The 50,118-nt window shown below is 68.5% G+C and carries 48 protein-coding genes, 1 tRNA gene, 2 pseudogenes and 1 riboswitch; of the genes and pseudogenes, 33 read left to right on the forward strand and 18 right to left on the reverse strand.

The annotated features are described in order from the left end of the window. A partial coding sequence (locus KD1_RS03555) for a phosphotransferase (RefSeq protein ID WP_157073144.1) occupies positions 1-821 on the reverse strand: 821 nt, incomplete at its 3' end. A 32-nt stretch (positions 822-853) separates the two neighbouring features. Here KD1_RS03555 and nudC point away from each other — a divergent pair. The 3 genes from nudC to KD1_RS03570 all read left to right on the forward strand — a co-directional run bounded on the left by nudC (position 854) and on the right by KD1_RS03570 (position 4,672). After that, positions 854-1,819, forward strand: a complete 966-nt coding sequence (gene nudC, locus KD1_RS03560) for an NAD(+) diphosphatase (protein ID WP_245627259.1) — start codon at positions 854-856, stop codon at positions 1,817-1,819. After that, the gene (locus tag KD1_RS03565) at positions 1,816-3,939 is read left to right on the forward strand and encodes an ATP-dependent DNA helicase UvrD2 (RefSeq protein ID WP_068397631.1); all 2,124 of its coding nucleotides are present in this window, start codon (positions 1,816-1,818) and stop codon (positions 3,937-3,939) included. Before nudC ends, KD1_RS03565 begins: the two co-directional genes overlap by 4 nt. Positions 3,940-4,399: 460 nt before the next feature. Beyond that, complete coding sequence (locus KD1_RS03570; RefSeq protein ID WP_245627260.1) at positions 4,400-4,672, forward strand: WhiB family transcriptional regulator; 273 nt, start codon at positions 4,400-4,402, stop codon at positions 4,670-4,672. Positions 4,673-4,685: 13 nt separating this feature from the next. Here the strand turns inward: KD1_RS03570 and KD1_RS03575 are convergent, their stop codons facing one another. Continuing rightward, positions 4,686-6,002, reverse strand: coding sequence for an ABC1 kinase family protein (locus KD1_RS03575; RefSeq protein ID WP_068397637.1), 1,317 nt, complete (start codon positions 6,000-6,002; stop codon positions 4,686-4,688). Beyond that, entirely contained in the window at positions 5,999-6,901 is a 903-nt protein-coding gene (locus KD1_RS17140) for a hypothetical protein (protein WP_068397640.1), read from the reverse strand. Before KD1_RS17140 ends, KD1_RS03575 begins: the two co-directional genes overlap by 4 nt. 96 nt (positions 6,902-6,997) lie before the next feature. Between KD1_RS17140 and KD1_RS03585 the strand changes: the two genes are divergently transcribed. Further along, complete coding sequence (locus tag KD1_RS03585; RefSeq protein WP_068397644.1) at positions 6,998-7,549, forward strand: M48 metallopeptidase family protein; 552 nt, start codon at positions 6,998-7,000, stop codon at positions 7,547-7,549. 7 nt (positions 7,550-7,556) lie between these two features. Here the strand turns inward: KD1_RS03585 and KD1_RS03590 are convergent, their stop codons facing one another. Beyond that, positions 7,557-8,117, reverse strand: a complete 561-nt coding sequence (locus tag KD1_RS03590) for an NUDIX domain-containing protein (protein ID WP_068397648.1) — start codon at positions 8,115-8,117, stop codon at positions 7,557-7,559. After that, on the reverse strand, positions 8,114-9,577 hold the full coding sequence (locus KD1_RS03595; RefSeq protein WP_068397651.1) for a zinc-dependent metalloprotease: 1,464 nt from the start codon (positions 9,575-9,577) through the stop codon (positions 8,114-8,116). The genes KD1_RS03590 and KD1_RS03595 overlap by 4 nt, the downstream gene beginning before the upstream one ends. A gap of 159 nt (positions 9,578-9,736) precedes the next feature. Between KD1_RS03595 and KD1_RS03600 the strand changes: the two genes are divergently transcribed. Beyond that, the gene (locus KD1_RS03600; protein WP_068397654.1) at positions 9,737-10,822 is read left to right on the forward strand and encodes a YlbL family protein; all 1,086 of its coding nucleotides are present in this window, start codon (positions 9,737-9,739) and stop codon (positions 10,820-10,822) included. A gap of 5 nt (positions 10,823-10,827) precedes the next feature. On the opposite strand, the gene KD1_RS03605 is transcribed toward KD1_RS03600, so the two are convergent. Beyond that, the gene (locus tag KD1_RS03605) at positions 10,828-11,385 is read right to left on the reverse strand and encodes a PPA1309 family protein (protein WP_068397657.1); all 558 of its coding nucleotides are present in this window, start codon (positions 11,383-11,385) and stop codon (positions 10,828-10,830) included. Between the two features lie 75 nt (positions 11,386-11,460). Between KD1_RS03605 and KD1_RS03610 the strand changes: the two genes are divergently transcribed. Beyond that, positions 11,461-14,442: a UPF0182 family membrane protein gene (locus KD1_RS03610; protein WP_245627261.1), complete on the forward strand. Its 2,982-nt coding sequence runs from the start codon at positions 11,461-11,463 to the stop codon at positions 14,440-14,442. Positions 14,443-14,533: 91 nt separating this feature from the next. Next, a tRNA-Met gene (locus KD1_RS03615) sits at positions 14,534-14,610 on the forward strand. Positions 14,611-14,765: 155 nt separating this feature from the next. Here KD1_RS03615 and KD1_RS03620 read toward each other — a convergent pair. Further along, positions 14,766-14,984 carry a hypothetical protein gene (locus tag KD1_RS03620; protein WP_068397662.1) on the reverse strand — a complete coding sequence of 73 codons (219 nt, stop codon included), beginning with the start codon at positions 14,982-14,984 and terminating at the stop codon, positions 14,766-14,768. 269 nt (positions 14,985-15,253) lie between these two features. Here KD1_RS03620 and istA (KD1_RS03625) point away from each other — a divergent pair, with 269 nt between their 5' ends. After that, positions 15,254-16,825 carry an IS21 family transposase gene (gene istA, locus KD1_RS03625; protein WP_068397664.1) on the forward strand — a complete coding sequence of 524 codons (1,572 nt, stop codon included), beginning with the start codon at positions 15,254-15,256 and terminating at the stop codon, positions 16,823-16,825. A 190-nt stretch (positions 16,826-17,015) separates the two neighbouring features. Beyond that, positions 17,016-17,642 carry an ATP-binding protein gene (locus KD1_RS03630; protein ID WP_281177575.1) on the forward strand — a complete coding sequence of 209 codons (627 nt, stop codon included), beginning with the start codon at positions 17,016-17,018 and terminating at the stop codon, positions 17,640-17,642. 110 nt (positions 17,643-17,752) lie between these two features. Here KD1_RS03630 and KD1_RS03635 read toward each other — a convergent pair whose 3' ends face one another. Then, a complete protein-coding gene (locus KD1_RS03635) occupies positions 17,753-18,655 on the reverse strand; it encodes an IS1249 family transposase (RefSeq protein ID WP_157073146.1) in 903 nt (300 codons plus the stop codon). A gap of 270 nt (positions 18,656-18,925) precedes the next feature. Between KD1_RS03635 and KD1_RS03640 the strand changes: the two genes are divergently transcribed. The 4 genes from KD1_RS03640 to KD1_RS03655 all read left to right on the forward strand — a co-directional run bounded on the left by KD1_RS03640 (position 18,926) and on the right by KD1_RS03655 (position 21,322). Next, on the forward strand, positions 18,926-19,705 hold the full coding sequence (locus tag KD1_RS03640; RefSeq protein ID WP_157073147.1) for a hypothetical protein: 780 nt from the start codon (positions 18,926-18,928) through the stop codon (positions 19,703-19,705). Between the two features lie 153 nt (positions 19,706-19,858). Further along, positions 19,859-20,191 (forward strand): helix-turn-helix domain-containing protein, encoded by a 333-nt coding sequence (locus KD1_RS03645; RefSeq protein WP_169795329.1) that lies wholly within the window; start codon positions 19,859-19,861, stop codon positions 20,189-20,191. Further along, the gene (locus KD1_RS03650; protein WP_068397678.1) at positions 20,181-20,867 is read left to right on the forward strand and encodes a hypothetical protein; all 687 of its coding nucleotides are present in this window, start codon (positions 20,181-20,183) and stop codon (positions 20,865-20,867) included. The genes KD1_RS03645 and KD1_RS03650 overlap by 11 nt, the downstream gene beginning before the upstream one ends. A gap of 176 nt (positions 20,868-21,043) precedes the next feature. After that, entirely contained in the window at positions 21,044-21,322 is a 279-nt protein-coding gene (locus tag KD1_RS03655) for a hypothetical protein (protein ID WP_068397691.1), read from the forward strand. Here KD1_RS03655 and istA (KD1_RS03660) read toward each other — a convergent pair. Together istA (KD1_RS03660) and KD1_RS03665 are read right to left on the reverse strand one after the other, a co-directional pair. Beyond that, positions 21,295-22,203: pseudogene (istA, locus tag KD1_RS03660) on the reverse strand (IS21 family transposase); the annotation flags it as partial. The gene KD1_RS03655 and the pseudogene istA (KD1_RS03660) sit on opposite strands and share 28 nt — an antisense overlap. 110 nt (positions 22,204-22,313) lie before the next feature. After that, complete coding sequence (locus KD1_RS03665; RefSeq protein WP_068397694.1) at positions 22,314-22,607, reverse strand: helix-turn-helix domain-containing protein; 294 nt, start codon at positions 22,605-22,607, stop codon at positions 22,314-22,316. A gap of 356 nt (positions 22,608-22,963) precedes the next feature. Between KD1_RS03665 and KD1_RS03670 the strand changes: the two genes are divergently transcribed. From KD1_RS03670 to KD1_RS03690, 5 genes are all read left to right on the forward strand, one after another. Further along, on the forward strand, positions 22,964-23,485 hold the full coding sequence (locus KD1_RS03670) for a helix-turn-helix transcriptional regulator (RefSeq protein WP_068397697.1): 522 nt from the start codon (positions 22,964-22,966) through the stop codon (positions 23,483-23,485). Continuing rightward, complete coding sequence (locus KD1_RS03675; protein WP_068397700.1) at positions 23,485-23,667, forward strand: hypothetical protein; 183 nt, start codon at positions 23,485-23,487, stop codon at positions 23,665-23,667. Before KD1_RS03670 ends, KD1_RS03675 begins: the two co-directional genes overlap by 1 nt. A gap of 151 nt (positions 23,668-23,818) precedes the next feature. Continuing rightward, a complete protein-coding gene (locus KD1_RS03680) occupies positions 23,819-24,466 on the forward strand; it encodes a DNA methyltransferase family protein (RefSeq protein ID WP_068397703.1) in 648 nt (215 codons plus the stop codon). Next, positions 24,459-27,746, forward strand: a complete 3,288-nt coding sequence (locus KD1_RS03685) for a DEAD/DEAH box helicase (protein ID WP_068397706.1) — start codon at positions 24,459-24,461, stop codon at positions 27,744-27,746. Before KD1_RS03680 ends, KD1_RS03685 begins: the two co-directional genes overlap by 8 nt. A 1-nt stretch (position 27,747) precedes the next feature. Beyond that, positions 27,748-28,779, forward strand: a complete 1,032-nt coding sequence (locus KD1_RS03690) for an Eco57I restriction-modification methylase domain-containing protein (protein ID WP_068397708.1) — start codon at positions 27,748-27,750, stop codon at positions 28,777-28,779. 374 nt (positions 28,780-29,153) lie between these two features. Here the strand turns inward: KD1_RS03690 and KD1_RS03700 are convergent, their stop codons facing one another. Continuing rightward, positions 29,154-30,155 (reverse strand): IS3 family transposase, encoded by a 1,002-nt coding sequence (locus tag KD1_RS03700; RefSeq protein WP_068397720.1) that lies wholly within the window; start codon positions 30,153-30,155, stop codon positions 29,154-29,156. After that, positions 30,152-30,559: a transposase gene (locus tag KD1_RS17555; RefSeq protein WP_157073148.1), complete on the reverse strand. Its 408-nt coding sequence runs from the start codon at positions 30,557-30,559 to the stop codon at positions 30,152-30,154. The genes KD1_RS03700 and KD1_RS17555 overlap by 4 nt, the downstream gene beginning before the upstream one ends. Positions 30,560-30,725: 166 nt before the next feature. Between KD1_RS17555 and KD1_RS03710 the strand changes: the two genes are divergently transcribed. After that, on the forward strand, positions 30,726-31,439 hold the full coding sequence (locus KD1_RS03710; RefSeq protein WP_157073149.1) for a restriction endonuclease: 714 nt from the start codon (positions 30,726-30,728) through the stop codon (positions 31,437-31,439). A 50-nt stretch (positions 31,440-31,489) separates the two neighbouring features. On the opposite strand, the pseudogene KD1_RS16755 reads toward KD1_RS03710, so the two are convergent. Further along, positions 31,490-31,735, reverse strand: a pseudogene (locus KD1_RS16755) (integrase core domain-containing protein); the annotation flags it as partial. A 100-nt stretch (positions 31,736-31,835) separates the two neighbouring features. Between KD1_RS16755 and KD1_RS03720 the strand changes: the two are divergent. Beyond that, the gene (locus KD1_RS03720; protein ID WP_068397726.1) at positions 31,836-32,516 is read left to right on the forward strand and encodes an SDR family NAD(P)-dependent oxidoreductase; all 681 of its coding nucleotides are present in this window, start codon (positions 31,836-31,838) and stop codon (positions 32,514-32,516) included. A 66-nt stretch (positions 32,517-32,582) separates the two neighbouring features. Further along, positions 32,583-32,912, forward strand: coding sequence for a DUF433 domain-containing protein (locus KD1_RS03725; RefSeq protein WP_068397729.1), 330 nt, complete (start codon positions 32,583-32,585; stop codon positions 32,910-32,912). 111 nt (positions 32,913-33,023) lie between these two features. On the opposite strand, the gene KD1_RS03730 is transcribed toward KD1_RS03725, so the two are convergent. After that, positions 33,024-33,668, reverse strand: a complete 645-nt coding sequence (locus KD1_RS03730) for a TetR/AcrR family transcriptional regulator (RefSeq protein ID WP_068397732.1) — start codon at positions 33,666-33,668, stop codon at positions 33,024-33,026. Positions 33,669-33,777: 109 nt separating this feature from the next. Here KD1_RS03730 and KD1_RS03735 point away from each other — a divergent pair, with 109 nt between their 5' ends. Beyond that, complete coding sequence (locus KD1_RS03735; RefSeq protein WP_245627262.1) at positions 33,778-35,328, forward strand: MDR family MFS transporter; 1,551 nt, start codon at positions 33,778-33,780, stop codon at positions 35,326-35,328. Between the two features lie 137 nt (positions 35,329-35,465). Here the strand turns inward: KD1_RS03735 and KD1_RS03740 are convergent, their stop codons facing one another. Beyond that, positions 35,466-36,377 (reverse strand): helix-turn-helix domain-containing protein, encoded by a 912-nt coding sequence (locus tag KD1_RS03740; protein ID WP_068397735.1) that lies wholly within the window; start codon positions 36,375-36,377, stop codon positions 35,466-35,468. Positions 36,378-36,468: 91 nt separating this feature from the next. Here KD1_RS03740 and KD1_RS03745 point away from each other — a divergent pair, with 91 nt between their 5' ends. From KD1_RS03745 to KD1_RS03770, 6 genes are all read left to right on the forward strand, one after another. Further along, positions 36,469-37,107 carry a DsbA family protein gene (locus tag KD1_RS03745; protein WP_068397738.1) on the forward strand — a complete coding sequence of 213 codons (639 nt, stop codon included), beginning with the start codon at positions 36,469-36,471 and terminating at the stop codon, positions 37,105-37,107. A gap of 163 nt (positions 37,108-37,270) precedes the next feature. Next, positions 37,271-38,032 (forward strand): PaaX family transcriptional regulator C-terminal domain-containing protein, encoded by a 762-nt coding sequence (locus tag KD1_RS03750; RefSeq protein WP_068397741.1) that lies wholly within the window; start codon positions 37,271-37,273, stop codon positions 38,030-38,032. Next, entirely contained in the window at positions 38,029-39,657 is a 1,629-nt protein-coding gene (locus tag KD1_RS03755; RefSeq protein WP_068397744.1) for an acyl-CoA dehydrogenase family protein, read from the forward strand. The genes KD1_RS03750 and KD1_RS03755 overlap by 4 nt, the downstream gene beginning before the upstream one ends. 5 nt (positions 39,658-39,662) lie before the next feature. Continuing rightward, positions 39,663-41,234 (forward strand): class I adenylate-forming enzyme family protein, encoded by a 1,572-nt coding sequence (locus KD1_RS03760; protein ID WP_083542032.1) that lies wholly within the window; start codon positions 39,663-39,665, stop codon positions 41,232-41,234. Between the two features lie 43 nt (positions 41,235-41,277). Next, positions 41,278-41,841: a carboxymuconolactone decarboxylase family protein gene (locus tag KD1_RS03765; protein WP_068397747.1), complete on the forward strand. Its 564-nt coding sequence runs from the start codon at positions 41,278-41,280 to the stop codon at positions 41,839-41,841. A gap of 268 nt (positions 41,842-42,109) precedes the next feature. Then, positions 42,110-42,583 (forward strand): nucleotidyltransferase domain-containing protein, encoded by a 474-nt coding sequence (locus tag KD1_RS03770; protein WP_068397750.1) that lies wholly within the window; start codon positions 42,110-42,112, stop codon positions 42,581-42,583. Between the two features lie 335 nt (positions 42,584-42,918). Here the strand turns inward: KD1_RS03770 and KD1_RS03780 are convergent, their stop codons facing one another. Both KD1_RS03780 and KD1_RS03785 read right to left on the reverse strand, forming a co-directional pair. Continuing rightward, complete coding sequence (locus tag KD1_RS03780) at positions 42,919-43,356, reverse strand: VOC family protein (protein ID WP_068397756.1); 438 nt, start codon at positions 43,354-43,356, stop codon at positions 42,919-42,921. Beyond that, positions 43,353-43,757: a nitroreductase/quinone reductase family protein gene (locus KD1_RS03785; RefSeq protein ID WP_068397759.1), complete on the reverse strand. Its 405-nt coding sequence runs from the start codon at positions 43,755-43,757 to the stop codon at positions 43,353-43,355. The genes KD1_RS03780 and KD1_RS03785 overlap by 4 nt, the downstream gene beginning before the upstream one ends. Before the next feature lie 416 nt (positions 43,758-44,173). Here KD1_RS03785 and KD1_RS03790 point away from each other — a divergent pair, with 416 nt between their 5' ends. The 4 genes from KD1_RS03790 to cobM are packed head-to-tail and all read left to right on the forward strand — an operon-like array spanning position 44,174 to position 47,998. Further along, positions 44,174-45,022, forward strand: coding sequence for a ferredoxin-like domain-containing protein (locus KD1_RS03790; RefSeq protein ID WP_217995789.1), 849 nt, complete (start codon positions 44,174-44,176; stop codon positions 45,020-45,022). Beyond that, positions 45,019-45,681: a precorrin-8X methylmutase gene (locus KD1_RS17285; RefSeq protein WP_068397767.1), complete on the forward strand. Its 663-nt coding sequence runs from the start codon at positions 45,019-45,021 to the stop codon at positions 45,679-45,681. Before KD1_RS03790 ends, KD1_RS17285 begins: the two co-directional genes overlap by 4 nt. Next, positions 45,678-47,201 (forward strand): precorrin-3B C(17)-methyltransferase, encoded by a 1,524-nt coding sequence (cobJ, locus tag KD1_RS03800; protein ID WP_068397770.1) that lies wholly within the window; start codon positions 45,678-45,680, stop codon positions 47,199-47,201. Before KD1_RS17285 ends, cobJ begins: the two co-directional genes overlap by 4 nt. Then, positions 47,198-47,998 carry a precorrin-4 C(11)-methyltransferase gene (gene cobM, locus KD1_RS03805; protein WP_245627263.1) on the forward strand — a complete coding sequence of 267 codons (801 nt, stop codon included), beginning with the start codon at positions 47,198-47,200 and terminating at the stop codon, positions 47,996-47,998. Before cobJ ends, cobM begins: the two co-directional genes overlap by 4 nt. Here cobM and cbiE read toward each other — a convergent pair. Then, positions 47,995-49,224 (reverse strand): precorrin-6y C5,15-methyltransferase (decarboxylating) subunit CbiE, encoded by a 1,230-nt coding sequence (gene cbiE / locus KD1_RS03810; RefSeq protein WP_245627264.1) that lies wholly within the window; start codon positions 49,222-49,224, stop codon positions 47,995-47,997. The genes cobM and cbiE overlap by 4 nt on opposite strands. A gap of 47 nt (positions 49,225-49,271) precedes the next feature. Beyond that, positions 49,272-49,424: riboswitch (cobalamin riboswitch) on the forward strand. 22 nt (positions 49,425-49,446) lie between these two features. On the opposite strand from cbiE, the gene KD1_RS03815 reads away from it, so the two are divergent. Then, positions 49,447-50,118: magnesium chelatase ATPase subunit I (locus tag KD1_RS03815; protein WP_157073151.1), on the forward strand; the 672-nt coding region annotated here is incomplete at its 3' end.

Genomic DNA, 50,118 nt, shown 5'->3' on the forward strand with positions numbered 1-50,118 from the left:
GACATCTCGGCCGCCAGCGTCGCCCGCACCAGCAGGTTGCGGTCCGGGCGCTCGACCCGCGTGTGGGCGTACGCCTCCAGCGCGGCGTGCACCGCCTCGGTCGACGCATCCGCGACGAGCGCGGCGAAGTCGTCGGCGGGGTCACCGACACGGGCGTCCTCCCACCCGGTCAGTGCCTTGACCGTGCCGGTCGCGGCATCGTCCGGGTCGGTGAACGTGACGAGCACGTTCTCACTGCGCAGGCTCCCGTGAACCGGCACCGGGTGGTAGTGCCACAGGGCGGTGTCCTCGAGGGCGGCCTCCCACCGGGTCAGCAACGCCGCCGGGACGTGTCCGGTGGCGGCGGCCCGATCCAGGGCAGCCAGCCGACGTCGGCGGTAGTCGTCGGCGGGGTACGTCGACAGGCCGGCCTCCTCGGCCAGGGCAGGGTCGACGTTGTGCAGCGTGCCGATCGTGCGCCCGAGCTCGGCCGTGACGCCCGGCCCCGGCGGCAGAGCGGCGAAATCCAGCCGCTCGCCCGGCAGCAGGTGCGACACCGCAGCGCGGCCACCTTCCTTGAGGTCCACCCAGCCGCGGACCAGCGGGACGGCGAAGGGCACCCGTCGCGCCAACAGGGCGAGGTAGGTCGACGCCAGGTCCATCTGCCCGGCGAGGGCTTCGCTCCTCGGCGCGCGGATGACCCAGGTGCGGTCATCGGTGTCGGCGACGATGGCGGTGTCGAAACGATCGTCACCACCGAGGACGGTCTGCACCCCGACCGGGTCGAGGCCGGGGACAGCGGCGCTGGCCAGGGCAGCGAGGGCGAAGGGCGTGCGAGTCACAGTGACACGGTATGACGTCTAGGGTGATCACCGTGCGATCCACACCCGAGGCCTTCGACAACCTTCCCCTGCGCGGTAGCGTCCTGGACCGCAACGCCGCCCTGCGGGAGAACCCGGCGGCGCTGCGTGCGCTGTTCACCGCCGACACCACGCGCGTCGCGGCGATCCGTGACGGGCAGATGCGCGTGACCCAGTCCGATGGGCGTCCCGCCCTGCTCCACCGCGCTCCGGCCCCCGGTGACGTCGACCGACTGTGGTTCTATCTCGGGCGCGACCACGAGGAGCAGGACTGGATCGTGGTCTCCGACGCCGAGCCCACCCCGGCCGAGCCGGACCTGACCGGCACCGACACCGGTCTGCACGGCACGGACGCCGACGCCCCGTGGCACGACCTGCGCCTGATCGGCGCCAAGCTCGACACCCGTGACGCCGAGGTGTTCGTCACCGCCCTGGGCCTGCACAACTGGCACCAGGGCCACACCCACTGCAGTCGGTGCGGCGCGGCCACCGAACCCGACCGCGGGGGCTGGAGCCGCAACTGCCCGATCGATGCCAGCGCCCACTTCCCGCGCACCGATCCGGCCGTGATCATGTCGGTCGTCGACGCCGACGACCGGTTGCTCATCGCCCGTGGTGCCACCTGGCCCGAGGGACGATTCTCCGTATTGGCGGGCTTCGTCGAGCCCGGTGAGACGATGGCCCAGGCCGTGGCCCGCGAGGTGGCCGAGGAGGTCGGTATCGAGGTCACCGACGTCGAGTTCGTCGCCGACCAGCCGTGGCCGTTCCCCTCCAGCCTCATGCTCGGTTTCACCGCTCGGGCGACGAGCACGGACATCCACCTCATCGACGGCGAACTGGCCGAGGCCCGGTGGATCAGCCGCGACGAGGTCCCGGCGTTCGTCGCCGAGGGCCGGTGGGCCCCGCTGGGGCGGATGTCGATCGCCAGCCGTCTCATCGAGCATTGGTACGGGGGCCGTCTGCCCCGTGCGCCACGGTGATCCCCACTCCTGACGCCATCCTCGACGCGCTCGACCCGGAGCAGCGTGAGGTCGCCGCCCACCCGTCGGGCCCGATGGTCGTGCTCGCCGGTGCCGGGACGGGCAAGACCCGCGCGATCACCCACCGCATCGCCTACGGCGTGCTGTCGGGGGCGTACCACCCACAGCGGGTCCTGGCCGTGACGTTCACCGCTCGCGCGGCCGGGGAGATGCGCACCCGCCTGCGCGACCTGGGCGTCGGCGGGGTTCAGGCGCGCACGTTCCACGCCGCGGCGCTGCGCCAGCTGCACTATTTCTGGCCCAAGGCCATCGGCGGCGCCGCGCCCGAGGTGCTGGCGCACAAGGCTCCCGTGGTCGCCGAGACCGCCGGGCGTCTGCGGCTGCGACTGGACCGGTCCGAACTCCGCGACGTCGCCGCCGAGGTCGAGTGGGCCAAGGTCAACCTGCTCACCCCGGAGAGCTACCCCGCGGCCGTGCGGGCCGCGAACCGCGACATCCCGGTCATGGACGCCACCGCCATGGGGCGGCTCCTGTCCGTGTACGAGGACGTCAAACAGGAGCGCGGTGTCATCGACTTCGAGGACGTCCTCCTGCTCACCGTCGGGATCCTCGCTGAACGCGACGACATCGCCCGCGAGGTGCGTGACCAGTACCGCCACTTCGTCGTCGACGAGTACCAGGACGTCAACGCCCTCCAGCAGCGCCTGCTCGACCTGTGGCTCGGCGAGCGGCACGAGGTGTGCGTCGTCGGGGATCCCGCTCAGACGATCTACTCCTTCACCGGCGCGACGCCGCGGCACCTGCTGGAGTTCGGCTCGCACCAACCCGGCGCCCGCACCGTGCAGCTCGTGCGCAACTATCGCTCGTCCCTGCAGATCGTGGCGCTGGCCAACCGGGTCGTCTCCGGCCCGTCGGGCATGCCCCGCTCCGGCGCGGTCACCTTGCAGGCCCAACGCGGCCCGGGCCCGGCGCCGCGCCTGATCGCCCACGATGACGACGAGGCCGAGGCCGCCGGCATTGCCGACCTCGTCACCGGGTGGATCGACGCCGGCCGCCCGGCGTCGCAGATCGCCATCCTGTTCCGCACGAACGGGCAGTCCGAGGCCTTCGAGTCGGCGCTCGCGGCCCGCGGGGTGCCCTACCTCGTGCGTGGCGGAGAACGGTTCTTCTCCCGTCGCGAGGTGCGCGAGGCGATCGTGTTGTTGCGTGGGGCGGCGCGCTCGGACGACGGCAGCGTCGACCTGCCCACGCTGGTGCGCGACGTCATCCGCGGGACCGGGTGGAGCGAGACCGCCCCGACCGGCGGGGCGTCCCGCGAACGGTGGGAGTCGCTGCGGGCCCTGGTCGAGCTCGGCGCCTCGTTCGCCGCCGCGACCCCGACCGCCCGCCTGCCCGAGTTCATCCGCGAACTCGACGAACGCGCCTCCGCCCAGCATGCCCCGACCGTTGAGGGGGTGACGCTCGCGTCGCTGCACGCGGCCAAGGGGTTGGAGTGGGACGCCGTCGTGCTCGGCGGGGTCTCGGACGGGTTGCTGCCGATCACCATGGCCGAGACCGCCGAGCAGATCGAGGAGGAGCGCCGCCTGCTCTATGTCGGCGTCACCCGCGCCCGCGAGGAGTTGGTGCTGTCGTGGGCCCGGGCGCGCAATCCCGGGGGGCGGGCGAGTCGGCGGGTGTCCCGGTTCCTCGACACCGCCGCGTCGATCCTCGGTGAGGGGGCCCGGTCGCAGCCGAAGACCACCGCGCGCGTGCGCCGCGAGAGCTCGTCGAGCACGGTCAAGTCGCGCACCTGCCGCACCTGCGGAGCGACGTTGACCACCGCGGTGGAGAAGGGGCAGGGGCGCTGCACGAACTGCCCGGCGACGTACGACGAGGCGACGTTCGAGCGGCTGCGCCAGTGGCGCCTGGCCACGTCCAAGGCGCAGCAGTTGCCGGCGTTCGTGGTGTTCACCGACGCCACCCTCATCGCGATCGCCGAGACGACCCCCGAAGACCTGGCCGGGTTGAGCGTCATCTCCGGGATCGGGGCGCGCAAGCTCGACCAGTACGGCGCCGCGGTGCTCGAGGTCCTTCGCGGCGGGGACATCGACGACATCGTCGCGTCCCATACGCACACCTGACGTCACACACCCCCGCCGAGTGATGGTTTCGGGCCGCCTCAGGTCCCGTGAGGCGGCCCGAAACCATCACTCGGCGGGCAGGCCCACGCGCGCGGGAGGCGGGAGAATAAATGGGTTGCCGCGGTTTGCGCAGGCTCCTACAGTGGAGGGACGTCTTGTGCGGCGGCAACCGGGCCGCTGGGGGAGACCGGACAATGAGAGGAGGGCAGTCGTGATCACGTCAACGTTCAACTGGACGCACGCTGACATGCGATTCACCGCGGTCACGCCTGCCCGTCTGCGCCCGTGGTCTGTCGTCATTCCGACCGACTTTCTCGCGCCCTTTCGTCCCGTCCGCCTGATCCCGGTGGCTGTCACGCTGTAGCACCACACAGTTTGGCCACATGTGGAGGCCGCGGACCCCGACCGGGTTCGCGGCCTCCCTTGTTTCTGCTCGATCACTCCACATCCAGGAATGCAGATGTCCACATCAGTAGCAGTGACCCTGCTCGAAGCGTCATCCCCGCCGTGCCACACCGAAGATCCCGAACTCTGGTTCGCCGACACCCCCGACGGAGTCGAGTTCGCCAAGACCCTGTGCCAGACGTGCCCGCTGCAGAGTGACTGCCTGACCGGCGCGATCGAACGCCGCGAACCGTGGGGCGTGTGGGGCGGAGAACTGTTCGAGCGCGGGGTCGTCGTGGCGCGCAAGCGGCCGCGGGGTCGCCCGCGCAAACACCCCGTCCGGGTCTGAGGCGGCGGCGGGCTCAGCCCTGGGCGAACCCCGGCAGCCAGCGCTCCATCGGGTTCCACACGTCGACGTTCGCCTCGAGCTGGCACAGGATGCCGATGCCGCCGAGCCACGTGCGGTAGATCAGCAGGTACTCCGGCGGCAGGTTGAGCTGGAGGTGGACCTTGAACGTCGGTGACGTGAAGTCCTGGGCGTGCGCGCCCACCTGGCGCATCCACGCCCGGGTGAAGTGGAACTGGCGCGCGACGAGCGGCTCGATGAACGGCCTGATCGCCTCGAGCAGGAGTTCGGGGTCGGGGCGCTGGCTCGGCTTGATGAAGCCCTCGTCGCGCAACCCCTGCACGACGGTCTCGGCGCTGCCGTCCAGGGCCTGTCGCAGCAGGTGCCCGATCGGCTCCGGGAAGCCCTCGGGCAGCAGGTTCACCGCACCGAAGTCGATGACGCCCAACCGCCCGTCCGGGGTGATCCGGAAGTTGCCCGGGTGCGGATCGGCGTGCAGCACCCCGACCTCGACCGGCGCGAGCAGCAGGAACTCGTAGTACAGCTGCGCGGCCGCGTCGCGCACGGGCTGGTCGCCGGTGGCGATGACCGAGGCCAGCGAGACTCCGTCGACCCATTCGCTGACGAGGACCCGCGGCGAGTGGGCGAGCACCTCGGGCACGAAGTAGTCGGGGTGATCGCGGAAGCCGCGCTCGACGACCTTCTGGTGGTGCGCCTCGAGGGTGTAGTCGAGCTCCTCGGTCATGCGGGCCTGGAGTTCGCGGATGACCGGACCGATGTCCAGACCGGGCACCCACCCGGCGGTGATCCGCGCCAGCCGCCCGAGTTGCGCGAGGTCGGACTTCAGCGCCTCCTCGGCCCCCGGGTACTGCACCTTGACGGCGACCTCGCGGCCGTCGCGCCACACGGCCCGGTGCACCTGACCGATCGAGGCCGCAGCGGCGGGCCGGTCGTCGAACGAGAGGAACTTCGAGGAACGCCAGCGTGGCCCGAGTTCCTCGCTGAGGATGCGGTGCACGGCCTCGGCCCGCATCGGCGGGGCGCTCTCCTGCAGCCGGACGAGGGCCTCGCGCAGCGGAGCGGCGTACTCCTCGGGGAACGCCGCCTCCAGCACCGACAGCGATTGCCCGACCTTCATGGCCCCACCCTTGAGTTGGCCGAGCACGTCGAAGACCTGCTCGGCGAAGGCGCGTTGCGCGTCGGCATCGATCTTTGCGGCATCACCGCCGGCGACCTTGCGACCCCACCCAACGGCGCTCCGGCCCGCGAGGCCGAGCGGGATGGAGGCCAGCTTCGCGCTGCGGGACAGGCTGCTACGTGGGACATCGCTCACCCGGTCATTCTGCCCACCGAGGCTGGGAACGTCGCCCGGACTCGCCCGCAGGCCCGACACGACGGGTGCGCCGCCCAGTCGAGCCGCTCGATCTCGGGCCCGGGCAGGCGGATCTGCACCGCCGATCCCACGGCGACGAGCCCGTTTGTGGGGTCGCCGCGATCGAGCTGGGTGAGGACGGCCATGGCCGACAAACCGGTCACCAACGAGCGGAGCGCGGTGTCGCCCTGCACGCGTACCGCCGGACCGATCCCCGTGGGCGAGACCTGGGCACGCAGCCACGGCCAGCTCGGATCCAGGTCGGTGCGTGCCCACTCGACGCATTCCAGGCACGGGCCCACGCCGGGCACGACCACGGGCCCGACGATGGCCTGGGCGGAGCGCAGTGCGACCGGCAGATGGGCGACGTCGCGATCGCGCCACGGCCGGGCGCGGTCCGGGGGCACCGGGCCGGTGTCGGTGAGGACCACCAGATGCGGCAGCCTCGAGGTGGCGGCGAGGTGCGCATCGGCGCTGCCGGGGCCGTGGTCGACGTGCCCAACCCCGGCGTGGCGCAGGACATCGGCGAGCATGGCCGCGGCCGCGCCAGCGCCGTCGATGAGCACGTGGGCGCCGGCCCGGCCACGAGGCTCCGTGCCGGGCCACGGGTGGGTGAGCAGACCGTGCTCCTCGAGGAGGTCGAGCAGGGTGAGCGCGCGCCCGGCGGTGATCCCCTGCGCCCCCGCGGCGCTGAGGAGCGTGGTGCGGTCGCGGGTGCCGTCCATCAGCTCGAGCCAGCCGTGCTCCGCGTCGGTCACACCCTCGATGACGAGGGCATCCGGGGTGTCCAGACCCAACTGGACCGCACCGTCGGCGCGGCGCAACACGCGCAGGTGGGCAGGCAGGCAGGGGTTGGTCATCGTCTCTCCGCGGTTCGGGGTCAGGTCAGCGTGCCAGTGCCGTACCCCTGTGGATTGTCGATATCCACAGGCCCGTCGGCGGCGTAAGGTGCGGACATGCCCGGTGAAACCACGTCTGACCAGCAGGTGGAGATCCGTCGCAGTCGCCGCCGCCGTCGTACGGTCAGCGCCTACCGTGACGGTGACCGCACGGTCGTGCTCATCCCCGCCGGGCATTCCGCTGCCCAGGAGCGGGCATGGGTCGACGGCATGCTCGCCAAGCTCGCCGCCAAGGAGAAGAAGCGTCGACCCAGTGACGCCGATCTCGTCGAGCGAGCCGCGCACCTCTCCGCGACCTATCTCGGTGGGCTGGCCAAGCCGACGCAGGTGCGGTGGGTGACCAATCAGCGGTCACGGTGGGGGAGTTGCACGCCGCTGGAGGGCACGATCCGGCTGTCGAGCCGGTTGCAGGGCATGCCGACGTATGTCACCGACTACGTGCTGCTGCATGAACTGGCGCACCTGCTCGTGGCCGGGCACGGCGATGACTTCTGGGCGTTGCTGGCCGGTTACCCGCGGTTGGAGCGGGCGCGGGGGTTCCTCGCCGGGGTCACCCATGCCGAGCACTCCGGCTCCGAGGATCCCGACACCGCCAGCCACGTCGACTGACGACGGCTCAGCCCGCCAGAACCCGCCGGGCGGCCGCCACCAGTGCCGCGAGTTCCTCACTGCCGGAAGGGAGTTCATCGGCCGGCCACCAGGCGACATCGACCGACTCGGCACTGACCACCGGGGTCGCCGATCGGGCGGCCACCGCCGCGTAGCGCACGTCGAGGTGGGTGCGGCAGCGCCCGAACCCACCCGGCAGATCGTGCGCATCCAGGTGAACCGGGCCGGGCAGCATGGTCAACGCCGACGGAGCCTCGAGCCCGGACTCCTCGCGCGCCTCACGTTCGGCCGCGGCCGCCAGGGTCGCGTCCGGAGCTTCGAGGTGTCCGCCGAACTGGAACCAGCGCCGGGCCTTGGCGTGCAGGGTCAACAGCACGTGCTCACCGGCGGGGTCGATCACCAGGCACGACGCCGTCAGGTGAACCGGTGGGCCCGACTTGGCCACCGCGTCCGGGTGGGCCGCCAGGTGGTCCAGGTACCGCCGGGCCAGCGCGGCCTGGGCCGCGTCGGGAGCCCTCCACGCACGCAACTCCCGCACGGCGCTCGCGTGCAGGTCCGCGAAGTTCACGCGGGCGGGTCGGTGGGGGCGGTGCCGGCGCCGGTGCCGGTTTCGCCACCCTCGCCGCGCAGGATCTTGTCGAGTTCGGCGTCCATGTCGAGCGACTCCTGGCCCGGACCGGCCTGGACCCGCTCGACGTAGCCGAGCACGTCGTCGAGGTCGGCGGCTGTCGGGGCGACGTCGGGGTGGCCCCAGGCGGCGTCTCGCGACGACGCTCCGACCGCGTTCTCAAGTGCCGACCAGAGGTTCGCGGCGTCGCGCATGCGGCGTGGGCGCAGCTCCAACCCGACGAGGCTGGCCATGGCCTGCTCGGCCGGGCCGCCGGCCGCGCGCCGCCGCCGCATCATCTCGGCGAGCGCATCGGCGTGCGGCAGCTTGCCGTTCGTGGCGCGGGCGGTGACGACCTCGACCCACCCCTCGACCAGGGCCAGCCACGTCTCGAGCCGTGCCAGCGCCGCCTTCTGCGCCGCCGAGTGGTGCGGCGTGAAGAGCGAGCCCTTGAGCATCTCGCTGAGCCCCTCCGGGTCGGTCGGGTCGATGCGCTCGACCGCCGCCTCGATCGCGTCGGTGTCGATGGTGATGTCCCGGGCGTAGTCGCGCACCGACTGCAGGATCTGCGGGGCGATCCACGGCACGGCGGTGAAGAGGCGCTGGCGCGCCGACTCGCGCACGGCCAGGAAGATCCAGACCTCGTCGAGGTCGGCATCGAGCCCCTCGGCGAAGGCGGCGATGTTCGTCGGCAGGAGGACCAGGTCGCCGTCCTCGAGCAGGGGGAGGGACACCTCGGTGCCGGTGAGCGTCTCGGTGGCCAGGCCGCCGACGGCCTGCCCGAGCTGCATGGTGAACATCGACGTCGACATCTTCGCGATCATCGGTTTCATCTGGTTGAGCATCACCGACGGATCCAGGCCGGCGGGCACGCCCATCGCGGCCAACTCCTGCGGCGGCAGGTTGCCCAGACGTGACGTGAGCGCGTCGTTGAGGGCCTCGCCGACCCCGTCGGCAACCGGTTCGATGAGCTCGACCCACACCGGCATGGTCGCCTCGATCCACTCCGCGCGACTCCACGCCAAGCCGGTCAGGTTCGGGGCCTCGAGGGTGGTGACCTCGTCGAGCCACAGGCGCGCGACCGTGGCGGCCTGGTCGGCCAGGCGGGCGTCGTGGTCACCCATCGACCGGTCGCCGGATTCGCTGGCCAGCCGCCGGGCGAGGTCGGTGGCGACGTCCTCGTCGACCGCGGCCTCGCCGCCGCTGAACATCGACTGCATCTGCTGGGCCATCGAGCGGAGCATCGTCGGGTCGACGTTGTCTATGCCGAACGCCTTGAGCTGGTCGGCCAGGCCCGGGGGCAGATCGCGCCCACCGGTCAGGTCACGGAACACGTTGAGGATCTCCTCGGGCACGCCGCCGCTGTCACCGGGCTCGTCGGGCGTGCCGGAGTCGTCTGGGCGGTTCGGGAGGTCGGCCACGGGGCTCCACCTGTCTGTTGTTCCGTGATGGTCTGTTGATCCGGTTGGGCGTGCGCGAACGGCGATCCGCGCATGGGGGACAACACCCAAGCCTACGGCTGGAGTTCCCCGAGCCACAGGGTCAGGCATTCCCCAGCCACGCGCGGGTACGGTGTGCGAGTGAATTGGTACGAGCAGGCCTACTCCGAGGAGGGGCGTCGACGCCCCAGGTGGGGGGCCAGCGCGCTGCTGGTCATCGCGTTCATCGTCGTGGCGATCTCGGCGGTGCTGGCGGTCGTGCGCGTGCCGTACGTCGTCATGTCACCGGGGCCGGTCGCCGACACCCTCGGATCGCAGAATGGCCAGCCGCTCGTGTCGGTGTCCGGGGCGAAGACCTACCCGACCGAGGGACACCTGTGGTTCACCACCGTCAACGTCCTGGGCGGGCCGCAGCGGCACATCACCGGGTGGGAGGCGTTGCGGGCCGCGGCCGACCCGAACGCCGACCTGCTGCCCGAGGACCAGGTCTTCCCGCCCGGCACGACCGACCAGCAGATCGAGCAGCAGAACGCCGACGAGATGGTCGGTTCGCAGGAGGCCGCCGTGGCGGTCGCCCTGCGCTCGGCCGGCAAGACCGTCAAGGAGGCGATCCAGGTCGCCGGGGTCTCGGACCTCAGTCCGGGCAAGGGCAAGATCCACGCCGGAGACGTGCTCACCGCCGTCGACGGCACCAAGGTCTCGACGGTGCAGAACGCGGTCGCGGCGATCCGCAAGCGCAACGTCGGCGACCCGGCGGCGATCACGGTACGCCGCGACGACCAGGTGTTGTCGTTCACGCTGAAGACGGTCGACGTCCAGGGCAAACCGGCCGTGGGGCTGCTGCTGCAACCGAAGTACACCTTCCCGTTCACGGTCAAGATCGATGCCGGTCAGGTCGGTGGTCCGTCGGCCGGGATGATGTTCTCCTTGGCCGTGCGCGACCTCGTCACGCCCGGCGCGATGACCGGCGGTCAACCCATCGCCGGCACCGGCACGATCTCGGACGGCGGCGAGGTCGGCCCGATCGGGGGCATCCGGTTCAAGCTCGTCGGGGCGCGGCGGGCCGGAGCGTCGTGGTTCCTCGCGCCGAAGGGCAATTGCGGGGAGGTCGTCAACAACATTCCCGACGGGTTGCACGTCGTGGCGGTGACGACGCATGCCGAGGCGGCGCACGCCGTCGAGCAGATCGCCGCAGGCAAGGGAGCGTCGTTGCCCGGCTGCAGCTGAGCGCGCTAGTCCTCGAACGTCATCCGCAGCGCGTGGACCAGCCCGGGGGCGATGTTCTCGCCGCGCGCGACGCGGTCGTCACGGTCGTGGTCACGCTGGCGCAGCAGGCACGTGGCCCGACCGTCGCGATGCACGGCGACGAGCAGCCGCACGTCACGGCGATCCGGGTGGGCGGCGAGGGCATCGACGGCCTGATCCTTGCCGGCCGGGAGGTCGTGTTCGGCATCCGGTGGCACGATGATCCGTTCGACCGCGAGTGCGGCACCGAGCACCGACTCGGGCCAGGCAATGCGAGCCAGCATCGATTCGAGGTCGCTCGTCGGCGGCAGGCCCTCCTGCTCGATCGCGGTCAGGGCGCCGGGGAGCACGTCCTCCAACGACGCTCCGGCACGCAGGTGCGGTTCACGCTCGAGGAGGTCGGCGGAGGCGACCAGGGCGAACAGGCGTGGGTTCTGGTCCCACCCCGAGGCGGCGACATGCCGTTCGGTTTCGAGGGCGACGAGGTCGAGGGAGTCGGTCACGGGTTGCACGGCGGGTTCGGACACCGACCCATCGTGCCTCATCTGTCAGGAAGCGTGTATAGGGTTGCTCACTCCGGACGGCCTGCCCGGCCGCTCCACCCCTGAGGAAGGATCCTGGTGAGCGAGAACGTGTGGCCGCGCGGCCCACAACCGAGCCGGCCGACACCGCCGACGGCCAGCGCGCCCCGGCGCGGCTCCGGTTGGCGGTGGTTGATCGTCGCCGTCGTGGTCATTGCGGTGCTCTTCCAACTCGTCGGGATGTGGACCGAGTACCTTTGGTTCGACTCGGTGGGCTTCACCTCGGTGTGGACGACGACGATGGGCACTCGCTTGGGGTTGTTCGTGGTCGGGGCGGCGCTGACCGGCGGAGCGGTGTGGAGCAGCCTGGTCATCGCGCACCGCTCGCGTCCGTTGCTCGTGCCGATGACCCCCGGCGAGGTGGCGCTGCAGCAGTACCGTACGGCGATCGAGCCGATGCGCCGGCTGCTGACGATCGGGCTGGTGGTGCTGTTCGCGCTCATGGGTGGAGCCGCGGCGGCGGGTCAGTGGGAGTCTCTCCTCCTCCTGCTCAACCGGCAGCCGTTCGGGCAGACCGACCCGCAGTTCGGCCTCGACATCGGGTTTTACGTCTTCACGTTGCCGTTCCTGCTGTTCCTCGTCGGGTTCCTGACCATGGTGTTCGTGCTGGCGCTCATCGCCGCGGCCGTGGGGCACTACATCTACGGCGGTCTGCAGTTGCCCAAGCGGGGCCCGTCGACGGCGACGGCGATCGTGCACATCTCCGTGTTGGGTGCCCTGTTGGCCCTCATGCGCGGAGCGTCGTACTGGCTCGACCGGTATGCCCAGACGGCCCGCGAGACCTCGCTGCTCACCGGTGTCGACTACACCGCGGCCAACGCGGTGCTGCCGACCAAGGCGATCCTGGCGATCGCGGCGCTCATGTGCGCGGCGCTGTTCCTGTCGGCGATCTGGACCAAGTCCTGGCGCCTGCCGATCCTGGCCACCGCGCTCCTCATCGTGTTGTCGGTGCTCGTCGGATCGGTGTACCCGGCGGTGATCCAGGCCGTGCGGGTGACGCCGTCGGCCAAGACCCTGCAGGCGCCGTACCTGGCCAACAACATCGCCGCCACCCGGGCCGCGTTTGCGGTCGATGACGTCAAGGTCATCCCGTACAACGCCGACCGCGCAACGACGAAGCAGTTGCGCACCGATTCGGAGAACATGCCGAGCGTGCGCCTGATGGACCCCAACGTCATCTCGCCGAGCTTCCGGCAGCACGAGGCGCGGCAGCAGTACTACGTCTTCCCCGAGACCCTGGACGTCGACCGCTACTCGAACCTCTCGCGCGCCGGCACGGGCGCGCAGCCGGGCACGGCGGCCGGGCGCACCAGCGGTGACGTCGTCGTCGCCGTACGCGAGTTGAGCCTGGACGGGATCCCGGACGCGAACGAGTCGTGGCTCAAGGCGCACACGGTGTACACGCACGGGTACGGGCTCGTGGCCGCGCATGGCAACCAGCGCACCTCCAACGGCGATCCGGTGTTCATCGACACCAGTGCCAAGGGCCCGCTCGGGGAGTTCGAGCCGCGGATCTACTTCGGTGAGCTCTCGCCGAGTTACTCGGTCGTCGGCGCTCCGGAAGGGGCCGCGCCGAGCGAGTTCGACGCGCCCGACGACGAGGGGCGCGGTGGTCAGCGGCAGAACACCTACGGCGGTATCGGCGGAGTGCCGATCGGCTCGTTCCCGCGTCGCGTCGCCTATGCGATGAAGTACCGCGAGCCGATGTTCCTGCTCTCGAACGCGGTGAACTCGGAGTCGCGGATCCTCGACCACCGGTCGCCGAAGGAGCGGGTGCAGAAGGTCGCGCCGTGGCTGACGCTCGATGGGAACACCTACCCGAGCGTCGTCGACGGGCGGGTGCAGTGGATCGTCGATGGGTACACCACGACGGCGCGGTACCCGAACTCGCGGCTGGTCGACATGCAGCAGGTGACGTCGGACTCGACGACCGCGGCGTCGCGGACCGTGCAGTCCTCCGCCGGTGGGCGGGTCAACTACATCCGCAACTCGGTCAAGGCCACGGTCGACGCGTACGACGGCACGGTGAAGCTGTACGCGTGGGACACCGAGGACCCGATCCTCAAGGCCTGGAGTTCGGCGTTCGACGGGACGGTGCTGCCGCTGTCGGACATCAAGGGCACGCTGATGCGTCACCTGCGCTACCCCCAGGACCTGTTCAAGGCGCAGCGGCAGATCCTGTCGCAGTACCACGTCACCGACCCGGGCTCGTTCTTCGACGAGACCGACTTCTGGGAGGTGCCGAAGGACCCGACGCACAGCTCGAACTCGCAGCCGCCGTACTACCAGTCGCTGGCGATGCCCGACCAGGACAGTGCGTCGTTCTCGCTGAGCAGCCTGTTCATCCCGTTCGGTGGCAACTCGAACCTCCTGCGCGGGTATCTCGCGGCGGAGGCGGATGCCGGGTCTGAGGATGGGGTGAAGGGCGAGGGGTACGGGCAGTTGCGGCTGTTGGAGCTGTCGCGCCAGTCGAGCGTGAAGGCGCCCGGGCAGGTGCAGCAGGAGATCGAGACGTCGTCGGAGCGTTCCCAGGACGAGAGCCAGCCGCTGGCGCTGACGCAGTACATCCGCAACGGCGAGGAACGCCTGGTTCGAGGGAACCTGCTGACGCTGCCGGTCGGGGACGGGCTGCTCTATGTCGAGCCGCTGTATCTGCGGGCGAGCGAGTCGAGCGGGTCGTTCCCGCAGAACAAGCAGGTCGTCGCGGTGTTCGGTGACAAGTTGGCGTGGGCGGAGACGCTCGACGCGGCGCTGGCGGGGTTGACCGGGCAGGCGCCGCCGGCCACGGGTGGGACTGGAGGCACGGGTGGTACGGGCGGAACTGGAGGTACGGGTGGGACCGGCTCGGCCGCACTGCGCTCCGCTTTGAAGGATGCTCAGGATGCCTATGCCGAGGGTCAGGCGGCCCTGCGCAAGGGTGACTTCTCGGGCTACGACGCGGCCCAGAAGAAGCTCAAGGCCGCGATCGACCGGGCCGTGCGGGCGGCGCCCCAGGGCGGTTCGGTGAAGCTCTCGAAGTGATGGGCGGAGCGGCGTCGGGCCCGGGTGTGGTCCGGCGTCGCCTCGCTCGATTTGAGTCCCACGCGCCGTTCACCTATAGTTAACTCAGCGACGCGGGGTGGAGCAGTTCGGTAGCTCGCCGGGCTCATAACCCGGAGGTCGCAGGTTCAAATCCTGCCCCCGCTACCAATGTCCTGAGTCGCGACATCGTTGACACGGTGTCGCGGCTCAGGACTTTTTTTGTAGGTTCGCGTGGGTTGTCGTGGGTGTCGCGACTCATCGGGTCAACGATCACTCGGGGGTTCAGGGTTATAGGTCAGAAAGTGTGTCTGCTCTCGGGTGTGTCATGAGCGGCCTGCCCATCCGCGGCGGTGCCAGAGGCCTTCGTCGGCGCTGAGGCCGGTGTCGTAGCCGGCGGGGCCGATCGGTTCCTCGATGTGCTGGTGCTTCTCGGCGGGCTTCTGTTCGGGGTGGGTGGGGATCAGGCTGACCGCGGGCGGTGCCGCGGCGGCGTGGGCGTGGAGCCACCACTCGATCGCGCGTCGTTGGTGGTGTTCGGGCATCCCGCGGTGACGCGCGCAGGAGGTCACGCAGTCCGGCGTTCACGCCGCCCTCGATCCAGTTCGTGGTCGAGGAGTGTCGGCGGCCACGAGAAACTGCCCGGAGACGGCCACGAAGCTGCCCGTTGGCGGTCATGAGAACTGCCCGCTGACGGTCATGGGATCTGCCCGACACGACGTCGTCTGCCTGGCTGCCTTGCGCGGCTGAGGCCCCTTCCTCGGGTGCGATGAGCGGTGCTGATGCGCCCTATCGCTCCCGAGGAAGGGATGAGTTGAAGTCTGCCGAGGAGATCATGGAAATCCTGAATGCCTACGACCTGACCGGGTCGTTGCGCGATGCCGGTGAGTTGGCCGGATGCTCCCACCACACGGTGAAGCACTACGTGGAGCGCCGTGCCGCCGGCGGCGAAGTGGACCGGGCCGCTGCCCGGCCGCAGCTGATCGACGATTACCTGCCGAAGGTCGAGGAGTGGGTCGAGCGCAGCCTGGGCAAGGTCCGCGCCGACGTGGCCCACGAGAAGCTCGTGGCGCTGGGGTACACAGGTTCGGAGCGTACGACCCGACGAGCGGTCGCCGCGGTCAAGAAGGCCTACCGCGCCGGGCATGTGCGGGTGCACCGGCCGTGGGTGACCGAGCTGGGGATGTGGCTGCAGTACGACTACGGCGACGGCCCGGTTGTCGACGGCGTCAAGACCGTGTTGTTCGTGGCCTGGCTGGCCTGGTCCCGGTTCCGGGTCGTGCTCCCGATTCGCGACAAGACGATGCCGTCGGTGTTCGCCGCACTGGACGTGACGTTCCGACGGCTGGGTGGGGTGCCGACCTACGTGCTGACCGACAACGAGAAGACCGTCACGACCGAGCACATCGCCGGGATCCCGGTCAGGAATCCGCAGCTGGTGGCGTTCGCCGAGCACTACTCGGTGACGGTGCACACCTGTGTTCCGGCTGATCCGGCGTCCAAGGGCGGCACCGAGGCGTCGGTGAAGATCAGCAAGGCCGACCTCGTCCCCAAGGACACCAACCTGCTCGAGGAGTACGCGACGTTCGCCGAGCTCGAGGCTGCGTGCGAGGCGTTCTGCGAGAAGGTCAACACCAGAGCGCACCGGATCACGAAGCGGCCCCCGGTCGAGATGCTCGCCGAGGAACGCCTCCGGCTGCACCCGGTCGCGTTGAGTCCGCACACGGTCGCGTTCGGCACCACCCGGCAGGTCCCGGTCAACACGCCGATGGTGACCTTCGAGTCCGGCCAGTACTCGGTCCCGCACCAGCTACTCGGTCAGACGGTATGGGTGCGCACCTACGGTGTCGGCGCCGATGAACAGGTCGTCCTCGTCCACGTCGGCGAGGACGGTCCGGTCGAGGTCGCTCGCCACCACCGGGCCACGCCCGGCACGCCGAGGATCGATGACGATCACTTCCCGCCCCAGCCCGAGGGGCCGTTGGACCGCCGACCCCGCGCACGAAACGCCGCCGAGGCTGAGTTCCTCGACCTGGGCGAGGGTGCCCGGCTGTGGCTCATCGAGGCCGCCGCAGCAGGAACCACCAAGATGCGCGTCAAGATGGCCGAAGCCCTCGCGCTGGCCAAGCTGTTCGACCCCGTCGAGGTCGACTGGGCACTGGGCCACGCCGCGGTGCACGGCCGGTTCGCCGAGGCCGACCTGTCCTCGATCCTCGACCACCACCACGGTCGGGGAGCCCGCCAGCCCGGTGCCGGTGAGCACCGGGCGAGTGAGGATCGCTCGCTGACCCAGGGCACCAGTGCGTGGGCACGACTCGGCCAACAGGTCGGCCAACAGGTCGGCCCACAGGTCGGCCAGCGTGACGAGGACGAGGTGATCCGATGACGACGAGAGCGGCAACCGTGTCGACCGGGTCCGCGCCACCGCTGCCGACGGAGTTGGAGGACCTGTTGCGCCGGTTGCGGCTGCCGCACATCCGTCGCCACGCCCCCGAGGTCGTCGCGACCGCGAAGGCCCAACGCTGGGAACCCGCCGAGGTACTCAAGGCGTTGTTCGCCGAGGAGTACTCAAGGCGTTGTTCGCCGAGGAGGTCGCCGGCCGGGAACGCTCCGCACTCGCGACCAGACGAGCAGCGGCGGGGTTCCCGACCGGGAAGACCTTCGATGCCTGGCAGCCCGAGGTCTCCTCGATCCCAGCACCAACCCAGCAGGCACTACGCACCCTGGAGTGGGTGCACCGGCGAGAGAACCTCGTCGTGTGCGGACCGTCCGGGACCGGGAAGACGTTCCTACTCGAGGCACTCGGCCAACAAGCCGTCGAGGAAGGGCTGAAGGTCGCCTGGTTCACCCTGGAACACCTCGGCGTCCTGCTACGCCGGCATCGCGCCGACGACACCGTGACGAAAGCCATCGCCCGAGTGCTGCGTGCCGACCTGGTCATCGTGGATGACATCGGGCTCTTGCCGGTCGGGGCCGATGCCGCCGAGGGGCTCTACCGGCTCGTCGACGCCGCCTACGAGAAACGCTCGGTCGCGATCAGCTCGAACCTGCACCCCTCCGGGTTCGACGAACTCATGCCCAAGACGCTGGCCACCGCCACCGTCGACAGGCTGCTGCACCACGCCCACGTCTGCCAGACCACAGGTGAGTCAGTCCGACTCACCCAAGCACTCGCCGGCCAAGGGGTGAGCCCCTTGAGCTGAGCCCCGGGCCGGTGGTGGCCGCAGCCCCTCTTGGGCAGATCCCATGGCCACCAGCGGGCAGATCTCGTGGCCGTCAGCGGGCAGGTCTCATGTCCGCCACTGGGCAGTTCCTACTGTCCCTTGACAGAGGAGATCCCCAGCCCCTTGTGGGCAGGGTCGAGGTAGGTGAACAGATGCTCGTTGCGGACGAGTTTCTCGAGGAGTCGGTAGGCCTTGCGGAGTCGTTCGTGGGTGTACCACCAGCTCTTGCCGGGACGGACCCACTCGGGCACTGTCCGGGTGCCGGTGAGTTGGTGGCGGTAGGTCCGCTCGCGGGTCAGGTGCCCGTAGAGCGTGTGCCAGTCGTTGAACTGCTGCAGCCAGGCAACGGCGTCCTCGGCGGTGTCGATCCGGGTGAGCTTCTTCGCCAGCCCCCACAGCGCTTTGCCTGCTTCGGTGCGGGGCCTGGTGGTCAGGTGGGTCCGCACGTTGCGTTGCACGTGGACCAGACAGCGTTGGACCTTGGTGTCATGCCATGCCTCGGCCACCGCGGGCAGGAGTCCAGATCCGCCGTCGCACACGACCACTCGTGGTGGCGGGACTTGTTCGAGCAGGACCTTCCACGCGACGGTCTTCTCCCGATCGCACCACTGCCAGGCGATGACCTTGCCGCGATGCAGCGCAATGAGGCAGCACCAGTTCGAGGACAGGTAGATCCCGTCGATCTGGATCTCGTCGTAGATCTCACCGGTCACGGTGATCGTTGGTTCGACCAGCCAGCACCATGCCGTGCGTCGGCGGAAGGTTCGAGCAGAGCCGGGTGCTGCCGCGGCTTGTCCGGTGGGGCCCAGGAGCCAGTCAATGAACCCGTTGAGTTCGCGCCGCCGGGTCAGGTCGGGGCGGCGTTTGACCGACGAGGCGCCACAGGTGGTGCAGCGCCATCTGGTCTTGCCCGCAGTGGTCTGGCCGTTGCGTTTCAGGCGGCCGCCGCATAGCTCGCAGGTGCCCGGATGTCCATCACCACGGCCAGTCATACCCTCATCGGAAAGACTGAGCCGCGGAATGCCGTGCTGACCTGCCGGAACACCATCCAGCCGGACACACTTTTTGGCCTATAGCCCCGAAAGACCGAAGGGGCGGTATCGCAAGGTCGGACACGATTCCGGCGCGCCGATGGGCGAACGTTGGTCGCCGACATGGTGGCTGGGAGCGAGCTGCTTCGCGCACGTCCGCAGCCCGACGCTGATGGGGCGCCCTGGCGGGCACGGTTGGAGCAAGTCTCGAGGCTGTGGGGAGACGGCTGGGTGCTCCGGCAGGCCGTCGCGCTAGTTCCCATTGCGCTGGATCTCGACGCGATTGCACGCGTGGTCGTGAAGGCGGACCCGACGCTGGCCGCGGTGCTGCGCGGCGAGAGCGAGATGCGCGGCAACCGCAAGAAGGTCGACTGGTGGCGCCAACAGTGGGGCGCGACAACGAACGACTTCGAGAAGCGCTGTTGGCTGTTCCGAATCCTCACCGCCGCACAGACTCAGGCCGTACTGGACCTCGGTGCAGAGATTGACTCGGCCACGGCTGGATTGAACCCGAAGCACTACCGGGCAATGGAAGCCGCGGTTCAAGCGTTTCAGCAGTCTTTTCTCGCCCGCAAGCTCGTGCTGCATGAGGCATTCCGACGCGCCCTGGTGACGTACTCGGGACGCACACTGTGGTTGCTTCGTTTGGTCTCGACAGAGGGGTCAATCGAGCAGATTGACAAGAAGTTGCAGGGCACCTTCGCTGAACTGCAGGCTCCCGGAATGGGCGATCAGCGACCGCTCATGCGCGCGCTCGGGAATCGCAAGACTATCCCTATCAACTCCCTGGAGAACGCCCGTGGCGTGCTGCCCGCCGGAGGCTGGGCCGATTGGGTCAAGCTCGGAGCCATGAACGGAGCGACAGCGAAGCGCGTCCTCGAACACCCCGAAGCCTGGCCGCTGGAAGTCGCGGACCACGCCATCCAGCAGTCTGCTGCACAACTCGCCAAACTATCGCCCGTCAGTGAGTTGGCAGTGCGGTATCGCTGGTTCGTCCCTGCGGACGGGTAGGGGTCGACCTCGCAAGCCGCGCAAACGAGGACGCCACCCGCGGTCCGGTCAGCGCCGATGGACCAACGATTCGCTCGCAGCCCGAGCGCTGACAGCCTTATCTGCTGATCAGATAACAGAATGCAACTGCTCAGGCTGGGGTATGCTGGCGTTATGAGGAACGCACTGCGGGTTGACCCGGCCGATATGTCGCCGAGCACTTGGGATGAGATCAAGGACTACATCGCCGCTGCTGAGGCAGCCGGTGAGGTCGTCGAGATCACCTCTCGCCTGGAGTTGCTCACCCCTGCGCAGGCAGCCGCCCGGCTGGGCATTTCCCGCGCCACCGTCGCCCGGCGCATCGAATCCGGCGACATCCACGCCATCAAGGTCGGCTCCCACCACAAGATCCCACTGCGTGAGTTCGAGCGGTTCCGCGACGAGCGCATGGCCAAGTTGATCCGCGCGACCAGCGAGGAGATCGAAGCCGACCTGTATGGCGCGTAGCACCCGAACGATCTTCCTCGATGCCAACGTCCTGGCAGCCCCCGTTACCCGCACCCTGCTGCTGGTCGGCATCGAGCCCATCGACATCGTGGCGACCTGGAGTCAGCACGCCGAGGCCGAGGCCAACAGGCACCTGCGGTCCCGCGCCATGTCGGTCACCGACCTGCGCACGACCATCTTGGAGTCCGACCTCTCACCGACCGGTGAGAACCCGTCCAGGTTCGTCGGCACCAAGGGTGCCGACCGGCAGATCCTCGCGGACGCGATCGCAGCCGAGGCGGCGTTCCTGATCACGACCGACGTCGACGACTTCGCCGAGGCCGACCTGGTGTCCGAGAAGGTCGCTGCCGTGAACCCCGACCTTTTCATGGCGTCGCGATTCACCGCAGAGGCGTACCAGCGCGCCCTGATCCAGCTCGTCACCAGTCTGAGAAACCCGCCGAAGACCGTCGCGCAGATGCACACCCTCATCGGCCGCAAGCACCCACGCCTCCACCACCGGTTCACTGCGCTCTACCCCGACGGCGCACGGGACACGTCGCTGGAGCAGGAGCCGCGCGTGCTCTACCGCGGCGCGCGATGCATCATTTGCGGACGAACAGTCAAAGACCCCGGCCGTCTGACCTCAGGAAGCCACCCGGCCTGTCTCGCTCGGCTGGCGCCACCGACCCCCTGAACCACCCGATATCGCAACGAACTGTCGGACCGATGTTGGAGGATGGTGAGCAAGACAAGGCACTCGTCCGGGAAGACCGGCCGCGATCGCACCACTCCGGGGCGCTGCGCGTTCGCCCGTCGTTCTGCCGATAGCCTTGCGGCGGTGACCGCAGAACAGGACTGGGAGGAAGCGACGTGTTGCTGACGCCCAACTGGCTTGAGTGGTATCACCTGCGGCACCAGCAGGAGTGCTTCAAGTCGGGGGCGGCCTTCGAGGACTACGCCACCAGCGTCCTGGGTCGGTTTCACGAGGACTTCACGAACCCCGCTCCCGCCGGGACGCTTGGCGATGGAGGTTGCGACGGACTTGCCGATGCTGGGCAGGTTCTCTATGCGTGCTACGGACAGCGGCCCGACCGGAACGCAGAACGCGAGACTCAAGCGAAGCTCGCATCCGACTTTGTGCGCGGCTGAGACTCGTGGACGCGACTGGCGATGGCGGCCTTGAGGTCGGGCAGCGTCGCGAACCGTTCATCACGTAGGTCCGCGATGATCCGCATCGTGACGTGCCACACGGTGTTCTCCATACTCGCCTTGTCCTTGGCCTTGCGGACCCGACCCGGCAGCACCGCGGCCGAGTAGTGGCCAGCCATCTCCCGGTAGGCGTCGTTGAGCACGATCTCACCGTCGCGGGGATGTTTGATCACCCCGGTCTTCAGGTTGTCCGGCACGATCCGTGGCACCGAACCACCGAAGGCTTCGAACATCGCCACATGCGCCCGCAGCCAGGTGTCCTGCTTCATGTCCAGGGTCGGCTCCACGAACGCGTACCTACTGAACGGCAGACACCCCACGAACATGTACACCGTCGTGGTGGTACCGCTGATCGGGTCGGTCAACGCCATCGTCGGGCCGGACCAGTCAACCTCGACCGTCTGGGCGGCCTTGTGCCCCACCTGGGATGCGACCCCGGTGACCAGCACATGCCGCTGGTAGGTCCGGCAGAACCGGTCGTAACCCATCGCCGGCTCACCAGCGGCAGCCCGCGAGTCGGTGTACTCACCATGCAGCAACTTCAACGTCACCCCGACCCGGGCCATCTCCTTGTGCACCTGGTCCCAGTCGGGCTGCGCGAAGACGCTCTGGTGCTCACCACGTCCGGGGAACAACAGCGCGTACACCTCACCCTCCGGGCGTTGCGCGACGTCATCCCAACCGATGCCGGCCGTGTCCGCGGCCTCCAGCACCGCCGTGATGCTCTTGCGCGACATCCCCTGCGAGGCTGCGATCGCTCGCCCCGACAGGCCCTCGGCGCGCAACTGCAGCACCAACTTCGCCTTGATCTTCCGTACCATTGACAGTCCGCTCCTTCCGCCGTGCGCCCTATACGCGCACGGCGGAAGGAGCCTAAAAACGGTGGCCCCCAACCACGCCACCACCGGCCCCCACGACCACTAGCAACCGATCACACCGCCGGCCCCCCGACACCCCGACAGCGGACCCCAGTAAGGCCAATATTCAACTGGTGCTGGCGCAGCTCGACGATCCGCTCACGCACCGCGTCAACGGTCTTGCCCGGCTGTGAGTGCGGCGCGCGGCTACGTGGCGCCAGCCCGTCGGGTCCGTCGGCCTCGTAGCGGCGTAGGAGGGTGTAGACCCACTGGCGGGTGACACCGAAACGGGCGGCAACGTGGGCTGCGGGCATTTCCTGATTGACCACGGACCGGACGATCACCACGTTCTTGTCTCGAGACGTCATGACCGATCGTCGAGGCCGCAGCGGTGTCACCGATGTCGCGACTCACCGGTCAACGATCACCGCCGCGAATGTGTCAACGATGCCCCGACTCACCTGTCAACCATCAGCGCCACCAGCCGCCTGCCCACCTGTCAACGATGTGGTGCACTCAGACACTGCACCTGCCACCAGTGCGATGTCTCAAGACATCACGAAGGACCGAACCCACAGATGTGGGTTCGGTCCTTCTTCGTTCAGCGGGTGGGGCCGGGTGGGCGTCCGGTGCCTGGGTGGCGCTTGGATGTGTCGAGGACGAGTGCGCGGATCAGCTTGCCGGTGAGAGTTGGCGTACGTATCTGATCGGATACGTTGGTGATGTGAGTTCTGGGAACATACTCGAAGAGGCCCGCGAAGCCGCGGGCCTCTCGCGGGCTGCCTTGGCGCTCCGGGCCGGGACGTCCCGGCCCACGCTCTCGGCGTACGAGCACGAGCGGAAGTCGCCCACTCTGGCGACGGCGGCCCGGATCGTCGCCGCGGCTGGATTCGACCTCGCCATTACCCCACGAATCGAATTCCGAGAAGGGGCGACCGACCGTGGCCGCTCGATTCAGGTGCCCAACGTGTTGCCCAGGTTGCCGATCGATCAGGCACTCGCCACGGTGGAGCTTCCGCTGCACCTGAACTGGTCTGACCGAGGCCGCCGCTATGACCTTCGTGATCGCCGTCAACGCGCCCGCGTGTACGAGATCGTCCTGCGCGAGGGCGGACCACAGGATGTCCTCGCCTACATCGACGGAGCCCTGCTCGTCGACCTGTGGGAGGACCTCGTGCTACCCACCACGGTCCGCGCGGCATGGCAGCCGATGGTGGCCGGTCAGAGCGCGGGGCAGGTCGCCTGATGGAACGCCCCGAACAGCTCAGCAACCTCAAGGTGCTCGCACAGATGGTCCGGGCCCTCAACCGTTTCGAGGACCACGAGATCCCGTCGCGGCGGATCAACTCGCAGATCTTCGGTGCGCAGACTGGGCCAGCGAGCACGCTTAGACCGGCGACGACCGGTGCGTCACATCACCCGCAGTGACTCGGATTGAGTACGTCCACCGGCGGCAGGGCTAGGTCTGGGACCACGGTCCAGATCAGACCTTCTGGCGGGGCGGCGCACTCCCACCCACGAGCGTTGTCTCACCCGTGCGGCAGGATGGGCGCATGGGTCGAGCAGCGCAGGTGCACCGATGACGCTGTCGCTTGTCGAGGAGCAGGTTGTGAAGTCGCGTGACCGGGTCAAGGCCTATGGCGAGGTCTTCACCCCGAAGCACATGGTCGAGCAGATGCTCGACCTGGTGGCTGAGGACCTGGAGACCGGGCCCGACTTCGTTGACAAGACCTTCCTCGAGCCGTCGGCCGGCGACGGCAACTTCCTGGTGGCGATCCTGCGGCGCAAGCTGGCCGCGATCGAACGGCGTTTCCCTGCTGACGAGTGGCGGAATGAGAGTCTGTTCGCTTTGGCCTCCATCTACGGCATCGAACTGCTCGAGGACAACCACGAGGACGCCAAGGCGAACCTGCTGGCCGAGTTTGTGGGGTTCCACCAGGCTCATGGCACCCCTGCTGATCCAGGCACCGGTCTGCACCGGGCGGCGGAGTTCCTCATCGGCACCAACATCGTGCGCGGCAACACCCTGACAGCGCAGACGCCTGAGGGTGAGGGCATCCAATTCTCCTGGTGGCATCGCGTTGAGGGGCAGCCCGGGGTGGTGCAGCGCGAGCCGTTCACCCTCGCCTCGTTGCGTGATGACGCCGGTTTCGACTTCACCGTGTACGCCACGTACGAGCCGTGCCCCATCGACGAGGTTCACGAGCAAGGGGGATCCGATGCCTAGTCCGAAGATCAGCACGTTCCGGGAGATCGTCCCCGTCATCTACTCGTGGTCGACGCCGGACGTCCCCAAGTACAACGGCTGGGAGAAGATCGGATACACCGAGCAGGAGAGCGCCGATGTGCGCATCAAGCAGCAGGCTTCCCAACTGTCGTTGACACAGGAGAAGCGTTGGTCGAGGAGGGCACTGTTCACCACCGAGGCCGGTGGGCGGTTCAGCGACCACGACTTCCACGCGTACCTCAAGCAGCAGGGCATCACGCGCGAGACCTCGCCGAGGCGGACGGAGTGGCACGATTTCAACGGCGCGGCGAAGAAGTCACTGGAGTACTTCAACGACTTCGCCGGTCAGGACTACTCAGACCTCCAGTCCACGGGTGCGGAGTACTACGTGCTGCGGGCCGAGCAGCAGGCGGCCGTGGACATGGCGGTGGAGGCCTTCACTTCTGGCAAGACCGAGGTGCTGTGGAACGCCAAGCCGCGATTCGGCAAGACTCTGTCGACGTATGACCTGATGCGTGGGCTCGACGTCAAGCGCGTTCTGGTCGTCACCAACCGACCGGCGATCGCCAACTCCTGGTACGACGACTTCATGCGCTTCATCGGCCACCAGACGACGTTCAAGTTTGTTTCGGAGTCGGCCTCGTTGGCGGATCGCGCACCGATGTCGAGGGATCAGTGGCGGGACTACTCCAACGCCCACCAGAACGAGGACCCGCGGATCGTGGAGTTCCTCTCGCTGCAGGACTTGAAGGGCTCGCAGTACTTCGGGGGCCAGTTCAACAAACTCAAGCACGTCGCGGACTTCGACTGGGACCTGCTCGTCATCGACGAGGCGCACGAGGGCATCGACACCACCAAGACCGATGTCGCCTTCGACCACATCACGCGACAGTGGACGCTGCACCTGTCCGGCACCCCCTTCAGGGCGCTGGCGGCGGGCAAGTTCGACCAGGATCAGATCTTCAATTGGACCTACGAGGATGAGCAGACGGCCAAGGCCCAGTGGCCGGACAGTGGTGAGGAGAACCCCTACGCCGCGCTGCCGACGCTCAACCTGCTGACGTACCAGATCTCCCGGATGATCAGCGATCGCCTGGCCGAGGGCGTGGCCATTGACGAAGATTCGGCCAACATCGACTTCGCCTTTGACCTCAACGAGTTCTTCTCGACCAAGGACAATGGCTTCTTCGTGCACGGGGACGACGTGTCGCGCTTCCTCGACTCGATGACGACGCACGAGAAGTACCCGTTCTCGACGCCCGAGCTGCGTGACGAGATCCGCCACTCGTTTTGGCTGCTCAACCGTGTCGCGTCAGCCAAGGCCCTGGAACGGATGTTGAAGAAGCACGAGGTCTTCAAGGACTACACGATTGTTCTGGCGGCCGGCGACGGCAAGAGCGAGGACGACACTGACGATGTCGCTGTCGGCAAGTCCCTCGACAAGGTGCGCAAGGCCATTGCGGAAGCCGAGGCCACCGGAGGCAGGACCATCACGTTGTCGGTGGGGCAACTGACCACGGGTGTCACGATCCCCGAGTGGACGGCGGTCATCATGCTGTCCGACCTGACCTCACCGGCGCTGTACATGCAGGCGGCGTTCCGGGCGCAGAACCCGTGCACCTTCGAGCGTGGGGGCCAGGTCTTCCAGAAGGAGAACGCCTATATCTTCGACTTCGCGCCCGAGCGGACGCTGACGATCTTCGACGCCTTCGCCAACAACCTGCACCCCAACCCCTCGGGCGACCCTGTGGCGCGGCAGGGCAACATCCGCTCTTTGCTCAACTTCTTTCCCGTTCTGGGTGAGGACACAGAGGGTCGGATGATCGAACTCGACGCGGCCCAGGTGCTGACCTTCCCGCAGGTGTTCAAGGCCCGTGAGGTCGTGCGCCGCGGATTCCTGTCGAACCTGCTGTTCGCCAACGTCGCGGGGATCTTCCGCTACTCCGAGCATGTGAAGGAGATCCTCGACAAGCTGCCGGTGGCCAAGCAGGGCAAGATCAAGAACGGCGAGCCGGTCGAGATTCCGCAGCCGCCGCCGGTCACCGACCCCTACGGCAACGTCAAGGTCGATGTCGAGACCGTGATCAACCCGAAGATCGCCCAGCTCGGCAAGCCGGTCTACCGAGTCGAGGACCTTCCGGCCATCCAGCCGGCAGCCCCTCCTCAGATCGCGGCGAAGCAGATCGCGGAGGCCGTGACCGAGCAGACCCGCCAGAAGCGCGAGGAGTTGAAGAAGGCCTTCGGACTGACCGACGCGCAGGTCAAGCGCGATGAGAAGCGGACCGAGCAGGTCGTGAGGGGAGAGGTCGAGCGCGCCTACGTCGAACACAAGATCGCGAGCAAGCACCTCGAGGACGAGCTGAAGAACGCGGCCACGGAGGCCGTGGCAGAGGACGTGCAGGCCAAGAAGCTCGAGCAGGATGGGGCCTTCCACGCGAGCATCTTGGCCATCGTCGACAAGACGATGGAGGAGATCGTGCCCGAGGTGGTCATCCGCGAGGAGACCAAGAAGGAGCAGAAGCGCGCCGACCAGACGATGGACGACACCCGATCCCATCTACGCGGTTTCGCCCGCACGATCCCGATGTTCCTGATGGCCTACGGCGACCGTGACCTGCGCCTGTCGAACTTCGACGACTACACGCCCGACGACGTTTTCGAGGAGATCACCGGCATCACCGAGGCCGAGTTCCGTATCTTGCGCGACGGTCAGGAGGTCACCGAGAAGGACGGCGCGGTCGTACAGATCCCAGGCATGTTCGACGAGGCCGTCTTCGACCGGTCCGTGCAGGAGTTCCTCGACAAGAAGGAGGCCCTGGCCGACTACTTCGACGACGCCCAGACCGAGAACATCTTTGCGTACATTCCGCAGCAGAAGACCTCGCTGGTCTTCACCCCGCAGCCGGTGGTGAAGATGATGGTCGACACCCTGGAGGCCGAGAACCCGGGCATCTTCAGTGACCAAACCAAGACCTTCGCGGACCTGTTCTCCACCGCGGGGTTGTTCTTGATGGAGCTCGTGCGACGCCTCGACGCTGGCTTGGCCGACACCTACCCGGACCTGGGGGAGCGACTCAAGCACATCCTGACCTCACAGGTGTTCGAGATGAGCCACAACCAGATTCTGCACCGCATCACCATCGAGGCGGTCTCTGGCGGTGTGCCCGAGCGCAAGGCGTGGCTCCAGGACTCAGGCCACTTCAAGGTGGGGAACCTGGCACGAATGAGCCCCGAGGAACGGCAGAAGATGGTCGACGAGATGCTGACGGAAGGCAACTGACATGAGCAAGAAGTTCGACGTCGTCATTGGCAACCCGCCCTACCAGGAAGAGGCCCAGGGTGGGGGAACCCGGGATACCCCCGTCTACCACCTGTTCATGGACGCCGCCTACGAGGTCGGCAAGAAGGTCGTGCTCATCACCCCGGCACGCTTCCTGTTCAACGCCGGGTTCACCTCGAAGACGTGGAACGAGAAGATGCTCGCAGACCCACACCTCACGGTGCCGATCTACGTCCGAGACAGTTCGGAACTCTTTCCCGGCACGAAGATTCGCGCAGGAATCGCTGTGACATATCGCGACGACTCCCGCGCTGGCGCTCCAATCGGGACATTCACGGCATACCCCGAACTCAAGACGATCCTGCACAAGGTGCGTGAGTCCGGCGCGACGTTCGTCGACGGTGATGTGTCGAGCGGACGGGATTACGCATTCACGCAGGCGATGCACGACGACCACCCCCACGCGGCGAGCAAGATGTCGAGTGATGCGCAGTTCCGGGTCAGCACGAACACCTTTGAGCAGCTTGAGTTCCTCTTTCATGCGACACCGCCAGCCGAAAACGGCACTTATGTGCGTCTCCTCGGTGTCATCAAGAACAAGCGGATCTACCGCTGGATTCGTAGCGCCTACATAACCTGTCCGGGGAGTTTCGACAAGTACAAGGTTGCTGTTCCTGCCGCGAATGAGTCCAACCAGTTGGGGCAGATGGCAGCTCCCCAGGTGCTCGGCCCCGGTGTGGGGGTGACGCAGACGTTCCTGACCATTGGTGCGTTCGACACCGAAGGTGAAGCACTGGCCTGCTTCGCCTATGTCAAGACCAAGTTCGCTAGAGCGATGCTCTACGTGTTGAAGGTGACGCAGCACAACCCGCGAAGCACCTGGAAGTGTGTCCCTGCCCAGGACTTCACCTCGGCATCAGACATCGACTGGTCCAAGTCGATCCCGGAGATCGACCAACAGCTGTACGCCAAGTACGGACTCGACGATGACGAGATCGCCTTCATCGAGGAGAAGGTCAAACCGATGGACTGACGGAGTGTTCCGGCCGAACCGACGCGCGGGCGGTCCATCGGTGGAGGCGACCACTCCTACAAGCCAAGGAGGAGCGCATGATGAGCAAGGCATGGGTGGTCCGTGCAGGTCGTGACGGAGAGCAGGAGCAAGCCAACCTCGTCGCGGACACAGCGACGATTGGATGGGGCATCGGCAACCTCACCGGGGTGTCGTCTCGCGAGGAGATGCGCTCGCTGATGGACGCCGCGTACCCCGAAGACTCCCCGGGTCGCCTGGCCAACCTCACTGGACAGGCTTGGGCATTCCGCAGCCAGATACGACCTGGCGACATCGTGATCATGCCGTCGAAACTTCGACCCCGGAAGATGTCAAGCAGTCTGAGACACGTCTCGTTACGCGGTCTGTATGAGGGCCTCCGGTGATGGCTGGTTGATCCAGGCGGCCTTGGGCAGCTGGGGGGCCTGGGGTCGGCGGTTGCCGAACCGTTCGGGGTGGGCGGCGTGGGCGGCATCGAGCGTGGTCTGGCGCTGGGCCCGGATCTCGGTTGCGGTGCCGTGGTGCACTGAGGCGGGGGTGTGCAGCCCGATCCCGGTATGACGGTGCTCATGGTTGTAGTAGCCGAAGAAGCCCTCGCAGAACGCCCTCGCGTCGGCCAGGGATCCGAACGCCTCGGGGAAGACCGGCGCGTACTTGAGGGTCTTGAACGCGGACTCGCTGTAGGGGTTGTCGTTGCTCACCCGCGGCCGGGAGTGCGACCGGTCCACCCCGAGGTCGAGCAGGAGCTGCGCGACGGGTTTGGAGGTCATCGAGGTGCCTCGGTCGGCGTGGATCGCTTCGGGGATGCCGTGGACGCCCATGGCTTCTTCGAGCATCGTCTTGGCGATCTCGGAGTCCTCGCTCGCCTGGACGGTCCAGGCCACGACGTAGCGGGAGAAGATGTCGAGCACCACGTAGAGCTGGAACCAGATGCCGCGGCCGGGGCCGCGGAGTTTGGTGATGTCCCACGACCACACCTGCCCGGGCCCGGTGGCCAGCAGCTCGGGCTTCTTCTTCGCCGGATGGGTGGCCTGCCGGCGCCGTTCGCCGGCCGCGCCGTGGGCGCGCAGTAGCCGGTGCATCGTGGACATCGAACACAGGTAGGTGCCCTCGTCCAGCAGCGTGGCCCAGGTCTGGGCCACCGACTTGTCGCAGAACCTCTCCGAGGTCAGCACCTGCAGAACCTGCGCCTGCTCGGCGGCAGCGAGTGCGTTCGGGGGTGTCGGCCGCGGCCGGGGGTCGCGCGCCCGTGGGGGCTGCTTGGCGCGGTAGTGACTGCCCCTGGCTCGGCCCAACAGTTCGCATGCCTTCTTGACCGAGGTCAGCTCGGCGAGCTCGTCGACCGCCGGGTTGATCACCGCTGCGACCGCCTCGGCGTGTCCGTGCTCTCGGAGAGCGTCTCCAAGAGCGCGTGTGCTTTTCCCACCAGGTCCAACGCGGCCTGGGTCTTGGCCACCTCGGCCTCAGCCTTCTCCGCCCGCGCCCGCAGCTGCTCGATCTCCCGGTCCCGGCGGTCCTTGGCCTTGGGGCCGAGCGCGGCACTCGCGCCGGCCTCGGCGGCCTTGCGCCACTCCGCGATGTGGGAGGAGTACAGACCCTCCCGGCGCAGGATCGCGCCACGCTCGTTACGGTCCGCGGCGTCGTACTCGGCCAGGATCTGCGCCTTGTACTCCGCGGTGAAGGTGCGCCGCTTCGGACGGTCTGCTCGAGGGGTCACCACCCCATCATCGATCCGGGCAGCATCGGCCAACGTCATCGTCATCCGGTGTCTCGCTTCTCGCCCCGTGCAGAGGGAAGGAACTCAGCAGTGGTGTCTCACCTCAGCCTGACGCACAGGGCCCGGTTACCTTTACCTCGGCAAGAGCTCCGGGCCGTACCGCTATCAAGCCAACGAGTCGGACACTGAACGTCGACATCAGCTCCCCGTGGTGTGGCAGGACGAGCCGGTCTCCAAGTCCGCAGTCAAGGACGACCTGCTGTACTCGCTCAACTCGATCATGACGGTGTTCAACCCTACGCGGAACAATGCAGGTCAGCGCGTGCTGGCGCTGTTCAACACCGGCGAGGATCCCGGCAACATCGGGTCCTGGCCGAAGTTGCCCGAGCCGCGAAAGTCCGACGCGAGTCCAGACTCAACCGAGGTGTCCGACCCCGACCCCACGCCAAGTCTGGAAGCGATCAGGGACCAGATCCGCACGCATCTGGTTGAGAACTTCGCGGGCCACAAACTCACCGCTCTGGTTTCCGACATTCTGGAAGCCCTGGGATTCCACTGCGAGGTCTCGCCCCCTGGCCCTGACGGCGGTGTCGACATCCTCGCTGGCAGGGGACCCCTGGGCCTCGACTCACCCACCCTGATCGTCGAGGTCAAGAGCGAGCCCACCGCGATCGATGTCAAGGTCGTGCGCGGACTGCATTCAGCGATGACCCAGCACCGAGCTGACCAGGGCCTCCTCGTGGCATGGGGCGGAGTGACCACCGCAGCCACGCGTGAGTTCCTCCGCGACCGGACCTCCTTCCGGATCTGGGACTCGGAAGAACTCCTCAATCGTCTCTTCGAGACCTACGACCGTCTGCCGGCAAGCACCCGGGCTCGGATCCCTTTGAAGCAGGCCTGGGTCCTCGATCCGGAGGGTTCATGAACGGTGCGCGCCGGATGCAGGAATGAACCGCCCGAGGTTGCTGGCCGCTCTCATACGGGCTGCGACTCGAGGTTGAGGGGAGCGTAGTGGGCGGTGCGGTACTCCACGGGGGTCATCATTCCAAGGGAACCGTGGAGGCGCCGGTTGTACCAATCGACCCAGCCGGCGGTGCCGTATTCGACGTCGGCGAGGGTCTTGTAGGGGACGTCGTGGACTACGGTGGTGCGGACGCATTCGGTCTTGTTCAGCCCGATGATGCACTCCAACAGGGCGTTGCGGATCGCCTGTGGCAACGCGACCGCTGATCGGCCACGGCGAACCGGCAGTGCTGCCGGTAGCGCTGCGGCGGCGGTCTGCCTGACTGGGACGTGCCCGCGATCCCCATAGCATTGGCGCATGGATCTGCAGCTCACGGAGCACGTCATTCTCGTCGTCGGTGGTCGCGGCCTCGTCGGCAGCGCCATCGTCGATAGGCTCCGGGCGGAGGGTGCAACGGCGATCCCGGCCTCACGTCGCGCCGGGGACGGGCTCGTGATGGACGCCTCCGACGACGCGTCGGTCGCCGCCGGGTTTGCGCGTGTCCACGCCGAGCATGGCCGCCTCGACGGGGTCGTGGTCGCCGCCGCCCCCAGCGCGCAAACGCTGGATCCTGCGCGGAATGCGGATCCCGATCAGGTGTTGGAGGCGTTCGAGGGAAAGGCGTTGACGTTTCTGCGGGTGGCGAATGCGGCGATCCCGAGCATGCGCGAGGCGGGGTACGGGCGCATCGTCGGGCTGAGCGGGCAGAATGCCTTCCTTACCGGGAACCTCGCAGGATCGGTGCGGAATGCTGCGGTCATCATTGCCGCCAAGAACCTCGCCGACTCCCTCGCCGGCACGGGTGTCACCGTCAATACGGTCAGCCCCGGCGCCGTCACGACCGAACCGTCGGCCGAGGTTGCCGTCGCCAGGGGCGGGGACTCGACCCCCGCGGATATCGCCCACCTCATCGCGTTCCTCGTATCCCCTTTGGCCGGTGCCATCTCGGGAGAATCCATCGCGGTCGGCCACCGCGTTCGAGGGGTGACGAGCCTCTGATGTCCTTTCATCCGCTCCATAACGCTGACATGCACCAGTAGTCTTGGGGCTTGGAGGTGCATCGAGATGACCGCAGTTGCGATCGAGCCAGACCAGGTCCCCCTGATCAGGGACGCGGCGGGTCGCCTCATGGTCATGGGTACTCGCGTGCCCTTGGACACCCTGGTGTCGGCGTTCAAGCGGGGCGACTCGCCCGAGAGGATTCAAGAGTCCTACCCCACGGTGGCACTCGCCCATGTCTACGCCGTGCTGGCCTACTATCTGAACCACCGCGCCGAGGTTGAGATTTACCTCGCCGATCAAGAACGGCGCGGTGCCGAGATCCAGGCGCGAATCGAATCCCAATACCCGCCCGAAGGTCTCCGGGCGAAGTTGCTGGCCCGGTTGGACACGTGACCATCCGGTAGGGCTCGGTTCGCTACCTGCCGCTGCGCTAGTGGACTGACCCGCCAGGTTGGAGTTCTTCGGTCTGGGAAGCCCGTCAGGCGTGGCTCTCGCCCCGAGGTCTCAAAAGTCGTCCACGATCTGCTCGAACTGGCTGAAGTCCGGCCCGGGCCCAGGCAGCGGGGTGTTGCCGCCGCGCTCCCAGATGCTGTCGAGGACCAGGATGAGGTAACGCCGCCACACATCCGACCCGGCGGGGCCGTGGAGCCGGCCGAGCAGGTGAGTGAGCACCATCAGGTCGCCGCCGCTGAAGCCGTCGCGCAGAACGCCGGCGTCGTGGCCGCGCTGGACGAGCGCGTTGATCCGACTGCCCATCTGCCGGCCCATCTCCTCGCGCCGATCGAGAAGCCGTGGATTCGACTCTCCTTCTCGCATCATCACAGCGGGCAGAGCGCGGTCGCTGTGCATGGCCATTGCCATGCGCTCACAGAAGGAGGCGATGCCCGCGCGGACGTCATGCTCGGCCAGCGCCGCATCGGCGATGGCGACGATCTCGTCGAGCTTCTCCTCGAAGAGGGCGTCGATCAGCGCGTCCCGACACGGGAAGCGTCGGTACACCGTGCCGGTACCCACCCCGGCAGCACGGGCGATCTCGTCGAAGCCGACGCTGATGCCCCGGTCGGCGAGCAGCTCCTTGGCTGCGGTCAGGATGCGTTCGCGGTTGCGCTGGGCATCGGCACGGAGCGGGGTGGCATCAGGGGTGGTCACCCGACCACCGTAGCAAGTGGAAAACAACTTCCGGTTAGTGCTACTCTGGCGACGGCTTGAAACGGAAACATTCTTCCGCTTGTGATCGCCGAGGTGAAAGGCCCCACCCGTGTCCACGCTCGAAACCCAGACCAAGCTCCGCCTGGTCTTCTCCGGACTCCTGGTCGCAATGCTGCTCTCCAGCCTCGACCAGACGATCTTCAGTACCGCCCTGCCCACCGTGGTGGGTGAACTCGACGGCGTCGACCAGATGATGTGGGTCCACACCGCATACATCCTCGCGGCCACCGTGACGATGCCGGTGTATGGCAAGTTCGGTGACCTGTTGGGCCGCAAGTGGCTCTTCATCGGGGCACTCGGGCTGTTCATCGCCGGCTCCGTCGTCGGCGGGTTGGCCCAGGACATGACCTGGCTCATCATCGCGCGCACCATCCAGGGTCTCGGCGGCGGTGGCCTCATGCTGCTCAGCCAGGCGATCGTGGCCGACGTCGTCCCGGAGCGGGAGCGCGGCAAGTACATGGGCGTCATCGGAGCGGTGTTCGGACTCTCGGCGATCGCCGGCCCGCTGCTCGGCGGCTGGTTCACCGAGGGCATCGGTTGGCGCTGGGCCTTCTGGATCAACATCCCGCTCGGCCTGCTCGCCGTCGCCGCCGCCTGGGCCTTCCTGCCCAAGGGCACCCGGCACGCGTCCTTCCGACCCGACATTGCCGGCATCGTCTCGATGGCGGTCTCGGTGACCTCGGTCATCCTGGTGACCTCGTGGGGCGGGAACACCTACGACTGGACCTCGGGGACGATCCTCGGGCTCATCGCGCTCGCCGTCGTCGCCGCCATCGTCTTCGTGCGGGTCGAACTCCGCGCGGAGCACCCCATCATCCCGATGCACCTGTTCGCGGACCGCAACTTCACCCTCTCCACCGCCGTCGGGCTGATCACGGCCATCGCGATGTTCGGCACCATCGGATACCTGCCGACCTATCTGCAGATGGTCGAGGGCCTCGGCGCCACCCAGGCCGGTCTGATGTTGATCCCGATGATCGCCGGCATGATGATCACGTCGCTGTCCACCGGTCAGTTGGTCTCGAAGTACGGCCGGTACAAGTGGATGCCGATCGCCAGCGGGGTGGTCATGGCCGTGGGCCTGTTCCTCCTGTCGACCATCACGCCGGAAACGAGCCTGTGGGTGCTGTCAGCCTGGCTCTTCATCCTCGGCGCCGGCATGGGTCTGGGCATGCAGATCCTGGTCCTCGTCGTCCAGAATGCCTTCCCCGGCAAGGAGGTCGGTACGGCCACCGGTGCGAACAGTTTCTTCCGTGAGGTGGGTGCCTCCATCGGCGCCGCGGCCGTCGGCAGCCTGTTCACTGCGCGACTGACCAGCGAACTCACTTCGCGTCTGCCCAACACCGGCCAAGGCGGCATGGACACCAATGCGCTCACCCCTGAACTGGTCGGGCAGCTCCCGTCGGCCATCCACGACGCGGTCATCACGGCCTACTCCGAGGCGCTCACGCCGGTGTTCGCCTACCTCGTCCCGGTCATCCTGGTGGGCGTGGTGATGGCCTGGTTCATCCAGGAGCGCCCGCTGGCCGTCGAACTGCCCGGAGGGAACGTGCCACCGGACGCCACCGAGCCCGTCCTGGCGGACGAACGCCTCGGCTGACCGCACGAGAGCCCCGGAGCGCGTCCACACCGGGGCTCTCGTCGAGCAGGGGATCGGTCAGGTAGCCTCGCACAGGCCCGGCAGATGACCGTCGTCACGCGCAACACGCGACGCTTCGCGCCTCTCGGCGTCACCTGTCACGACCCTTGGGGCCCCGCCGGTCCTTGACCGGCACCGGATCGGAATTGTGCCCGAAACGCGGTCGGCGTCGCGTTGGCCCGTAGCGCGAAGTACTTGACGAAGTTGCTCGCGTCGGGAAACCCGAGCCGTGCGGCGATGGACGCCGCCGGGTCGTCGGTGTGCGCGAGCAGCCGCTTGGCCTCGAGGATCACCCGCTGGTCGATGAACTCCTTTGCACCGACCCCGGCCGCCTCGATGGTGGCCCGGGTGAGGGTGCGCGGGGCGTACCCGAGGCGCCGGGCGTAGTGGGCGACGTCACGATGCTCCGCGAAGCCCTTCTCGACGGCGGCGCGAAAGCGGAGGAACGTGTCGTCGGCCGGACCGCGTGGCGTCCCGGCCGAGGTGGTCAGGTTGGTCACGCGGAGGACCAGCACGGCGAGCAGGTGGCGCAGGATCGCCGATCGAGCGGGTTCGGGCACATCGCCGGCGCCGTATTCCTGCGTCAGGTGCGCCAAGGCCTGCCGCACCGCGTCGCCCTCGGCGCCGGCGGGGGTCCAGAGCATGCGTCCGAAGGGATCGTCGAGCGAGGCCTCGGCGGCGGTCGTCGCCGGCAGCGTGCCGGCGGGAAACATCACGACGGACCCGGATGCCGATGATAGATCCCCGAAGCGCTGCACCTGGCCGGGCCGAACCAACAGCCACGCCCCGTCGGCGACGACATGGTCGTGGAAGTCGACCATGTGCACGATCACGCCGCGATCGACGGTGAGCAGGAGGTGGAAGTCGGGTCGTTGTGCCCGAGGTGAGGATTGGTGCTCCTGCATCCGGCGGTGCAGTTCGGCGAGGGTGACCACCTCGACACCGGCCGCATCACCGGCGGGCGGCGCGTACTGAACTCCGGGAATGACTGCGTGACCGTTTTTCACCATGATGAGACCCGAGCGTACCTCGTGGACCCGGGGTTTGCTGCGTAGTTTGGAGTCACAAACAACCAGCGATACCGATCCGAACGGAGATCCCATGAACGACCGTGTCCAGCTCACCTACGGTTTCGACGCCTACTGCGGTTGGTGCTACGGCTTCGGCCCGGCGCTGCACGAGTTCGCCGAGCAGAACGCCGATCGCATCGACCTCCAGGTGCTCTCCGGGGGCCTCTTCACCGGGCCTCGCGCCCAGCCGATCGGCGACTTCCCGCACATTCCGGGGGCCAATGACCGGATCGCCACGCTGACCGGCGTGACCTTCGGCGATGACTACCAGCAGGTGCTCACCGACGGCACGCGGGTGATGGACTCCACCGACGCGGCGACGGGTCTGGTCGCCCTGCGGCGGCAGGCGCCGGAGCGTCAACTCGAGTTCGCCGGCGCCCTCCAGCGTGCGTGGTACGTCGACGGTCGGGACCTGTCCGACGCCGAGGTCTACCGCGACCTCGCGGCCGAACTCGGCCTGGACCCCGACGCGGTCGTCGCGGCCTACCTCGACCCGGCCAGCCGCGCCGAGGCGGAGCGCGAGTTCCGCGAACTGCGCCAGCTGGGTGTCGACTCCTACCCGACACTCCTGCTGCACACCGACCGCGGCGCCGTCCGGCTGGGTGGCCCCGTCTCCAGCGCGGCCACCCTGACCGAGGCCCTCGATCAGTACTTGGCCGTTCGGGCCTGACCCCATCCCGCGCCGCTCCGGCCCCTGCCCCTTCGTGGTCAGGGGCCGGAGTCGTGTGTGCTCGCGCTCTCCTGCGCGGCATCAGTCGCATTACACTCATGAATCAGTTGATGTGTACATGTAATACTCGTGGGGTGAAGAGCGCCACCTCGGCCGGTCATCGATGACCGCCATCGACGAGTTGATCTCGCCCCTCAGTGCCCGATCCGTGGCGCTGAGCCTGCTGCTGGGCTCGCACCCGCCGCGCATGAGCGCACGCGACCTGACCACGCTCGGCGAGCACTTCGGCATCGCCCCCGCGACGACACGCGTGGCCCTCTCGCGCATGGCCTCCGCCGGTGACCTGGTCCTGGCCGACGGCACCTACGCCCTGGCCCCCCGTCACCTCGAACGACGCTCCGTCACCGAAGAACTCATGCGACCGCGTTGCCGGCCCCACAGCGGCATGTGGCGCATGGCCGTCGTCGTCGACCGTGGGCGATCGGCCGCGCGCCGCGCCGCGCTGCGGACCGACATGATGCGCCACCGCTTCGCCGAACTGCGCGAGGGTGTCTGGCTGCGCCCGGACAACCTCGCGAGTCACGACGCTCCGCAACCCGAGGAGGTGCGCTCGTTCGTCACCCTGCCCGATGACGAACGTCGTCTCGCCCGAGAATTGTGGGATCTCGACAACTGGGCCGAGACCGCCCACCTCCTCCTCGACACGCTGCGCTCCGACGGCGAGGCGATGCTCCGCCTCGCCGCCGCGGCCGCTGCCGTGCGCCACCTGTGCACCGACCCCGCGTTGCCCGACGAACTCGCCCCCGAGCACTGGCCGGCCGACGAGTTGCGCTGGACCTACGACGACTACCGAGCCGAGCTCGCCGAGACCCTCACCCGTATCACTGCGTCAACCCCAGCCACCACCACCCAGGAGAAGCGATGATCACCCACGAGGTCTTCAACCAGGCCCCATTGTTGGTTGACTACAACACTGCCGAGTACCCGGCAATCCGCGAGGCGCTGATCCGCGAAGGCGCGAGCGACGCCCTCGACGAGGTCGACGAGGTCGGCATCGCCGCCGGCACCGCCCACGCCCTCGACCTCGGCGACCTCGCCGAGGAGCACCCGCCGGTGCTCAAGACCCACGACCGCTACGGCAACCGCGTCGACGAGGTCGTCTACGACCCGGCGTATCACGAGCTCATGCGCACCGCGGTCGGCTTCGGGCTTCACGGAGCGCCGTGGCGAGACCCGCGCCCCAACGCCCACCTCATCCGCGCGGCCAAGTTCAGCCTGTGGCAGGCCGTCGACGCCGGCCACGGCTGCCCGATCTCGATGACCTACGCGGCCGTGCCGGCGCTGCGCGTCGACCCCGAGCAGGCCGCGCTGTACGAGCCGCTGCTCACCACCGACGTCTACGAGCCCGGGCTGCGGGCGCCGGGCACGAAGGCCGGCCTCATCGCGGGCATGTCCATGACCGAGAAGCAGGGCGGCTCCGACGTGCGCGCCAACACCACCACGGCCACTGCGCAGTCGGACGGCAGCTACCGCATCGTCGGGCACAAGTGGTTCACCAGCGCCCCGATGTCGGACATCCTGCTCACCCTCGCACAGGCCCCCGGCGGCCTGACCTGCTTCGTCCTGCCGCGCGTCCTGCCCGACGGCACGCTCAACCCGATCAAGATCCAGCGGCTCAAGGACAAGCTCGGCAACCACTCCAACGCCAGTAGCGAGGTCGAGTACGAGAACGCCCTCGGGTGGCGACTCGGTGACGAGGGCCGTGGCGTGCCGACGATCATCGAGATGGTCAACAACACGCGACTGGACTGCACCCTGGGCACCGCGACGCTGATGCGACAGAGCGTCCAGCAGGCGATTCACCACGTCGCCCACCGCGCCGCGTTCGGCGCGACCCTCATCGACCAGCCGCTCATGCGCAACGTCGTCGCGGACCTGGCCGTCGAGGCCGAGGCGTCGACCACCGTCGCGCTGTGGCTCGCCGCGCTGACCGACCGCGCCCACGCCGGAGACGAGCACGCTGCGCTCCTGCGCCGCATCGGACTCGCGGTCTCCAAGTACTACGTGTGCAAGCGCGGGCCGGTGCATGTGGCCGAGGCGCTCGAGTGCCTCGGCGGCAACGGGTACGTCGAGGAGTCTCGGATGCCGCGGCTCTTCCGCGAGTCGCCCCTGGCGTCGATCTGGGAGGGCACCGGGAACGTGGCGGCGCTCGACACCCTGCGTGCCGTGGCGAAGCAGCCGGAGACCCTCAATGCCCTCTTCGACGAACTCGACTCCGTCGCCGGCGCGGACGCGCGACTCGACCGTTTCGTCGCCCAGGTCAAGACGCAGTTCGCGAACCCCGAGACGCTGGAGTTCCGGGCCCGCACGGTGGTCGGCGATCTCGCCCTCGCCCTCCAGGGTGCACTGCTCGTGCGCTTCGGTCACCCGGCCGTGGCCGACGCCTTCACCGGCTCACGACTCGGCGGGGAGTGGGGCACCGTCTTCGGCACCCTGACCCCGGGCATCGACACCGCCGCCATCATCGAACGCTCCGTCCCGAAGGCCTGATCACCATGACCACACAGACCCTCTCCTCCACCGACGCGCCGGCGCCGGCCACCGGCGGGGCACCCACGCTCTACGAGATCCTCCAGCGACGGGCGCGCCTCACTCCCGACGCCGAGGCCTACGTCGACGGCGACCTCCGCGTCACGTACGCCGAGGCGGAGCAGCGTGCGGTCGCCCTGGCCGCGCACCTCGCCTCCCTCGGGGTCACCCCGGGCGACCGGGTGGCGATCCTGGCCAAGAACGGCGAGTTCTTCGCCACCGGCCTGTTCGCGGCGGCCCGCCTGGGTGCCATCGCAGTGGCGGTCAACTGGCGCCTGCCCGTTCCCGAACTCGTCCACGTGCTCACCGACAGCGACCCCGTCGTGATCCTCCATGACGACGACTTCACGGCCAATGTCGACGGCTTCGTCGACGCGACCGGTCGCGCGATCCCGCGACTGGTGCACACCGCTTCGGGTCAGGGTGGGTACGCGGAGGCCATTGCCGGCCACACCGGGGAGGTGACGCCGCCCGCGGACGTCGCCCTCGACGCTCCGGCTCTCATCATGTACACGTCGGGCACGACCGGCCGCTCGAAGGGCGCGGTCATCACCCACGCGAACCTGTTCTGGTCCACGGACGGCATGACGGTCACGATGCCGTGGGAGGCCTCGCACCGCTTCCTGCTCGTCGCGCCGATGTTCCACATCGGCGGGCTGGCGCCGTTGATCGCCGATGTGTTCCGGGGTTCGGCCACGGTCTTCATGCGCGACTTCGACCCGGTCGCCGTGTGGCAGACCATCAAGGCCGAGCGCATCACGACGATGATGACGGTACCGCTCATGGCCCAGGCCATGCTGCATGTCGCCCGCAACGCGGACGTCGACGCCTCGAGCCTGATCAACATCACGTGCGGCGCCTCGCCGGTTCCGCCGGAGCTCGTCGATGCGTTCGCCGAACTCGGAGTGGTCCTGCAGGTCGTTTACGGTTCGACGGAGTTCAGCGGGCAGATGACGCTCGCCGGCCCGCACATCGGGCCGGACTATGTTCGCGGTCAGGGGCGTGCGGTCTTCCACAGCGACCTGCGGATCGTCGATCCCGTCACCGGTGCCGACCTCCCGCCGGGGGAGGCCGGCGAGGTGTGGATGCGAGGCCCGCAGCGGTTCGCGGGGTACTGGAACAACCCGGTGGCGACGGCCGGCGCGATCACGGCCGATGGCTGGTACCGCAGTGGTGACCTCGGCCACGTGGACGAAACCGGTGTTCTCGTGCTCGTCGACCGCCTCAAGGACCTGATCATCAGCGGTGGGGAGAACGTCTATCCCGCCGAGGTCGAAGCGGTGCTGCGCCAGCACCCCGCCGTGCAGGACGTGGCCGTGGTCGGTACACCGGACAGCACGTGGGGCGAGATTGCCGTGGCGTATGTCGTCGCGACGAGTCCCGAGGGCGAGTCGGCCGACGAGATCGTCGCCTTTGCGCGCGAGCGACTGGCCGGGTTCAAGGTCCCCAAGCAGGTCACGTTCATCGGGCAGCTTCCCGTCAACTCGGTCGGCAAGGTGCTCAAGGGGCAACTGAGGGACGCGGCCGTCGCGCACTGACGGCTGGCCCGGTCCCATTTCGCCCATACATCCAGGAGCCACGATGCCCGCGTTCACCATTCCCGAATTGCCCGCCGAGTCGAAGGCACTGCTGGAGCAGGTGGTCCCGCCGCCGAACCAGCCCCCGCTGCTGTATTTGGCGATGGGTGCCAACCCGCGGGTGCTGGAGGGGTACGCGCGCGGCCCGATCCTGGGGCTGCACGGCCTGCTTCACACCGGTCAGCTCGACCCGGCGGATCGCGAACTCGTGATCCTGCGGGTCACTGGCCGGTGTGGGGCCGAGCACGAGTGGGGTGTGCACGTCGCGTACTTCGGCAAGACCTCCGGGCTCACGCCGAGTCAGGTGGCCGCGACGGTGACGAACGACGCTCCGGAACCCGGGTGGACGCCGCATCAAGGGGCGATCATCACCATTGCCGATGCGGTGGCGGATCGTCGTGCGCTCACCGACGAGCAGGACGCGCAGGTTCGCCAGCAGCTCACCGACGCCGAACGGGTGGAGTTCCTGGCGGTGGCGTCGTTGTACCTCGGCATCAGCGCGCTGTGCCAGGTGCTCGAGATTCCCGCCGAGCCGGGGGCACCGACGTTCCCCACCGGCGCTGGCTGACCGCGTCGCAACCAGGCGGGATCAGGCGTCGCTCTCGCCACTGTGCTGGAAGGCGTCGAGGAAGACGTGGGCCACGTGATCGTCGGCGATGCGGTAGACGATCTGGCGACCGTGCCGTTCTCCGAGGATTCCCTGCCGATGGAGGACGGGCGCTTTGCGGCGGTTGTCTGGTTCGAGGGAGGTGGCGTTGGAAGAGGCTGTTCGCGTCGAGTTGGAGCGCGTGCTGCGCTCCGATGGCTGCTTGGCTCGGCTCTGATAAGGTTCACTTATGGACCTGACGGATCAGTATCTCGGAGCACGTCGGGCGGAAGAATTCGCACGGCTTCGCCGGATCTTGGTGCTGCGCGCCATGCAGGGTGAGGGCATGAGCCAGCGTGAGATCGCGAATGCCGTTGGGATTTCCCAGTCGGCGGTGAGTCAGCAGTTGGCAGCCGCACCCGACCTGGCGGCAGTTGACCCAGAAACCCTCGTGAACGCCGCCGCTCCGGTGCTCAAGGAACTGGCCGCGGTGCGTGGCTACACGAACTTGGCGGTGTTCGGATCGGTGGCGCGTCATGAGGCCCGGCCTGATTCTGATATCGACCTGCTCGTCGACGCTCCGGTCGGGACGAGCGGTTTCGATTTCGTCCGGTTCAAGGAGACGCTGGAGGTGGTGCTGGGCAGGGAAGTCGATCTCGTGTCTCGCGGTGGTCTGAAGCCAAGAATCGATGACGACATCCGGCGCGAGGCGGTCCTTCTCTGATGGATCGACGCACAGCCAAGGAGTTGCTCCACGTTCATGGATGGCTCACACGCGCAACTGAAATCGTCGCTCGCGGCAAGGGTGAGTATCTGGATGACCCGCTGCTTCAGGAGGCGGGCGACTCGCTCATGATGAAGCTTGGCGAGGCCGCGGGACGCCTGGACCGTTTGGGTGTCGTCGTTCTTCCAGTGGCCCTCTTGCGTGGGCCGTAGAACGACGAGACCAGGACGGTCTTTCCAGATCCGGACTCGCCGAACATTGCGACGTGCTGTTGCCGGACGCGCGGGTAGTTCGCCATGCCCTGAACGTCTCCCAAGTCGGGGACAGCGTTTCGGTCAATCGAGACAGAACTCGTTGCCCTCGGGGTCGGCCATGACGAGGTGTCCGGCACCCATGGGCGGCGCGGGCTCGAAGCGGGCCAGTCGCGTCGCGCCCAACGTCTGCAGGCGAGCGGCTTCGAGTTCGAGCAACTCCATCCGCGAATCTCCCTGTAACCCAGGTGCAGCGCGCACGTCCAGATGCACCCGGTTCTTGACCTGCTTGCCCTCGGGCACCCGCTGGAAGAACACGCGTGGTCCGGCGCCGTCCGGATCGATGATCGCCGAGGCGTCGTTGTGACGCTCCGGCGGCACGCCGAAGGCGGTGAGCGCCGCCTCCCACGTGGCGAAGCCGGCGGGCGGCTCCTGAACGCGGTAGCCGAGCGCCTCGGCCCAGAAGGCGGCCAGTGCAGCCGGGTCGGCGCAGTCGAACGTCACTTGAACGGTGCGACTCATTCGGCTGACATCATCGGCGTCACCCGGAAGACCGGGTGGTCGGCTGGATCGGGCAGCATGCGGAATGGCGCCTCAACACCGCGGGCCTCCTTGCGGTACGCGGCCAGGATGGGTCCCCGCTCGGTGACCGGAACCTCCTGGGCACGAACGGACCGGTGGTGACCGTGGTGGGTGAGTTCGCCGATGCCGCTGGCACGCAGGTTGCGGCTCCATTGCGTATCCCCGTAGACCGCGACGAGGTACTCCGAGCCACCTACGACGACCGGTTGGATCGGCGTGTGATGCGGGCGATTGGATCGTCGCCCAATGACGCTGAGGTCCTCGATCGCACCCGGAGTGAGTCTCCCCATGATCGGGTTGAACACGCGCCGCGTGAACGCTGACGGTTTGAGGTAGGTCATGACCGAGGCTCCTTCGGTCGTCGAGGGGCGCGACTCGCCCGCCGCGCTCCTTCCAGTGGAGCACCGCGGCTGAGGCCGGTCAATGCCCGCACGCCAGGTCGATCGAACGACGTGACCGCTATCGCACGGGCTGGCGCAGGATCGTCCGCAACTTCTCCGGCGCGCGAAACTCGCCCGCCCGGGCGCGGTACGCAGCGAGCGTTCTCTTGAAGTCGACCTTGTCGGCCACCGTGTCCCTCCACTTGGGCGCTGACAGTCCGAGCGTACATTTGAGGTACACAAAGTCGCGGGTCCTTCTTGGCGAACCCCGGTTTCATGCGGATCTGCCAGAGACCGAATCGACTTTGTGTACCTCAAATGCACGCCTGCCCGGCCGTCAACGTCCCCGAGACGCACGAGCGGTACCCTGTGTGACCGTGCCACCAGTCCTGCGTGATCGCCAAGATCGTTGTCCCGGGGTGCTGCGGCCGTGGCCGGCCGACGACGGCCTCCTCGTGCGCCTGCGCCTCATCGGCGGTCACGTCACCGCCACGCAACTCACGGACCTGGTGGGGGTGGCCGAGCGGTACGGCGACGGGCGCATCCACGTGACGAGCCGCGCCAACCTGCAACTGCGCGCCTTCCCCGGCACCGACGGCCACCTCGACGAGGCCGCCCTGCTCGCGCTCGAGTCCACCGGACTCCTCCCGACGCGCACCCACGAACTCATGCGCAACGTCATGATCTCCCCCCGGACCGGCATCGCCGGTGGCCGCGCCGACCTCACCCCGCTCGGCCGCGACCTCGACGCTCGACTCTGCGCCGACCCGGCCCTCGCGCACGTCCCCGGCAAATTCCTGTTCGTCCTCGACGACGGCCGCGGCGACCTCCTGAACCACACCTGCGACCTGGGCCTCGTCGCGCTCGACGACACCACCGCGCAACTGCGGATCGGCGATGGGTGGGGTGAGATCGTCGACCTCAACGACGCCTCCACCACCCTCGTCGAGCTCACCGTGCGGTTCCTGCAGATCCGCGGCACCGGCCCCACCGCCGCCTGGCACGTGCAGGAATGCGCCACCCCACTGGCCGACGCGCACCGGCCCGACCCGCGCCTGCCCACACCGATCGACCCGCTGCCGTACGGTGACGTCCCGGGCGGCCGGCACGTCGAGGTCCCCGCCACCGGCCTCGACCGCGCCGCCATCGACACCCTCACCGCCGATTCCGACCGCCTGATCGTCACGCCGTGGCGCGGCATCTACCTCCCCAAGGACCCCGCATGACCCCGAAACGCCCCGCACGCCACTACGAGTACGTCGACAACGGCCCGGCGATCTACGTCGACTCGTTCGCCACGATCCGCCGCGAGGCCGACCTGGGCGGTATCCCGACCGACGCCGAGAAGCTCGCGGTGCGCATGATCCACGGCAGCGGCCAGGTCGACCTCGCGAAGGACCTCGTCGTCCACCCGCAGATGGTCGCCGCCTCCCGCGCCGCCCTCGAGGCCGGAGCGCCGATCCTCTGCGACGCGACGATGGTCGCCACCGGCGTCACGCGCGCCCGCCTGCCCCGGGACAACGACGTCATCTGCCTCCTCAACGACGAGCGCGTGCCCGGCCTGGCCCGCGAGTGGGCCACCACCCGCACGGCCGCGGCCGTCTCCCTCTGGGAACCCCACCTCGAGGGCGCCCTCGTCGCCATCGGCAACGCCCCCACGGCGCTGTTCCACCTGCTCGAGATGATCCTCGACGGCGGCCCGCGCCCGGCCGCGATCGTCGGATGCCCGGTCGGCTTCATCGGCGCTGCCGAGTCGAAGGAGGCTCTCATCGACTTCGACACCACCCACGGCATCGACATCCCGTTCGTCACGGTCCGTGGCCGGCGCGGCGGCTCGGCCATGACCTCCTCGGCCCTCAACGCCCTCGCGCAGGAGAAGGAGTGAGCGGCCGTTTCACCGTCGTCGGCATCGGCCCGGGCGACCCCGAACTCATCACGCTCAAGGCCGCCCGCATCATTGGCCAGGCCGCCGTCGTGGCCTACCACGCGGGCGTCAACAAGGCCTCGCACGCCCGCCGCATTGCCGCCGACCTGATCCCGGCCACGGCGATCGAGGAGGAGTTGCGCTACCCGATCACCACGGGTGTGACCGATCATCCGGGCGGCTACGTCGGCGCCATGGCCGACTTCTACGAGGACTGTGCCGTACGACTCTCCGCCCATCTCGACGACGGCCGTGACGTCGTGCTGCTCGCCGAGGGCGACCCGCTGTTCTACGGCTCGTCGATGTACCTGCACGACCGGTTCACGGGTGTCTACGACACCTCCGTCGTGCCGGGCGTGCCCGCCTTCGCCGCCGCCACCGCCGCGATCTCGACACCGCTGGTGCGGCAGAACGACGTGCTGACGGTCCTGCCCGGCACGCTGCCCGAGCCCGAACTCGCGCGCCGTCTGGCCGACACCGACGGCGCGATCATCATGAAGCTGGGCCGCACGTTCCCGGCCGTACGTTCGGCCCTCGCGCAGGCCGGCCGCCTCGACGGAGCGTGGTACATCGAGCGCGCGTCGCAGGCCGAAGAACGCTGGTTGCCGGTGTCCGACGTCGACCCCGCCTCGGTGCCGTACTTCTCGCTCATCGTCGTCCCCGGCGACAGCGCGGCCGACCCGAGCGCGGAGCGTCTGCGCAACGGCGCGGCCGCAGTCGCGAACGGCTCCGGGGCGAACGGCCACGTCACCCCCGCGGAGCTGCTCGTCGTCGGTCTGGGCCCCGGTCCCGACCAGTGGCTCACCCCCGAGGTCTCCGCCGCGCTCGCCGAGGTCGACCACATCATCGGGTACGGCCCGTACGTCGAGCGCGTGCCCCAACGGGCCGGCCTGACCCGGCACGCCACCGGCAACACCGTCGAGGTCGACCGTGCCCGGCACGCCCTCGACCTGGCCAAGGCGGGCGAGAAGGTCGCGGTCGTCTCCGGCGGGGACGCGGGCGTGTTCGGCATGGCCGCCGCGGTGTTCGAGGCCGCCGAGGACCCGACGTACGCCGACGTCGCCATCCGCGTGCAGCCGGGTGTCAGCGCGGTCCAGGCCGTCGCGGCCAAGGCCGGAGCGCCGATCGGCGCCGACTTCGCGGTCATCTCGCTCTCCGACCGGCTCAAGCCGTGGGAGGTCGTCGAGAAACGCCTGCGCGCCGTCTCCGAGGCCGACCTCGTGCTCGCGATCTACAACCCCGCGTCGCGCTCGCGCACCGAGCAGATCGCCACCGCGCGGCAGGTCCTGCTGGAGCATCGTGCGCCCGAGACCGTGGTCATCGTCGGCCGGGACGTGGGCCGGGCCGAGGAGTCGCTGACGCTCACCACGCTGGGTGACCTCGACCCGGCGACGATCGACATGAAGTGCCTGCTCATCATCGGAGCATCGTCGACGCGGGTCAGCGCGGCCGGCGTGTGGACGCCGAGGTTCGTGCAGTGAGTGCGCAGGCTTCCGTGACATCGGCCACGGTCCACTTCGTCGGCGCCGGGCCGGGCGCGGCCGACCTGCTGACCGTGCGGGCCACGCGCCTGCTCGGCGCCGCCGACGTCGTGCTGTATCCCGGCACGTACCTCGACCCCGAGGTGCTCAGCCACGTCAGCCCGAGCGCGACGCTGATCGACACCCAGGACCTCGACCTCGACCAGATCACCGCGCACCTTGTCGACGCCCACCGCGCCGGCCAGGAGGTCGTGCGGCTCGCGTCGGGGGACCTCACCGTGTACTCCGCGCTCTCGGAGCAGACGCGCCGACTCGACGCGGCCGGCGTGACCTGGGACGTCACCCCCGGCGTGCCTGCCTACGCCGCGGCCGCCGCGCTCGTCGGGCGCGAGCTCACCGTGCCGCTCATCAGCCAGTCCGTCGTGCTGACGCGCACCCAGGCCCGCTCGACGGCGATGCCCGCAACCGAGTCGTTGGCCGCGTTCGCGGCCACGCGCGCCACGCTCGTGCTCCACCTGGCGATCCGGCGCACCCGCGAACTCATGTCCGAGATCGAGCCGGAGTACGGCCCGGACTGCCCGGTCGTCGTGGTCTACCGCGCCAGCCAGCCCGAGCAGCAGATCCTGCGCGGCACGGTCGGCACGATCGCCGACCAGGTCGAGCAGGCGGGTCTGACCCAGGCCGCGGTGATTCTCGTCGGCCGCGCGCTCGACCCGGCCAGCGGCGGAGAATCGTTCCTCTACGACGCCTCCCGCGACCGACGGCTCAAGCGCCGGGCCTCATCAGAACCGGCCTAGACAGCACCCCGCGTGAACGCCCACTGCGTCACCGTACGCAGTGGCGTCCACCCGGTGTAACCGCCGATCGGGGCGGACACCTCGACGGCGATCCGCGTCAGTTCGCCACCGTGCTCCGCGTGCGCCTGCCCGAGCAGCCGTTCGGTCTCCACGGTCACGCCGTGCACGACGATCCGACCGCCGACGGGCAGCGCCGCCAGGCACGCGTCGAGCACGCCCGGCCGCGTCGCGCCGCCACCGATGAAGATCGCGTCGGGCGTGGGCAGCCCGGCCAGGGCCTCGGGTGCGGGGCCATTGACGACGACCAAGCCGGGCACCCCGAGGGCCGCCGCGTTGCGCGCCACCCGGGCGGCCCGGTCGACGTTGGCCTCGATCGCCGTCGCCGTGCACGTCGGGTGCGCGCGCATCCACTCGATGCCGATCGACCCGGCGCCGGCGCCGACGTCCCAGAGGTGCTCACCGGGCACGGGCGCCAGACGAGACAGCGCGGAGGCGCGCAGATCACGTTTGGTCAGCTGACCGTCGTGGTCGAACGCCTCATCCGGCAGGCCCGCGACCCACCCACCTCGCGGCGGGCCGACGAGTTCGAGGCCCAGCACGTTCAGCCGCGGCGACTCGCCCGACCAGGTGGCGGCCACCCCATCCCGGCGCAGGAACGCCCCGGAGCCCAGGTCGCCGAGCACGTGCATCGCGCTCGAGCCATACCCGGCCTCGCGCAGCAGCCCGGCGACCTCACCGGGGGTCGACTCGTCCGACGACAGCACGATGATCCGCCGCCCCGGCGCCAACTCGCGCAGCACCAACGCGCTGTCGCGACCCACGAGCGTGACGACGGCACACGACTCCGCGGCCCAGCGCAGCTCCGCCCGGGCCAGCGTGACCGACGAGAGCGCCGGGAGCACCCGCACGTGGGAGGCTCCGAGCACGTCGATGAGCGTCGACCCGATACCCGAGACGAGCGGGTCGCCCGAGGCCAACGCGACGATCGTGCCGTCACCCAGGCTCGCCAGGAACGCGGGCAGGGCCTCGCGCAGGGGCGAGGGCCACACCTCCCGACGCTGGCCGGAGCGCGGTGGCACGAGATCGAGATGACGACGCCCACCGACGAGCACGGTCGCCTCCAGGACGAGTGCGCGGTGCGCGTCGGGCAGGTCGGACCAGCCCTCGGCCCCGATCCCGACGACCGTGACGAACGGCTGGCTGGTGGGCGGCATCGTGTCGGACACCCTGCGCACGCTATCGTGAGGGTCGGCGCGAGGTGCCTCGCAGGCTCAACCATCGGAAACGGTGGGGTCGGCCGATGAGGAGAATCTGGGAAACCGGTGCGAATCCGGTACAGGCCCGCTGCGGTGAATCAGGCCCCTGACCGACGTTCCGGCCCGGGGATCTGACCAGTCCGAAGACCGGCCTCGCGCCCGATTCATTCGTGCAGCGAGCGGGAGCCTCACATGTCGGTGCAGTACCCCTTTTCAGCGATCCTCGGCTGCGAGGTCGCGTCGGACGGCTCGTCGGGCCACGGTCTCGACGACATGGGGCTGGCCCTCATCCTGACGACGATCGCCCCGGAGATCGGTGGCGTCCTCATCCGCGGGGAGAAGGGCACGGCGAAGTCCACCGCGGTGCGCGCGCTCGCGACCGTGCTCCCACCGATCGACGTCTACGCCCGCGATCGCTTCTCCATCGACCCCGCCGACACGTCGGCGATCTCACCCGACGGTCCGTTCACCGGCGCCGAGGTGCTGACCAGGCCGGTGCGCCTGGTCGAATTGCCGGTCGGCGCGACGGAGGATCGGGTGCTCGGGTCGCTGCACCTCGAGCGTGCCCTGGCCAAGGGCAAGGTCGAGTACGAACCCGGTTTGCTCGCGCGCGCCCACCGCGGGGTGCTGTACGTCGACGAGGTCAACCTGCTGCACGACCATCTCGTCGATCTGCTGCTCGACGCGGCCGCCATGGGGCGGGCCACGGTCGAGCGCGATGGCGTCTCGGTCGAGCACGCGGCGCGGTTCGTCCTCATCGGCACGATGAACCCGGAGGAGGGTGAGTTGCGCCCGCAACTGCTCGACCGGTTCGGGCTGACGGTGGAGGTGGCCGCGCCGCGCGAGCCGGCGCTGCGGGCCGAA

It is taken from the genome of Kribbia dieselivorans NBRC 106261 (assembly GCF_001552435.1).
Taxonomy (GTDB): domain Bacteria; phylum Actinomycetota; class Actinomycetes; order Actinomycetales; family Dermatophilaceae; genus Kribbia; species Kribbia dieselivorans.

Excerpts from the sequence above, each read along its gene's own strand:
- KD1_RS03570 (WP_245627260.1), top strand. The coding sequence starts at position 4,400 with ATGTCCACATCAGTAGCAGTGACCCTGCTCGAAGCGTCATCCCCGCCG.
- KD1_RS17140 (WP_068397640.1), bottom strand. The coding sequence starts at position 6,901 with ATGACCAACCCCTGCCTGCCTGCCCACCTGCGCGTGTTGCGCCGCGCC.
- KD1_RS03585 (WP_068397644.1), top strand. The coding sequence starts at position 6,998 with ATGCCCGGTGAAACCACGTCTGACCAGCAGGTGGAGATCCGTCGCAGT.
- KD1_RS03605 (WP_068397657.1), bottom strand. The coding sequence starts at position 11,385 with ATGAGGCACGATGGGTCGGTGTCCGAACCCGCCGTGCAACCCGTGACC.
- KD1_RS03620 (WP_068397662.1), bottom strand. The coding sequence starts at position 14,984 with ATGCCCGAACACCACCAACGACGCGCGATCGAGTGGTGGCTCCACGCC.
- KD1_RS03635 (WP_157073146.1), bottom strand. The coding sequence starts at position 18,655 with ATGACTGGCCGTGGTGATGGACATCCGGGCACCTGCGAGCTATGCGGC.
- KD1_RS03645 (WP_169795329.1), top strand. The coding sequence starts at position 19,859 with ATGAGGAACGCACTGCGGGTTGACCCGGCCGATATGTCGCCGAGCACT.
- KD1_RS03650 (WP_068397678.1), top strand. The coding sequence starts at position 20,181 with ATGGCGCGTAGCACCCGAACGATCTTCCTCGATGCCAACGTCCTGGCA.
- KD1_RS03665 (WP_068397694.1), bottom strand. The coding sequence starts at position 22,607 with ATGACGTCTCGAGACAAGAACGTGGTGATCGTCCGGTCCGTGGTCAAT.
- KD1_RS03675 (WP_068397700.1), top strand. The coding sequence starts at position 23,485 with ATGGAACGCCCCGAACAGCTCAGCAACCTCAAGGTGCTCGCACAGATG.
- KD1_RS03680 (WP_068397703.1), top strand. The coding sequence starts at position 23,819 with ATGACGCTGTCGCTTGTCGAGGAGCAGGTTGTGAAGTCGCGTGACCGG.
- KD1_RS03685 (WP_068397706.1), top strand. The coding sequence starts at position 24,459 with ATGCCTAGTCCGAAGATCAGCACGTTCCGGGAGATCGTCCCCGTCATC.
- KD1_RS03690 (WP_068397708.1), top strand. The coding sequence starts at position 27,748 with ATGAGCAAGAAGTTCGACGTCGTCATTGGCAACCCGCCCTACCAGGAA.
- KD1_RS17555 (WP_157073148.1), bottom strand. The coding sequence starts at position 30,559 with ATGACGATGACGTTGGCCGATGCTGCCCGGATCGATGATGGGGTGGTG.
- KD1_RS03720 (WP_068397726.1), top strand. The coding sequence starts at position 31,836 with ATGGATCTGCAGCTCACGGAGCACGTCATTCTCGTCGTCGGTGGTCGC.
- KD1_RS03725 (WP_068397729.1), top strand. The coding sequence starts at position 32,583 with ATGACCGCAGTTGCGATCGAGCCAGACCAGGTCCCCCTGATCAGGGAC.
- KD1_RS03740 (WP_068397735.1), bottom strand. The coding sequence starts at position 36,377 with ATGGTGAAAAACGGTCACGCAGTCATTCCCGGAGTTCAGTACGCGCCG.
- KD1_RS03745 (WP_068397738.1), top strand. The coding sequence starts at position 36,469 with ATGAACGACCGTGTCCAGCTCACCTACGGTTTCGACGCCTACTGCGGT.
- KD1_RS03750 (WP_068397741.1), top strand. The coding sequence starts at position 37,271 with ATGACCGCCATCGACGAGTTGATCTCGCCCCTCAGTGCCCGATCCGTG.
- KD1_RS03755 (WP_068397744.1), top strand. The coding sequence starts at position 38,029 with ATGATCACCCACGAGGTCTTCAACCAGGCCCCATTGTTGGTTGACTAC.
- KD1_RS03760 (WP_083542032.1), top strand. The coding sequence starts at position 39,663 with ATGACCACACAGACCCTCTCCTCCACCGACGCGCCGGCGCCGGCCACC.
- KD1_RS03765 (WP_068397747.1), top strand. The coding sequence starts at position 41,278 with ATGCCCGCGTTCACCATTCCCGAATTGCCCGCCGAGTCGAAGGCACTG.
- KD1_RS03770 (WP_068397750.1), top strand. The coding sequence starts at position 42,110 with ATGGACCTGACGGATCAGTATCTCGGAGCACGTCGGGCGGAAGAATTC.
- KD1_RS03780 (WP_068397756.1), bottom strand. The coding sequence starts at position 43,356 with ATGAGTCGCACCGTTCAAGTGACGTTCGACTGCGCCGACCCGGCTGCA.
- KD1_RS03785 (WP_068397759.1), bottom strand. The coding sequence starts at position 43,757 with ATGACCTACCTCAAACCGTCAGCGTTCACGCGGCGCGTGTTCAACCCG.
- KD1_RS17285 (WP_068397767.1), top strand. The coding sequence starts at position 45,019 with ATGACCCCGAAACGCCCCGCACGCCACTACGAGTACGTCGACAACGGC.